The 54,338-nt window shown below is 69.2% G+C and carries 54 protein-coding genes and 2 pseudogenes (2 of these 56 running past the window's edge); 24 read left to right on the top strand and 32 right to left on the bottom strand.

The features are described from left to right. Window positions 1–111 carry the start of a polysaccharide biosynthesis/export family protein gene (locus AC1RRS_RS18155; RefSeq protein ID WP_492856322.1) on the bottom strand. 486 nt of this gene lie to the left of the window's left edge, so only the first 111 of its 597 coding nucleotides appear in the window; the start codon lies at window positions 109–111; the stop codon falls past the left edge of the window. Window positions 112–178: 67 nt separating this feature from the next. Further along, entirely contained in the window at window positions 179–976 is a 798-nt protein-coding gene (locus AC1RRS_RS18150; RefSeq protein WP_492856321.1) for a metallophosphoesterase family protein, read from the bottom strand. Window positions 977–1,226: 250 nt separating this feature from the next. Here AC1RRS_RS18150 and AC1RRS_RS18145 point away from each other — a divergent pair, with 250 nt between their 5' ends. Next, window positions 1,227–2,078: a transglutaminase-like cysteine peptidase gene (locus AC1RRS_RS18145; protein WP_492856320.1), complete on the top strand. Its 852-nt coding sequence runs from the start codon at window positions 1,227–1,229 to the stop codon at window positions 2,076–2,078. A gap of 270 nt (window positions 2,079–2,348) precedes the next feature. On the opposite strand, the gene pssZ is transcribed toward AC1RRS_RS18145, so the two are convergent. Next, the gene (pssZ, locus tag AC1RRS_RS18140; protein ID WP_492856400.1) at window positions 2,349–2,975 is read right to left on the bottom strand and encodes an exopolysaccharide biosynthesis protein PssZ; all 627 of its coding nucleotides are present in this window, start codon (window positions 2,973–2,975) and stop codon (window positions 2,349–2,351) included. 242 nt (window positions 2,976–3,217) lie between these two features. Here pssZ and AC1RRS_RS18135 point away from each other — a divergent pair, with 242 nt between their 5' ends. Further along, window positions 3,218–3,367 (top strand): hypothetical protein, encoded by a 150-nt coding sequence (locus AC1RRS_RS18135; protein ID WP_158285848.1) that lies wholly within the window; start codon window positions 3,218–3,220, stop codon window positions 3,365–3,367. 70 nt (window positions 3,368–3,437) lie between these two features. On the opposite strand, the gene AC1RRS_RS18130 is transcribed toward AC1RRS_RS18135, so the two are convergent. The 4 genes from AC1RRS_RS18130 to AC1RRS_RS18115 all read right to left on the bottom strand — a co-directional run bounded on the left by AC1RRS_RS18130 (window position 3,438) and on the right by AC1RRS_RS18115 (window position 9,647). Next, complete coding sequence (locus AC1RRS_RS18130) at window positions 3,438–5,276, bottom strand: O-antigen ligase family protein (protein ID WP_492856319.1); 1,839 nt, start codon at window positions 5,274–5,276, stop codon at window positions 3,438–3,440. A 46-nt stretch (window positions 5,277–5,322) separates the two neighbouring features. After that, window positions 5,323–7,545, bottom strand: a complete 2,223-nt coding sequence (locus tag AC1RRS_RS18125; RefSeq protein WP_492856318.1) for a GumC family protein — start codon at window positions 7,543–7,545, stop codon at window positions 5,323–5,325. A 169-nt stretch (window positions 7,546–7,714) separates the two neighbouring features. After that, the gene (locus AC1RRS_RS18120; RefSeq protein ID WP_492856317.1) at window positions 7,715–8,989 is read right to left on the bottom strand and encodes an outer membrane beta-barrel protein; all 1,275 of its coding nucleotides are present in this window, start codon (window positions 8,987–8,989) and stop codon (window positions 7,715–7,717) included. A gap of 115 nt (window positions 8,990–9,104) precedes the next feature. Next, the gene (locus AC1RRS_RS18115) at window positions 9,105–9,647 is read right to left on the bottom strand and encodes a hypothetical protein (protein ID WP_110133398.1); all 543 of its coding nucleotides are present in this window, start codon (window positions 9,645–9,647) and stop codon (window positions 9,105–9,107) included. A gap of 658 nt (window positions 9,648–10,305) precedes the next feature. Here AC1RRS_RS18115 and AC1RRS_RS18110 point away from each other — a divergent pair. Further along, the gene (locus tag AC1RRS_RS18110; protein ID WP_492856316.1) at window positions 10,306–11,619 is read left to right on the top strand and encodes a UDP-glucose dehydrogenase family protein; all 1,314 of its coding nucleotides are present in this window, start codon (window positions 10,306–10,308) and stop codon (window positions 11,617–11,619) included. Between the two features lie 4 nt (window positions 11,620–11,623). On the opposite strand, the gene AC1RRS_RS18105 is transcribed toward AC1RRS_RS18110, so the two are convergent. The 4 genes from AC1RRS_RS18105 to AC1RRS_RS18090 all read right to left on the bottom strand — a co-directional run bounded on the left by AC1RRS_RS18105 (window position 11,624) and on the right by AC1RRS_RS18090 (window position 15,015). Then, window positions 11,624–12,511, bottom strand: coding sequence for an SDR family NAD(P)-dependent oxidoreductase (locus AC1RRS_RS18105; protein WP_492856315.1), 888 nt, complete (start codon window positions 12,509–12,511; stop codon window positions 11,624–11,626). 97 nt (window positions 12,512–12,608) lie between these two features. After that, window positions 12,609–12,824, bottom strand: coding sequence for a hypothetical protein (locus AC1RRS_RS18100; protein ID WP_110119843.1), 216 nt, complete (start codon window positions 12,822–12,824; stop codon window positions 12,609–12,611). A gap of 21 nt (window positions 12,825–12,845) precedes the next feature. Beyond that, complete coding sequence (locus tag AC1RRS_RS18095; RefSeq protein ID WP_492856314.1) at window positions 12,846–13,745, bottom strand: WecB/TagA/CpsF family glycosyltransferase; 900 nt, start codon at window positions 13,743–13,745, stop codon at window positions 12,846–12,848. Between the two features lie 274 nt (window positions 13,746–14,019). Beyond that, a complete protein-coding gene (locus AC1RRS_RS18090) occupies window positions 14,020–15,015 on the bottom strand; it encodes an NADPH:quinone oxidoreductase family protein (protein WP_492856313.1) in 996 nt (331 codons plus the stop codon). Between the two features lie 68 nt (window positions 15,016–15,083). Between AC1RRS_RS18090 and AC1RRS_RS18085 the strand changes: the two genes are divergently transcribed. The 4 genes from AC1RRS_RS18085 (at window position 15,084) to AC1RRS_RS18070 (ending at window position 18,887) form a co-directional block, all read left to right on the top strand. Then, window positions 15,084–15,962: an isoaspartyl peptidase/L-asparaginase family protein gene (locus AC1RRS_RS18085; RefSeq protein WP_492856312.1), complete on the top strand. Its 879-nt coding sequence runs from the start codon at window positions 15,084–15,086 to the stop codon at window positions 15,960–15,962. A gap of 239 nt (window positions 15,963–16,201) precedes the next feature. Next, window positions 16,202–16,804, top strand: coding sequence for an SRPBCC family protein (locus tag AC1RRS_RS18080; RefSeq protein ID WP_492856311.1), 603 nt, complete (start codon window positions 16,202–16,204; stop codon window positions 16,802–16,804). Further along, window positions 16,801–17,229, top strand: coding sequence for a thiol-disulfide oxidoreductase DCC family protein (locus AC1RRS_RS18075; protein ID WP_492856310.1), 429 nt, complete (start codon window positions 16,801–16,803; stop codon window positions 17,227–17,229). Before AC1RRS_RS18080 ends, AC1RRS_RS18075 begins: the two co-directional genes overlap by 4 nt. Beyond that, window positions 17,226–18,887 carry a DUF4166 domain-containing protein gene (locus AC1RRS_RS18070; RefSeq protein ID WP_492856309.1) on the top strand — a complete coding sequence of 554 codons (1,662 nt, stop codon included), beginning with the start codon at window positions 17,226–17,228 and terminating at the stop codon, window positions 18,885–18,887. Before AC1RRS_RS18075 ends, AC1RRS_RS18070 begins: the two co-directional genes overlap by 4 nt. On the opposite strand, the gene AC1RRS_RS18065 is transcribed toward AC1RRS_RS18070, so the two are convergent. From AC1RRS_RS18065 to AC1RRS_RS18025, 9 genes are all read right to left on the bottom strand, one after another. Beyond that, entirely contained in the window at window positions 18,884–19,660 is a 777-nt protein-coding gene (locus tag AC1RRS_RS18065) for a class I SAM-dependent methyltransferase (protein ID WP_492856308.1), read from the bottom strand. The genes AC1RRS_RS18070 and AC1RRS_RS18065 overlap by 4 nt on opposite strands. Continuing rightward, window positions 19,657–20,580, bottom strand: a complete 924-nt coding sequence (locus tag AC1RRS_RS18060) for a glycosyltransferase family 2 protein (protein ID WP_492856307.1) — start codon at window positions 20,578–20,580, stop codon at window positions 19,657–19,659. Before AC1RRS_RS18060 ends, AC1RRS_RS18065 begins: the two co-directional genes overlap by 4 nt. Continuing rightward, on the bottom strand, window positions 20,580–22,556 hold the full coding sequence (gene thrS, locus AC1RRS_RS18055) for a threonine--tRNA ligase (protein ID WP_492856306.1): 1,977 nt from the start codon (window positions 22,554–22,556) through the stop codon (window positions 20,580–20,582). The genes AC1RRS_RS18060 and thrS overlap by 1 nt, the downstream gene beginning before the upstream one ends. After that, window positions 22,553–22,804: a membrane protein insertion efficiency factor YidD gene (gene yidD / locus AC1RRS_RS18050; RefSeq protein WP_487290145.1), complete on the bottom strand. Its 252-nt coding sequence runs from the start codon at window positions 22,802–22,804 to the stop codon at window positions 22,553–22,555. The genes thrS and yidD overlap by 4 nt, the downstream gene beginning before the upstream one ends. A 55-nt stretch (window positions 22,805–22,859) precedes the next feature. Then, on the bottom strand, window positions 22,860–23,321 hold the full coding sequence (locus tag AC1RRS_RS18045) for an iron-sulfur cluster assembly scaffold protein (RefSeq protein ID WP_492856305.1): 462 nt from the start codon (window positions 23,319–23,321) through the stop codon (window positions 22,860–22,862). Beyond that, on the bottom strand, window positions 23,318–23,788 hold the full coding sequence (locus AC1RRS_RS18040) for an SRPBCC family protein (protein ID WP_492856304.1): 471 nt from the start codon (window positions 23,786–23,788) through the stop codon (window positions 23,318–23,320). Before AC1RRS_RS18040 ends, AC1RRS_RS18045 begins: the two co-directional genes overlap by 4 nt. 238 nt (window positions 23,789–24,026) lie before the next feature. Next, entirely contained in the window at window positions 24,027–24,527 is a 501-nt protein-coding gene (locus tag AC1RRS_RS18035) for a DinB family protein (RefSeq protein WP_492856303.1), read from the bottom strand. A 294-nt stretch (window positions 24,528–24,821) separates the two neighbouring features. Beyond that, on the bottom strand, window positions 24,822–25,463 hold the full coding sequence (locus tag AC1RRS_RS18030; RefSeq protein ID WP_110119857.1) for a 3-oxoacid CoA-transferase subunit B: 642 nt from the start codon (window positions 25,461–25,463) through the stop codon (window positions 24,822–24,824). Next, window positions 25,463–26,188: a CoA transferase subunit A gene (locus AC1RRS_RS18025; RefSeq protein WP_492856302.1), complete on the bottom strand. Its 726-nt coding sequence runs from the start codon at window positions 26,186–26,188 to the stop codon at window positions 25,463–25,465. Before AC1RRS_RS18025 ends, AC1RRS_RS18030 begins: the two co-directional genes overlap by 1 nt. Before the next feature lie 108 nt (window positions 26,189–26,296). On the opposite strand from AC1RRS_RS18025, the gene kefF reads away from it, so the two are divergent. The 3 genes from kefF to AC1RRS_RS18010 are packed head-to-tail and all read left to right on the top strand — an operon-like array spanning window position 26,297 to window position 29,643. Then, complete coding sequence (gene kefF / locus AC1RRS_RS18020; RefSeq protein ID WP_199228449.1) at window positions 26,297–26,890, top strand: glutathione-regulated potassium-efflux system oxidoreductase KefF; 594 nt, start codon at window positions 26,297–26,299, stop codon at window positions 26,888–26,890. 3 nt (window positions 26,891–26,893) lie between these two features. Next, window positions 26,894–28,855, top strand: coding sequence for a monovalent cation:proton antiporter-2 (CPA2) family protein (locus AC1RRS_RS18015; protein ID WP_110119860.1), 1,962 nt, complete (start codon window positions 26,894–26,896; stop codon window positions 28,853–28,855). 41 nt (window positions 28,856–28,896) lie between these two features. Then, complete coding sequence (locus AC1RRS_RS18010; protein WP_487290152.1) at window positions 28,897–29,643, top strand: DUF6065 family protein; 747 nt, start codon at window positions 28,897–28,899, stop codon at window positions 29,641–29,643. 12 nt (window positions 29,644–29,655) lie between these two features. Here AC1RRS_RS18010 and AC1RRS_RS18005 read toward each other — a convergent pair. From AC1RRS_RS18005 to AC1RRS_RS17995, 3 genes and pseudogenes are all read right to left on the bottom strand, one after another. Next, a pseudogene (locus AC1RRS_RS18005) lies at window positions 29,656–29,791 on the bottom strand (hypothetical protein); the annotation flags it as partial. Between the two features lie 10 nt (window positions 29,792–29,801). Next, complete coding sequence (locus AC1RRS_RS18000) at window positions 29,802–30,953, bottom strand: acyltransferase family protein (RefSeq protein WP_492856301.1); 1,152 nt, start codon at window positions 30,951–30,953, stop codon at window positions 29,802–29,804. Window positions 30,954–31,094: 141 nt separating this feature from the next. Next, entirely contained in the window at window positions 31,095–31,247 is a 153-nt protein-coding gene (locus AC1RRS_RS17995) for a hypothetical protein (protein ID WP_158285907.1), read from the bottom strand. A 242-nt stretch (window positions 31,248–31,489) separates the two neighbouring features. Between AC1RRS_RS17995 and AC1RRS_RS17990 the strand changes: the two genes are divergently transcribed. Next, window positions 31,490–33,202, top strand: coding sequence for a hypothetical protein (locus AC1RRS_RS17990; protein ID WP_492856300.1), 1,713 nt, complete (start codon window positions 31,490–31,492; stop codon window positions 33,200–33,202). Between the two features lie 6 nt (window positions 33,203–33,208). Here the strand turns inward: AC1RRS_RS17990 and glmM are convergent, their stop codons facing one another. After that, window positions 33,209–34,555, bottom strand: a complete 1,347-nt coding sequence (glmM, locus tag AC1RRS_RS17985) for a phosphoglucosamine mutase (protein WP_487290156.1) — start codon at window positions 34,553–34,555, stop codon at window positions 33,209–33,211. A 194-nt stretch (window positions 34,556–34,749) separates the two neighbouring features. On the opposite strand from glmM, the gene glmS reads away from it, so the two are divergent. Both glmS and AC1RRS_RS17975 read left to right on the top strand, forming a co-directional pair. Beyond that, on the top strand, window positions 34,750–36,570 hold the full coding sequence (gene glmS / locus AC1RRS_RS17980; RefSeq protein ID WP_492856299.1) for a glutamine--fructose-6-phosphate transaminase (isomerizing): 1,821 nt from the start codon (window positions 34,750–34,752) through the stop codon (window positions 36,568–36,570). A gap of 69 nt (window positions 36,571–36,639) precedes the next feature. Next, on the top strand, window positions 36,640–37,602 hold the full coding sequence (locus AC1RRS_RS17975; protein ID WP_492856298.1) for a DUF1176 domain-containing protein: 963 nt from the start codon (window positions 36,640–36,642) through the stop codon (window positions 37,600–37,602). On the opposite strand, the gene AC1RRS_RS17970 is transcribed toward AC1RRS_RS17975, so the two are convergent. The 3 genes and pseudogenes from AC1RRS_RS17970 to AC1RRS_RS17960 all read right to left on the bottom strand — a co-directional run bounded on the left by AC1RRS_RS17970 (window position 37,599) and on the right by AC1RRS_RS17960 (window position 40,197). Beyond that, on the bottom strand, window positions 37,599–38,948 hold the full coding sequence (locus AC1RRS_RS17970; RefSeq protein ID WP_492856297.1) for a metallophosphoesterase: 1,350 nt from the start codon (window positions 38,946–38,948) through the stop codon (window positions 37,599–37,601). The two genes, AC1RRS_RS17975 and AC1RRS_RS17970, sit on opposite strands and share 4 nt — an antisense overlap. 91 nt (window positions 38,949–39,039) lie before the next feature. Next, window positions 39,040–39,205, bottom strand: a pseudogene (locus AC1RRS_RS17965) (hypothetical protein); the annotation flags it as partial. After that, window positions 39,202–40,197, bottom strand: a complete 996-nt coding sequence (locus AC1RRS_RS17960) for an aldo/keto reductase (protein WP_492856296.1) — start codon at window positions 40,195–40,197, stop codon at window positions 39,202–39,204. The pseudogene AC1RRS_RS17965 and the gene AC1RRS_RS17960, both read right to left, overlap by 4 nt. A 135-nt stretch (window positions 40,198–40,332) precedes the next feature. On the opposite strand from AC1RRS_RS17960, the gene AC1RRS_RS17955 reads away from it, so the two are divergent. Continuing rightward, window positions 40,333–41,244, top strand: a complete 912-nt coding sequence (locus AC1RRS_RS17955) for a LysR family transcriptional regulator (RefSeq protein WP_492856295.1) — start codon at window positions 40,333–40,335, stop codon at window positions 41,242–41,244. Window positions 41,245–41,320: 76 nt separating this feature from the next. Then, a complete protein-coding gene (locus AC1RRS_RS17950; RefSeq protein WP_492856294.1) occupies window positions 41,321–43,195 on the top strand; it encodes a ubiquitin-activating E1 FCCH domain-containing protein in 1,875 nt (624 codons plus the stop codon). Window positions 43,196–43,296: 101 nt separating this feature from the next. On the opposite strand, the gene AC1RRS_RS17945 is transcribed toward AC1RRS_RS17950, so the two are convergent. Continuing rightward, complete coding sequence (locus tag AC1RRS_RS17945; protein WP_110119871.1) at window positions 43,297–44,232, bottom strand: isopenicillin N synthase family dioxygenase; 936 nt, start codon at window positions 44,230–44,232, stop codon at window positions 43,297–43,299. A gap of 154 nt (window positions 44,233–44,386) precedes the next feature. Here AC1RRS_RS17945 and AC1RRS_RS17940 point away from each other — a divergent pair, with 154 nt between their 5' ends. The 6 genes from AC1RRS_RS17940 to AC1RRS_RS17915 all read left to right on the top strand — a co-directional run bounded on the left by AC1RRS_RS17940 (window position 44,387) and on the right by AC1RRS_RS17915 (window position 49,103). Next, window positions 44,387–45,076: a YiaD family glycine zipper/OmpA-like lipoprotein gene (locus AC1RRS_RS17940; protein ID WP_487290163.1), complete on the top strand. Its 690-nt coding sequence runs from the start codon at window positions 44,387–44,389 to the stop codon at window positions 45,074–45,076. 73 nt (window positions 45,077–45,149) lie between these two features. Then, on the top strand, window positions 45,150–45,686 hold the full coding sequence (locus AC1RRS_RS17935) for a prolyl-tRNA synthetase associated domain-containing protein (RefSeq protein ID WP_492856293.1): 537 nt from the start codon (window positions 45,150–45,152) through the stop codon (window positions 45,684–45,686). 104 nt (window positions 45,687–45,790) lie between these two features. Then, on the top strand, window positions 45,791–46,957 hold the full coding sequence (locus tag AC1RRS_RS17930; RefSeq protein ID WP_492856292.1) for a hypothetical protein: 1,167 nt from the start codon (window positions 45,791–45,793) through the stop codon (window positions 46,955–46,957). Window positions 46,958–47,017: 60 nt separating this feature from the next. Next, entirely contained in the window at window positions 47,018–47,410 is a 393-nt protein-coding gene (locus AC1RRS_RS17925; RefSeq protein ID WP_492856291.1) for an MAPEG family protein, read from the top strand. Window positions 47,411–47,484: 74 nt separating this feature from the next. Further along, the gene (gene trxA / locus AC1RRS_RS17920) at window positions 47,485–48,396 is read left to right on the top strand and encodes a thioredoxin (RefSeq protein WP_492856290.1); all 912 of its coding nucleotides are present in this window, start codon (window positions 47,485–47,487) and stop codon (window positions 48,394–48,396) included. Window positions 48,397–48,446: 50 nt separating this feature from the next. Further along, window positions 48,447–49,103: an LON peptidase substrate-binding domain-containing protein gene (locus tag AC1RRS_RS17915; protein ID WP_492856289.1), complete on the top strand. Its 657-nt coding sequence runs from the start codon at window positions 48,447–48,449 to the stop codon at window positions 49,101–49,103. A 7-nt stretch (window positions 49,104–49,110) separates the two neighbouring features. On the opposite strand, the gene AC1RRS_RS17910 is transcribed toward AC1RRS_RS17915, so the two are convergent. The 3 genes from AC1RRS_RS17910 to AC1RRS_RS17900 form a co-directional block, all read right to left on the bottom strand. After that, window positions 49,111–49,482, bottom strand: coding sequence for an SCO4402 family protein (locus AC1RRS_RS17910; RefSeq protein ID WP_492856288.1), 372 nt, complete (start codon window positions 49,480–49,482; stop codon window positions 49,111–49,113). 84 nt (window positions 49,483–49,566) lie between these two features. Further along, window positions 49,567–49,971, bottom strand: a complete 405-nt coding sequence (locus tag AC1RRS_RS17905; RefSeq protein ID WP_492856287.1) for a DUF805 domain-containing protein — start codon at window positions 49,969–49,971, stop codon at window positions 49,567–49,569. Between the two features lie 78 nt (window positions 49,972–50,049). Further along, a complete protein-coding gene (locus AC1RRS_RS17900; RefSeq protein ID WP_487290170.1) occupies window positions 50,050–50,436 on the bottom strand; it encodes a hypothetical protein in 387 nt (128 codons plus the stop codon). Window positions 50,437–50,544: 108 nt separating this feature from the next. On the opposite strand from AC1RRS_RS17900, the gene AC1RRS_RS17895 reads away from it, so the two are divergent. Beyond that, window positions 50,545–50,751 (top strand): Trm112 family protein, encoded by a 207-nt coding sequence (locus tag AC1RRS_RS17895; RefSeq protein ID WP_110119879.1) that lies wholly within the window; start codon window positions 50,545–50,547, stop codon window positions 50,749–50,751. 112 nt (window positions 50,752–50,863) lie between these two features. Here the strand turns inward: AC1RRS_RS17895 and AC1RRS_RS17890 are convergent, their stop codons facing one another. After that, window positions 50,864–52,114, bottom strand: a complete 1,251-nt coding sequence (locus AC1RRS_RS17890; protein ID WP_492856399.1) for a UbiH/UbiF/VisC/COQ6 family ubiquinone biosynthesis hydroxylase — start codon at window positions 52,112–52,114, stop codon at window positions 50,864–50,866. Window positions 52,115–52,389: 275 nt separating this feature from the next. On the opposite strand from AC1RRS_RS17890, the gene AC1RRS_RS17885 reads away from it, so the two are divergent. Then, window positions 52,390–53,418, top strand: a complete 1,029-nt coding sequence (locus AC1RRS_RS17885) for an aspartate-semialdehyde dehydrogenase (protein WP_487290171.1) — start codon at window positions 52,390–52,392, stop codon at window positions 53,416–53,418. Window positions 53,419–53,556: 138 nt separating this feature from the next. Beyond that, window positions 53,557–54,338, top strand: the 5' portion of a protein-coding gene (gene rarD, locus AC1RRS_RS17880) for an EamA family transporter RarD (RefSeq protein WP_492856286.1). Its footprint extends 136 nt past the window's final position; 782 of the gene's 918 nt are visible here — the first part of the coding sequence; its start codon is at window positions 53,557–53,559; its stop codon lies off the right edge, out of view.

The following is a 54,338-nucleotide window of genomic DNA, read 5'->3' as shown; positions in this document are numbered from 1 at the left end:
GGCGCTGGCCTGCGGCGAGGGCGGAGCGCCCTGGGCCTGGGCGGCCGGTGCGACGGCGGCGAGGGCCAGGCAAAGCGAAGCCGCCCGAATGAAGCGCCGAACGGTAATCATGCTGGTCACGTCTCTTGGCTGCATCCCTCGCCGGTCTCATGGCATGGGCGAAGGACAGCCACAAGCATCACGCCGGCACCGCTCGACGTTTTCGCGCCTGCAGCATCGAAGGCGGTCCTTCGCCCAGGCGAACGGCGGTCAGAACGCCCGTGGCGTAGGCTCCGGTGTCGACATTGATGCGGTGCGGTCCGACGAACGGCTCCTCGTCGGGGGTGTGGCCGTGCACCACCACCAGGCCCAGGCCGTGGGGCTGGTGCAGGAAGTCGCCGCGGATCCACAGCAGGTCCTGCGGGTCCTGCTCGGCCAGGGAGCGGCCCGGCCGCACGCCGGCGTGGACGAACAGGTAGTCGCCATAAAGGGCTGAAAGCTCCAGCTGGCGCAGGAAGGCCAGGTGCCGGCTGGGCAGGTTGCGCTGGAACTGCTCCTGCGCCGCGCGCCAGGCCTCGGGATCGCGACCGGCCGGGCGGGCGACGCCGTAGGAGGCCAGGGTCTCGCCGCCGCCGAACTCGGCCCACACCGGCCCGCCCTCGGGATCGTCGAGGAACTGCAGCAGGGTCTGCTCGTGATTGCCCATCAGGGCCCGCACCTCGAAGCCGGAGGCGCCGCCGGACACGGCCTTCAGCGCCTCGACCCGGTCGATCACCCCGGCCGAGTCCGCGCCGCGATCGATGTAGTCGCCGACGAACACCAGCACCGGCCGGTCCTGACGGCCCAGGCCCGCGAAGTCGGCGGCCACGGCGTCGAGCAGGTCGTCGAGCAGGTCGAGGCGGCCGTGGACGTCGCCCACGGCGTAGACCACCCGCCCGCCGGTGCTGGCGGTCTTGGCCTTCGACGCGGACTTGGGACGCAGGAAGCGGAAAACCATGGGCTCTGACGATGACGGAAAACGAGGCTTCAAACTGCCTCAGCCGCTTGCGGGCGGCAACTGTCGCCGCGCGCCATTGTTAACACGAAATACACCGAGAATTTGCACGGCAATTTCACCGTGAATATTCAGAGACGATTATCAATAATACCGAATAAACCAGATCGCTTATTCGTTAAAACACCAAGCATTTTGATCCGATATTCAATGGAAGATCGCAGGATGGACTCACGAACTTCGCGAGACCACCATGAAGATCTCCGCATTTCTTGGATCCGCCGCCGTCGCCCTGAGCGCGATGATCGCCGCCGCGCCCGCCATGGCCGCGCCGCCGGCCTTCATGCCGCATGGCGCCCCGGCCGCGGCCCCTCCGGGCTTCAAAGCCTTGTGCCAGCGGGATCAGGCGAGCTGCATCGCGCCGCCGCAAGAGGTCGCCGCCCTGGCGCTCGACGCCAATTCCGCCGCCATCAACACCTCGTCGATCGGCGAGCGCCGCCTGACCTGGGGCTCGGCGCCGCTGGCCGTCTCGGCAATAGAAGAAGACGAAGATACTTCCGTCCAGACCATCGAAGTCCTGCGCGCCGTGCGCCCGGACGTTAACATTCGCCTGAGCTCGCTGGACCAGACCCTGGCCGCCCTGATGGCGACGACCGCCGCCCCCGCCCAACCGGCCGGCGTGACGCTGGCTTCGGACGTCGACGGCCTGGCCCGCCTGACCCGAGACCAGATGAAGCTGATCAACGAGATCAATCGCCAGGTGAACCGCGAGGTCCGCAAGGCCGACGACTTCGATCTCTACGGCCTGGCCGAGTATTGGTCGCTGCCGAAGGTCATCGACGGCAAGATGTACGGCGACTGCGAAGACTATGCGCTGGAAAAGCGCCGCCGCCTGATCGAGGCGGGCGTGCCGGCCTCGGCCCTGTCGATGGCCGTCGCGGTCACCGCCCGCGGCGAAAGCCACGCCGTGCTGCTGGTCGCCTTCGAGCAGGGCGACTGGGTGCTCGACAACCTGACGCCCTGGGCCACGCCCTGGAGCGAACTGAACTATCGCTGGATCGAGCGCCAGGTGGCCGGCTCGTCGGCCTGGGTCTCGGTGAGCTGAGCCCCGGCCCTCCCCGGATCTCAGCCCAAAGAGAAAGGCCTCGCTCCGGATCCCGGAGCGAGGCCTTTAATCTTGGTGCGGCGCTTTTCTGAGCTGGGGCAGATTGAAATCCACCAGCTCCCCAATCCGCCCCTCCCCGCGAAGGCGGGGACCCAAGCTGACCTTCGGGATGGAGCGCGGCCGTGGATGATCTTCGGACTCGGCTTGGGTCCCCGCCTTCGCGGGGATGCTCGGTTTAAAGTGACCGAGAGCCTTGCCGATAGATCCGCTCTAGTAGGCGTTCTCGGCCAGCAGCAGGTGCGGCACGGTAAGCAGGATGATGCGGATGTCGCTGAACAGCGACCAGCCGTCGATATAGGCGATGTCGGCCTTCACGCGGGCGGCCATGGCCTCGACGTCGGTGGTGCCGCCGCGCAGGCCGCGGATCTGGGCCAGACCGGTAAGGCCCGGCTTGGCCTGGAAGCGCATGTGATAGGTCGAGATCAGCGCGCCGTAATAGGCGTCGTGCGCCATGGCGTGCGGACGCGGACCGACCAGCGACATGTCGCCCTTCAGCACGTTGAGCAGCTGCGGCAGCTCGTCGATGCTGGTGGTGCGCAGGATCTTGCCGATCTTGGTGATGCGGTCGTCGTCGCGCTTGGCCTGGACGACCTTGTCGCCGTTCTCCTCGCAGCGCATAGAGCGCAGCTTGAAGATCGTGAAGGTGCGACCGTTCAGCCCGCCCCGCGTCTGGCGGAACAGGATCGGTCCAGGCGATTCAAGTTTGATCAACAGCGCCGCAAGCAGAAGCACGGGCGCGAAAAAGATCAGTGCAAGGCCTGAAACGACGACGTCGATCACACGCTTGCCGGGGTCGACAGCCACGCGCGGAAGAATCTCCGACTGGACGCCGCCCATGAGTTCGGTGTTCGAGCTTCCGCTCACAGCGCAACCCCCTATCCCACCACACACAAAACGAAGCCCGCCCCACTTCGTATCTAACTACCTAATGCAACTCTTCGACGACGTCGCGCGGAAACTGATACTTAACCATAAATATAGTGACATTGCATAAACCCTGTTCCTTCACGCAGGCTTTAGGGTCAGCGAACTAGGCTGTAGTCGCGTAGGGAGGGCCTGCGCGTAGGACTTCGGGTTCCATGCCGCACGTCAATCTCTCGCTGAACAGCCTCGCCCAGACGATCCCGGCGCCGCGCCGTCTGCCGCGCGCCATCGGCTGGGGCCTGGCCGCCGTCGTTTCCGCCGGCCTGTGGTACGCGGCGGTCGAAGCCGTCCGCCTGCTGTTCTGATCCCCCAGACCTGACCTTCAGGCCCTGACGACGCGGCGCGCCTAAATCAGGGCCGCGATCAGGGTCGCCATCAGGGCCGAACGCCCAGCGCCGTGAGCTCCAGCGCCATGCCCACCCGGCCCGCCGGGTTGCGGATGCCGTTGGCCAGGGCGATGAACCGCTTGGGCTTGCCCCGCAGGCGCCACTCCGCCCCCAGATGATAGAGCGCCTGCTCGCGGGCCGCCGGCGTCAGCCGGTCCCAGCGTTCAAAGGCGAAGACCGTCCGCGCGCGGAACAACCCCGTCTGCAGCGGCGCCACCAGATACGACCGCTCCAGCGCCTGGGCCGCGGCCTTGTCGCGCCCGGCCGCCGCGTCCACCGCCGCCCGTCGCAGCCAGGCCGAGCCGGATCCCGGCCGCAGGGCCAGTTCGCGGTCGCTGAGACCGTCCAGCGTCGCCAGCTCTTCCCGCGACGGCGCGCCCTGCGACAGGCCGCGCTCGATGCGTGAGGCCAGGACCTCGGCCGAGGCCGTCGGCCAGACCGACAGGTCGCCGTCCAGCTTGACCGCCAGCATCGGCGCCGCGGCGCTCGCCGCCACGAGACAGCAGGCGACCGCTCCCGCCAGCATCAGCCGCGCGGGCCGCGAACTGGGCGCGGCGCGAGTCTCGCGACGCCCCGTCGCCATGCCGCCGACCACGCCGAGACCGACCACGGCCAGGGCCTGGATGGCCGGCGCCTGCAGGGCGAAGTCGCTGAGGCCGTGGACCAGGAACACCGCCGCGGCGCAGACCGCGCCCCGCGACCAGACCGACAGGCCGTCCGACCCCAGGGCCGCGCGGCCGATCGGAGCCAGGCGCTCCAGGAACAGGGCCGCCATCAGCGCGGTCCCGACCACGCCGGCCTCCTCCAGCCACTGGACATAGAGATTGTGCACGGCGCGCACATTGTAGAGCGCCGGCAGGCTGTCCTGGGTGACGGCCAGCTGGTTGACCGTCGGGAACGATCCCAGGCCGTAGCCGAACCACGGCGCGGCTAGGAAGGCGCGCCAGTGCGGGGCGACGATCTGGGCGCGGACGTCGAGGTTCTGCTGGGCCATGCCGAAGCGCTCGAACACCAGGCCCGCGCCGTTGAACACCAGCACCCCGGCGACCAAGAGGGCGACGAGGGCGTAGAACACCGCGGCCTTGCGCGTGGCGCCGCGACCGGAGAACAGCTCCCAGGCGACGAACAGGCCGACGCCGAACACCGCCGCGACCAGGCCGCCGCGCGAGGCGGTCATCAGCAGGCAGACCAGCAGCAGGGCGCTCAGGCTCGCCAGGCTGACGGCCCGCGGATCGCCCTGGCGCAGCATGCGCGCCCCGCCCCGGCGCAGCCGCGCGGCGAGGGCCGCCACGGCCATGACCAGCGTGGCGGCGAAGACGGTGGCGGCGCTGTTGGGACCCAGCAGGGTTGCGCGCATCCGGCCCGCGCCGCGCACCGAGACGTATTGCGCCAGGGCGCCGGCGGCGTAGATCGCCATGGCGCCGAGCAGGCAGAACAGCAGGCGGCGGCCGCGCGTCTGCGACGCGCCGATCACCCGCGCCGAAACGTAGAGACAGAAGAGGCCCAGCAGGTTGACGACGTTCAGCAGCACCGCCGAACGGTCCAGCGTCGTGGCGGCGAAGGCTTTCGGAACGTAGGACCAGACCGGGTGGGCGCCGTCGGGCGTCCAGGGCGTCAGCGGCCACAGGACGGCGGCCAGCAGCAGGGCGGCCAGCACGCCCGGGACCAGCCATCCGCCGAGGCGGGCCAGGTCACGACGCGCCCAGCCGCAGCTGGCCAGCAGGCCGACGAGGAACAGGGCGTAGAGCGCCGAGAAGCCGGCCGCCACCGCCAGTTCGCTGGCCCCGAAGGCCAGGACGGCGGCGAACACCAGGCCCGTCAGGACCAAACAGGCGGCGGTTTCGGACCCCGCGAGCCGCCGGGTCCGCCCCGCGTCAGTCGGCATAGTACTTTCGGTAGCTCTTGTAATAGTAGCCGGCGTCGCCGTAGCCGTAGCGGGACTGCGCCTTCAGATCCATCTGGGTCAGGGCCACGCCGGCCAGGAACACGCCGCGGCCTTGCAGCAGCGACAGGGCCGAGGTGATGGCCTTGACCGGGGTGCGCTTCCAGCGGGCCAGCATGACCACGGCGTCGGCGTGCGGCGCCAGGATGCGGGTGTCGGCGATGGCCAGCAGCGGGGCGGTGTCGAGCAGCACCACGTCGAAGCGCTGACGCAGTTCGGCCAGCAGGCGCAGGAAGGCGGCCGAGCCGAAGACGTCGCGCGGCGTGTAGGCCGACTTCATCAGCGGCAGCACCTTGGCGCCGCTCTCGTCGTTGACCAGCGCCTCGTCCAGCGTCGCCGCGCCGTTCAGCACCTCGATCAGGCCCACGGTCGGGGCCGTGGGCAGGAAGCGGTTGATCGCGCCCTGGCGCAGGTCGCAGTCGACGACGACGACATTGGCGCCCGAGGCGGCCAGCGTGCGGCCCAGCGAGAAGGTGGTGGTGGTCTTGCCCTCGCCCGGCAGCGACGAGGTGACCGCGATCACCTTCACCGGCTCGCCGACCTTGGAGAACAGGATCGCCGCGCGCAGCTTGCGCAGGCTTTCGGCGAAGCTGGAGAGCGGCTTGTTGAGCAGGTAATCGGGCGGCGTCAGGCCACGCAGGGCGCGGGAGTCGTCGAGGGTGGAGCTGAGCAGCGGCACCGAGCCCAGGTAGGAGACGCCCAGGCGGCGCTCGACCTCGTCCTCGGTGAACAGGCCGGCCATCAGGATCTCGGCCAGGACCACGGCGGCGACGCCGGCGCCCAGGGCGACGACCAGGCCGATCATCAGGTTCAGCGACGGCTTGGGCGCGCTGGGACGGGTGGGGATCGTGGCGCGCGACACCACGCGGGCGTCGGCCTGCTCGATGCCTTGCTGCGCCGTGGTCTGCTTGAAGCGACCCAGCAGCGATTCATACAGCGTGCGGACGGAGTCGGCCTTGCGCTCCAGCTCGCCCAGACGGATGCCGGCGCGGTTGTTGCCGGCCAGGGCCCCGCGGGCGGCGCCGACGCTGCCGGCCATCGAGCCAGTGCGCTGGCGGGCGACCTGGGCCTGGGCCTCGAGGTTGGAGATGATGCGCTTGATCTCGGCCTGGATCTGCCCGTCGATGTCGGCCAGTTCGCGGCGGGCCTTCAGCAGGTCGGGGTGGCGGTCGCCATAGCGGCCCGACAGGTCGGCCACGGCGGCGCTCTTCTCGGCGCGCTGCTTGCGCAGCTGCTGCACGACCGGCGAGTTCAGCGACTCCCCGACGTCCTCGCCGGTGCTGCCGCGGGCCAGCTGGCTGCGGGCGATGCTGAGGCGGGCGTCGGTCTCGGCCTGCTCGGCGCGGGCGCCGGCCAGCTGCTGGTTCAGGCCCGAGATCTCCTGCTCGGTCAGGGTCGCGCCCTGGGCGCTCATCAGGTTGTTGGCGATCTTGTACTGCTGGACGTCGGCCTCGGCCTGCTGCAGCTCGCCGCGCAGGTCGGCCACGCGGGTGTTCAGCCACTCGTTGGCCTGCTTGGTGGCGTCGAACTTCGCCTCAAGCTGCTCGGTCAGGTAGAGATCGGCGAAGGCGTTGGCCAGCTTGGCGGCCTGGGCCGGATCGGGGTGGGTGTACTGGACCGTGATCAGGTAGGTGACGCCCGCGCGGCGGACGTTGAGGCCCGACAGCACGCGATCGACGATGCGCTCGCGGCGGCGCTGGACCTCGATGTCGCTCAGCTTGTCGGCCGGGGTGACGGCCTTCTTCAGGAACGGCAGCCAGGCGCGGACGCCCTTGGCGCCGGCCAGGCTGGGATTGAAGTACGGGTCTTCCTCGAGCTTCAGCTTCTGGACCACGCGGCCGGCCAGCGAGCGCGAACGCAGGACCTCGACCTCGGTGTCGACCACGGCGCTGTCAGCCGGCAGACCCGAGAGCACCGCGTTCATGTCGGGGGCGACCTGCTCCTGGCGCACGTCCAGCATCACCTGGGCGGCGGTCGAGTAGGTGGGCGTCTGCTGCAGCGTGTAGAGCACGACCGCCACGAACACCGCCAGCGCCACGGCCGCGAACAGTCGCAGCCGCCGCCGGAACACGGCGATGATGACGTTGAGGTCGAACGCAGGCGCTCCGGCGTCGGACGCCGGAGCGGTTTGGGTCTCGAAGGTCGAGCCGTCCATGATGCGCACTCTTCACTGGTCGAACGGTCCCCCGGCTAGCGAAGGACCGTGACCTATTTCAGGCCTGGAGCTCGACCCTTACCGACGGAAACATCGGCAAGAGATTAACCGGCTCCAATTTCGAACAATCGGTGGCGCGGCGACCGATGAAAGTTCGGCCGCCAGGCCTTTAGAACTGCAAGGCGACCGAGGCGGCCAGCTTGTTGTCGGTGAAGCTCTTGGACTTGTCGACGCCGTCGGACTTGGTCTTGGCGTAGGTGTAGGTCAGGAAGACCCCGACGCGGCGGTTCATCAGATAGGCGGCCGACAGCTTGCCGCCGGTGCGCTTGTCGGCGCGATCGATGCCGTCGTAGTCGTCCTTGCCGAAGCTGGCCTGGCCCGACAGCAGCACGTTGCGCAGCAGCTCGTGGTCGACGGCGACCGAGCTGTTGGTCGACACGTAGCCCTGCGAGGCCGAGACCACGGCTTCCTCGATGGCGCGCGAGGCGTTGAAGGTGACCGTGGTCAGCTCGGTCGGGAACCACTCGACCTTGCTCTTGGTGCTGAAGCCGCTGACGTCGCGGCTGCCGCCGGCGAAGTTGTCGTAGGTCTGCTTCATGTAGCCGGCGTCGACCTGGCCGCGGATCGCCTGGGCCAGTTCGAAGTCGACACCGGCGGTCAGGTTGTAGCCGTCGGAGTCGCGGGTCTTGGTGACGTCATAGCGGCGGGAATCGCCGGCCAGCGCGACGTAGAAGGCGGTGTCGGGGCTGACCGCGTAGTCGGCCTTGACGCCGTAGCGGACCTGGTCGCGATCGCGGAAGTCCTGGTCCAGCACGGTCGTGCCGCCGCCGGTCGCCGCCAGGCGGCCGTCCTTGTAGTCGTAGGCCTTGCTGGTCAGGTCGCCCGTGATGCGCAGGCGGTTGAATTCCTTGACGCCCTTCAGGTTGGCCGTGAGCAGCGAGTACTCGATCGGGGCCAGGGCGGTGGCCAGGGATTCCGGCGCCGAACGCGGCTCGATCAGCTGTTGGTACTGCAGCGAGCCGGAGATGTTCGTGCCGCGCACGACGTCCAGGCGGCCGTTCACGCCGAGGGTGTATTCCTCGTTGTTTTCGGTGTCGTGGTTCGAATAGCGGTTCACCGAGGCCGAGGCGAAGGCGCCCACGGCGTGACGCGACCAGTCCGAACGCAGCGCCAGTTCCGGCTTCACGCGCCAGATGGTGTCGCTCGTCTCGCTGGCGGCGACGGCGTAGATGTTGTCGTCGCGCTCGGCTTCGATCGTCAGCCGGGGATACGCCTTGAACGCGCCCAGGCGAACGCCCGCGGCCTCGTAGTCCGGGCGCGGACGCTGGCGCACGCTCACGTGCTTGTCACGCTTGAAGCTGGTGGCGGCGCCTTGCGCAGCCGCCATCTGCGGCGCAGCCGCGACGAGCACGGCCGCGACCGCGGCTGAAGCCAGAATTCTCATTATCCATCCCCACTTCGACGACCATCAGGCCGTCTTTTCGGAAACCCGACACAAACAAAAAGGGCTCGCCGACGAAACCCGAGGGCGCGAAGAGCGCCGAAGTTCTAGACGGCGATCAGGTGCCGCAATAGTCGGCGATGACGCCGGCGCACGGATCGTACTGAGCGCCCGGCGTACCAGCGTCGCCGCCACCGCCGGCCGCGCCGTCGAGGCTCGACAGCACGGTGACGGAGTCGCCGCCGTCGGTCGCCGCGGTGACGGTGCCGGTCGCGCCGGTGGCCGAAGCAACCTGGGCGCCGAGCTCCGGCGAGACGGCCGAGGCCACGTCGACGGCCATGGTGCCGGTGATCAGGCCGCTGGCGGCGGCCTGGGTCAGGGCGGCGACGATCACGGCCGGGGAGGCGCCGGTCTTGGCGAGGGCGGCGGCGATCGCGGCCTTGACGGCGGCTTGCTTGCCGGCGGCGTCGAGGGCGGCGTAGCCGGGATCGGCGGCGGCGGCGGTGGCCGCGTCGGCGATCACCGACTGCAGATCTTCAGCGGTCGGCGCGGCCGTCTCGGTGGCGGCGGCCGGAGCCTGCAGCGAAGCCGCGATCGAAGCGAGCGGCGCTACGGTAATGACCAGGCCAAGCGCGGCGGCCTTGGCGAAACGCGATGACATGGTTTACCCCCATTAGTAATGCGCGTTTTCCTATAGGCCGCAACCAAGGGCTATTGCCAGCCCTAAATCCCGGCGTTCGGTTAATTCGGCCGCGACAGAGACGGTTTTTGCACAGATGCGCAACAATCCCTGAGCGACCTGCTTCTGCCAGGATCAATTCTTAGGCCATGCCTGTGACGCGGGCATGAAGCCCGGGAACCATCGGTTCTATATCCTGAAAGGCGAATATTTCCCGCGACAACTCATCGACTCGCCTGGAGAGCATCAAGCTCGGCCATAGAGTCGAGTTTATGATCAATGAGCAGAGCCAATTGTCGTCTGTTCAATATCGGCTCGTTCGCACACAGAGCACTCAACGTCGCCGACGCGTCATGCGGCGCAGTCCTCGCACCACCGGCCGCTCGATGCTGGGCCAGATGAGCAGTGCGACGAGAAAGACGATGACGGTGATGGCGATGAGCACGATGCAACCTCAGGGAGATGAATCCTTATAGTACAGCCTTGATCGCTTGTCCGGTCTCGCGGTGCGGAAAGGCGCCTTCCCATATTGCGCCGCACGCTTGCGCGGCGCATGGAGGCCACGCCTGACCTCGCCCGCGCCATCCTCCTCAGTCCTGGGGCGGCGAGCATCCGGCCCGATCCGAACGAAGAGGTTTCGATGCGCGTAGCGATGATTGGCACGGGCTATGTGGGCCTGGTGTCTGGGGCGTGTTTTGCGGACTTCGGTCACGTGGTGACGTGCATCGACAAGGATCCGCGCAAGATCTCGCGGCTGCTGGCCGGCGAGATTCCGATCTTCGAGCCGGGCCTGGACGATCTGGTGGCGCGCAACGTCCGTGAAGGCCGGCTGTCGTTCACCCTGGAAGGCGCCCAGGCGATCAAGGACGCCGACGCGGTGTTCATCGCCGTGGGCACGCCCACCCGCCGCGGCGACGGCCACGCCGACCTCTCCTACGTCTACGCCGCGGCCGAGGAGATCGCCGGCCTGATCGACGGCTTCACGGTGATCGTCAACAAGTCGACCGTGCCGGTCGGCACCGGCGACGAGGTCGAGGCCATCGTCAAGCGCGTGGCCCCGAACGCCCAGTTCGCCGTGGTGTCCAACCCCGAGTTCCTGCGCGAAGGCGCGGCCATCGAGGACTTCAAGCGTCCCGACCGCGTGGTCGTGGGCACCGAGGACGAGCGGGCCCAGGCGGTGATGCGCGAGCTCTATCGCCCGCTGAGCCTCAACGAGACCCCGATCGTCTTCACCGGCCGCCGCACCAGCGAGCTGATCAAGTACGCCGCCAACGCCTTCCTGGCGATGAAGATCACCTTCATCAACGAGATGGCCGACCTCTGTGAAAAGGTCGGGGCCGACGTGCAGCAGGTGGCCAAGGGCATTGGCCTGGACAAGCGCATCGGCGCCAAGTTCCTCAACGCCGGCCCCGGCTACGGCGGCTCGTGCTTCCCCAAGGACACCATCGCCCTCGTGAAGACCGCCGCCGACTACGGCGCGCCGACCCGGCTGATCGAGACCACGGTCAAGGTCAACACCGCCCGCAAGAAGGCCATGGCCGACAAGGTCGCCGCCGTGCTCGGCGCCGAAGACCTGTCGGGCAAGACCGTCGGGGTGCTGGGCGTGACCTTCAAGCCCAACACCGACGACATGCGCGACGCTCCCAGCCTCGACATCCTGCCGGCCCTGCAGGCCAGGGGCACCAAGGTCCGCGCCTTCGACCCCGAAGGCCGCCACGAGGCCGAGCACCTGCTGCCGGGCGTCGAGTTCGTCGGCGGCCCCTACGAGGCCGCGCAAGGCGCCGACGTGCTGCTGATCCTCACCGAGTGGGACCAGTTCCGCGCCCTCGACCTCGTCCGCCTCAAGGGCCTGCTGGCCGCCCCGGTCGTCGTCGACCTGCGCAACATCTACAAGCCCGCCGAGATGGTGCGCGCCGGGTTCATCTATGCCTCGGTGGGGCGCGGGGCGAAGTAGGCCCCTACCCGCCCTCGCCCGCGATCAGCGCCGCCTTCATCGCCTGCGCCTGCTCGGGCGAGACGCCCATGGCGGCGAGGATCGGCGAGGGGGTGCGCGTATCCCAGCTGCTGCGTGGGCCGATGGTGATGCCGCCGTCGACCACCAGGTGCGTGCCGGTGACGAAGGCGCTGTCGTCGCTGGCGAGATAGAGGGCGGCGCGGGCGATGTCGTCGGGCAGGCCAGCCTTGGCGATCGGCTGGATCTTCGGGCCGATCTCGGCGACGCGGGCGGCCATCTGGTCGGCGACGTCGCGCGGCAGGCCGATCGAGGCCCCGAAGATCGAGGTGGCGATCAGGCCGGGGCACAGCGCGTTGACCCGGATGCCCAGCGGCGACAGCTCGGCCGCCGCGCAGCGGCTCATGTGGATCACCGCCGCCTTGGCCGAGGAATAGGCCAGCGGCCCGAAGCCCGCCTGCAGGCCGGCGATCGAGGCGGTGTTGATGATCGAGCCGCCACCCCGCGCCAGCATGGCCGGCACGGCGTGCTTCATGCCCAGCGCCGGACCGCGCAGCAGCACGGCGAAGGTGGCGTCCCAGGCCTCGCCGGTGATCTCGGCCGCGCCGTGCGGCGCGCCGCCGTGGCCGGCGTTGTTGAACAGGATGTCGAGCCCGCCGAAGGCCTGCGTCGCCAGATCGATCGCCGCGGCGATGTCGGCCTCGACCGTCACGTCGCAGCGCGCGAAGCGCACGGCGTCGGGGAAGCGTTTTTCGAGAAACTCGCCCTTCTCGACCTGCAGGTCGGCGGCGATGACGCGGGCGCCCTGCGCGACGAACAGTTCCACGGCCCCCAGGCCTATGCCCGAGCTGGCTCCGGTGATGACGGCGACCTTGCCGTCCAGACGTCCGCCCATGCGGCTTCCTCCCTTGGCTCGCGGCCTCTGGAGGCGGGCCGCTCAGCGCGGGAGGATCATGGAATGGCCGGCCGCGCGCGGCCAGTCTTACCCAGCGTCAGTTGGCGGGCGAACCGAAGACCCGGTTCGGAAACGGCCGCCCCACGGCCGGCCGTCGCGTCACCAGGCTGAAGACCAGCCACAGGGCGCACGGAACCAGCATCACCACCCAGGCCAGCACGAGTCCGGCCAGGCCGAAGGCGGCGCAGACGCGCTGCCAGGCGTTCGGCTGCTCGATCGCGCGGCGGCGCGGCTTTTCGATGTTCAAACCCATAGGTCCCCCACGGACGTTGGTTTAAGGCTTGAGAACCGGCGCCCGACGGTACGCCTCGGGCGAAACTTGGTTTTTCTTCTTGCCCGGCTTGAGCTGCCGCGCAAGGGCGTTCTTGGCGTCGACCATCGCCGGACCGAACAGATGCCACGGCTCGACGCAGTAGCGGGTGAACAGGCGCTGCGGGTCGGCCATCAGCCGGAACAGCCACTCCATGCCCACCTGGCCCATCCAGCGCGGCGCGGCCAGCTGCACGCCGGCCTCGTAGTCGAAGGCGCCGCCGACCGTGAAGCCGACGCAGGGGTCGAGCTTCTTGTGGTTCTCCAGCAGCCACTTCTCCTGGCGCGGCATGCCCATGCCGACCAGCAGGACGTCGGGCTTGTAGGCCCGGATCTTCTCGACCACCGCCTCGTTCTCGAGGCTGCCGTCGGTGACGTCGAAATAGCCCTGGTGGCTCTCGACCTGGGCCGTCGGCCAGTCGCGGCGGATGTTGTCCAGCGCCGCCTCGGCCACGCCCGGGGCGCCGCCGACGAAGAACACCTTCCAGTTTTCCTTGGTGGCCCGCGCCCAGAAGTCGTTGCGCCAGTCGAGATAGGTGCAGCGGTGGAAGCGGCGGCTGGCCCGGCCCACGATGCGGGCCCAGAAGATCAGCGGCACGGAATCGACCTCGATCAGGTCGGCCGACTTGAAGAAGTCGACGATCTGCTGGTCCTTCTGGATCAGGTAGAGGCTGTGCAGGTTGTGGTTGGCGACGACCGCGCCCTTGCCGGCCGAGATCCGGCCCGCCACGAAGTGGAAGACCTCCTCGGGGCGCACGAGATCCATCTCGCCCCCGAGCACCTTCACGCGCTCTTCGGGACGCCGGTTCATGCGAAACGGGCGGCGCGCCTCCAGAGGATACGCGTCGCGAGCAGGAAGGAACATCTGAACCCCGCCTCCGACTATTCGAAGAGCAGCAATAGCTCAGGTGACCTAACCGCTTCGCTAAAGGACGTCCTTAGCGAGATTTAACCGTATGATTTTACTGCTGTTTCATTATGGGACGGCGCCCCCTCTCCTCCCGTCATTCCCGCCCTCGTGGCGGGAACCCCTCTGTCAGCCGCAAAGGCGGATGAGGCGGACTGCTAAGCAGTCCGCTTGCGCTTCACCTGCGAACGGAACCAGGGGTTCCCGCCACGAGGGCGGGAATGACGGGCGTTTAGATTGTCACCACGACCTTGCCCATGGCCTTGCGGCTGGCCAGGTGGGCGATGGCGTCGCCGGCCTTTTCCAGGGGGAAGCGCTCGGAGACGTACGGCTTGATCTTGCCGGCGGCGTAGAGGTCCATCAGCTCGCGGACATTGGCGGCGTGGCCGGCCGGATCGCGGGCCACGGCCGCGCCCCAGAACACGCCGACGATGTCGCACGACTTCAGCAGGGTCAGGTTCAGCGGGATCTTCGGGATGCCCGACGGGAAGCCGATCACCAGCATGCGGCCGCCCCAGCCGGCGGCGCGGATGGTGGCTTCGGAATAGTCGCCACCGACCGCGTCATAGGCCACGTCCCAGCCGTTCGGACCGCAGGCGGCCTTCAGCTGGTCGGCCAGGGCCTTCTGGCCGTCCTTGTCGAACGGGCCGCGGGCGTAGACGACGCCGGCGTCGGCGCCGCGCGAGATGGCCAGGTCGACCTTCTCCTGGCTGGAGGCGGCGGCGATGACCCGCGCGCCCATGGCCTTGCCCAGCTCGACGGCCGCAAGGCCCACGCCGCCGGCCGCGCCGAGCACCAGCAGGGTCTGGCCCGGCTTGAGGAAGCCTCGGTCCTTCAGCGCGTAGTAGGAGGTGCCGTAGGTCAGGATGAAGGCCGAGGCCTCGTCGAAGGGCATGGCGTCGGGGATCGGCGTGCAGCGCGCGGCCTCGACCGCCAGCTTGTCGGCCATGCCGCCCCAGCCGGTGGAGGCCAGCACCCGCTGGCCGACCGACAGGGTGGTGACGCCCTCGCCGAGCGCGGCCACCACGCCCGAGACCTCGCCGCCCGGCGCGAAGGGGCGGGTCGGCTTGAACTGGTACATGTCCTGGATGATCAGCAGGTCGGGATAGTTGACCCCGCAGGCCTTGACGTCGATCAGCACCTGGCCGGGCGCGGGGGTCGGATCGGGCAGCTCCTCCAGCACCAGGGTCTCGGGTCCGCCGACCGCCTTGCTGAGCACCGCCTTCATCTCGCTTCTCCCGTATTCTTTCTTTAGAACGCCGACGCTAACGCAGGCCGCGCGGCCAAGGAAGCAGAATGTCAAACAAGCGTTTTACTCTCGCCCTGCACGGCGGCGCCGGCGCCAAGCGCGGCCATGACTATTCCGTCGAGATCGCCCACATGCGCGGCCTGATCGAGGCCGGGCGCGAGCGGCTGGCCGCAGGCGCCTCGGCGCTGGACGTGGTGGTCGAGACGGTGGCGGCGCTGGAGGCCTCGGGCCTCTACATCGCCGGCAAGGGCGCCTCGCCCAACGCCGCGGGCGAGTACGAACTGGACGCCAGCCTGATGGACGGCGCCACGACCCGCGCCGGCTCGGTGGCCGCGCTGCAGGGCTTCGCCAGCCCGATCCTGGCCGCCCGGGCGGTGATGGAGAAGACCCCGCACGTGATGCTGGCCGGCGAAGGCGCCATGAGCTTCGCCCGCGCCCAGGGCCTGGAGACGATCGAGGATCCGGAAGCCTACTACACCCGCGCCGGCGCCTTCGAGGACAACGCCGCGCCGGACGTCTTGCCTACGGGCACGGTCGGCTGCGTGGCGCTGGACCAGGAGGGGCGCCTGGCCGCCGCCACCTCGACGGCGGGCGTGTTCGGCAAGCTGCCGGGCCGGGTGGGCGACAGCCCCGTCATCGGCGCGGGGGCCTGGGCCGACGGCTTCGCCGCGGTCTCGTGCACCGGCCAGGGCGAATATTTCATCCGCACCGCCGTCGCCGCCCAGATCGCCCACCGCATCCGCTTCGGCGGTCAGAGCCTGGACGAGGCCGCCAAGGGCGCCATCGAAGGCGTCGCCGAACTGGGCGGCCACGGCGGCCTGGTGTCGGTCGACCGGGACGGCAATGTCGCCATGCCGTTCGCCTCCAGCGGCCTCAAGCGCGCGGCCCTGCTGCCCGACGGGACCATCGTCGCCGAGGCGTTCTGAGGCGGGCCAGCGCTCGCGAGCTTGAGCCGCTTTTTCACCGAGCATCCCCGCGAAGGCGGGGATCCAAGCCGCGTCTGCGGATGATCCACGGCCGCGCCTCCTCCTGAAAGTCAGCTTGGATCCCCGCCTTCGCGGGGAAAGTCGGATTGGGGAGAAACTGGGAGGCGAATGTCGATCCGCCCTGGGGCGAGGCGCGAAAGGGCGTGCCAACCGGGAGGCGAGCGGGTTAGCTTCGCCTCATGTCGCGTCGCGTCGCCGCCCTTCCCATTCTGCTGTGCCTGGCGGCCTTCGCCCAAGCGCTCCCGGCGCGCGCCGACGTCGCGCTGGACGCCGACTGGATCCGCCGGGTCGAGACGGGCGAGGTGGCGCTGGGCGTGCGCGCCGATCCCAGCGTCCACGGCGGCGAGGTGCGCGCGGCCATCGACATCGCCGCCCCGCCGCAGGTGGTCTGGCGCACGATCCTGGACTGCGACCGCGCCGCCCGCATGACCCCGGGCGTGCGCCGCTGCACGGTGCTGTCGCGCTCGGCCGACGGCCGGGCCGAGACCCGCGAGCACCGCGTGAAGTGGAGCCTGCTGCTGCCGCCGCTGCGGTCGGTGTCGGAACTGACCCTGTCGCCTTATCGCAGCATCGTCTTCCGCTGCATCGACGGCGACATCCGCGACTGCCAGGGCCGCTGGCTGCTGACGCCCCTGGCCGGCGGCGGCACGCGGGTGCTCTACGAGAACCGCGCCAGCGCGCCGTTCGGCCTGCCCTCGGGCGTCGTGTCCTCGGCCATGCGCCGCGACGTGCCCGCCGCCCTGCTGGCCCTGAGACGCGAATGCCTGGAGACCCGCCCGTGACCCCTGCCCCGCCGCCCGAACCCCTCTGGCTGTTCGACGGGGTGTGCAACTTCTGCTCGGGCTCGGTGCGGACGGTGCTGGCCATCGATCGCAAGGGGATCGTGCGCTTCACGCCGATCCAGTCGGCCTACGGCCGGCAGCTGGCGCTCGCCCACGGGATCGACCCGGACGATCCGGCCAGCTTCCTGCTGCTCGACGGCGGAAAAGCGCTGGAGAAGAGCGCCGCGGTGCTGGCGCTGCTGAAAAGGCTGGGCGCGCCGTGGTCGTGGCTGGCGATCATCGGGGTGGTTCCAGAGCGCTGGCGCGACGGCGCCTATGACTGGCTGGCGGCCAACCGCTATCGGCTGATGGGCAAGAAAAGCAGCTGCATGGTGCCGACGCCGCAGCAGAGAGCCCGCTTCGTGCTGGAGCCGCCGACCGCATGACCCTGCCCCGTAAACGCGTCGTCCTGGTGGGGGCCACCGGCGTCTTCGGCTCGCGCCTGGCGCGGATGCTGGCCCGCCGGCCCGATGTCGAGCTGGTGCTGGCCGCCCGACGGCTGGGACCGCTGGAGGCCTTCCAGGCCGAGCTGATGCAGGATCGCCCCAAGGCCCGCATCGAGGTCGCGGTCGTCGATCGCGAGCGGCCCGCGACCCTCGCAGCGCTGGCGCCGTTCGTCGTGATCGACGCGGCCGGACCGTTCCAGGGCCAGGACGCGGCCTTTCCCGCCGCCGTGCTGGCGGCCGGGGCGCATTATGTCGACCTGGCCGACGCCCGCGACTTCGTCGCCGCCTTTCCCGAACGGCTGGCGGTTCCGGTCAAGGCGGCCGGGCGCTGGGCGATCACGGGCGCGAGCTCGACCCCGGCCCTGACCTGCGCGGCGGTCGATCGCCTCACCGAGGGCTGGACGCGGATCGACCGCATCGAGGCGGCGATCTCGCCCGGCGCGCGGGCGCCGCGCGGCCTGTCGGTGGTGCGGGCCATCCTGCGCTGGGCCGGCGCGCCGGTGGCGGTGTTCACCGACGGCGCTCAGACCACGCGGCCCGGCTGGAGCGCGCCGCGACGCCTGGTCTTTCCGGGCCTTGGTCGGCGATGGGTGAGCCTGGCCGAGACGCCCGACCTCGACCAGTTGAAGAGCCGCTACGCCCCGACGCGCGACGCCCTGTTCGGGGCCGGACTGGAGCTGGCGCCGCTGCACCTGGGGCTCTGGGCTCTGAGCCTGCTGCGCCGCTGGAAGCTGCTGCCGGCGCTGGAGCCGCTGGCCGTGCTGCTGAACGCCGGCGCGGGCCTGCTGGCGCCGTTCGGCTCGGACCGGGGCGGCATGACCGTGCGGGCCGAGGGCCTGGACGCGACGGGCGCGCCGGCGCAGGCCCGCTGGAGCCTGTGGGCCGAAGAAGGCGCGGGACCCAATGTGCCGGCCGCCCCGGCGGCGGCCATGGTCGCGGCGCTGCTGGACGAGCGCCTGGGCGAGCCTCGGGCGGCGCCTTGCGTCGGCCTGGCTCCACTCGAAGACCTGCTGGCGTCGCTGGCCGGCCTGCCGATCGAGACGCGGATCGGCCGCGCCGCTCCGGCCGCGCCGGGCCTCTTCCCCCGCGTGCTGGGACCGGCCTTCGACGCCCTGCCGCCGGTGGTGCGGGCCGCGCACGATGGCGCGGCGGCTGTGACGATGGAGGGCCGGGCGCGCGCACGGGGCGGACGCGGACTGGCGACCCTGGCCCGGCGGCTACAGGGCCTGCCCGCGCCGGGGACCCACGCCCTGGCGGTGAGCATCACGCCGGAGGCCGGCGCCGAGACCTGGAGCCGGCGCTTCGGCGCGCGGACCTTCCGCTCGCGGATCGCCGCGGCGGCCGACGATCCGTTCGCCTTCGAGGAGACGGTCGGTCCTCTGACCTTCCGCTTCCACGCGGCGGCGCGCGGCGAGGGCTTTTCGTGGATCTTCGAAAGCTGGCGGCTGGGCCCCCTGCCCCTGCCGGCCGCCTGGGGTCCGAGGGTGCGGGCCTACACCTTCGCCCGCGACGGGACCTATCGCTTCCGGGTGCTGGTGGCCCATCCGTGGCTGGGCGTGGTGTTCGGCTACGCCGGACGGCTGGAAGCCGAGCGCTAGGCGTCCATCCGCCGGAAGACCGCCATGGCCTGGCCGACGCCGGAGACGTCGCTGGGGATGGTCTCGACCAGACGCCAGGCCGGAGCGGCGCGGCGGGCGAAGCCTTCGGCGGTCATGTAGCCGCACAGCAGGTTGGAGCCCTCGGCCCCGCGCTGGCGGATGAGGAAACCGTCGGCGGTCAGGCGGTCGGCGAATTCGGCGGCGGCCGGGATCTTTTCGTCGAAGAACGACAGCAGGGCCAGGCCGCCGGGCCGCACGACCCGGGCCAGCTCGGCCAGCCAGGCCTTCAGCGGCTCTTCGGTCATGTGGGTGAAGACCGAGGTGGCGTAGACGAGGTCGAAGGTCGCCGCCTCGTAGGGCAGGGGCGGCGTCTGGCGCGACAGCACGAAGCGGCCGGGCAGGTTGGCGCCGGCCCAGTCGACCAGCTTGCCGTTGATGTCGCAGCCCGACAGCCGGGCCCGGGCGCCGAGATAGCGCGACACCCGTCCGCAGCCGCAGCCGAAGTCGAGCACGTCGGGATGCTCGGAAAGCGGCCGGTCGTGGCGGGCGGCGACGGCCTCGACCAGGTCGGCGGCGGCGCGCCCCTGGCTCAGGAAGGCCGCGGCGTCGGCGTGACCGGCGGTCATCACCCGCAGATAGGCCGGCGGGACCGGCAGATCCTCGACGGCGACATCCTCGGCCGCCGGCTTGAGGGCCTGCAGGTGCTGGAAGATGGCGAAGGCCGCGTCGGCCAGACCCAGGCGGTCGAGCACGCCGATCAGTCGGCGCCTCATGATTTGCGCAGACGGGGATTGAGGGCCGGGCGGCAGATCGACAGCAGCAGGATCAGCGGCGCCAGCATGACGGCCGCGACATAGCGCTGCCAGGTGTCGGCCCGCTTGATGAAGTAGCGCGACAGGCCCACGCCCTTGTGGAACTCGACCTTGACCGGGTGCTCCAGGCTGGTGTGGCCCAGGTGGATGACGCGGGCCTCGGGATGGAACAGCACCTGGCCGCCGGCCTGGCGGGCCCGCCAGCACAGGTCGATGTCCTCGACGTGCAGGAAATAGCCCTCGTCGAAACCGGCCAGGGCCACGAAGTCGGGGCGGCGCAGGGCGAAGCAGGCGCCGGAGATGGTCGGCACGGGCGCGGGCTCGGCCGGCAGCGGCTCGTGCTCGCGGTGGATCTCGAAGCGGGCGAAGCGCTTCACCTTCTGGCTGAGCTGCGACAGGCTCATCAGGGTGGTGACCGGCGTCACCTCGCCCCGGCGGCCGCCGCGCTGCTCGGTGCCATCGACATTCATGACCCGCGCGCCGACCACGGTGGGGACCGGCTGGTCGCGGAAGGCCGCGACCATGGCCGGCACGCAGTCCGACTGCAGGTTGGCGTCCGGATTGACGAAGATCAGGTATTCGCCCTGGGCGATCGAGGCGCCGAGATTGGCGCCCCGGGCGAAGCCGACATTGCCGTGGCCCTGGGCCAGCTGCACGCGCGGCTCGGTCAGGCCCAGCGCCCGCAGCATCTCGGCGTCCGACGGCGAGGAGCCGTTATCGACGATGACGAACTCGTCGACCATCGGCTCGGCCAGCACGTGGCGGATGCTGTCGACCAGCGCTTCTCCCGTCCAATAGACGACCATCACCACCGAAACCAAAGGTTTGGCGGGACGTGCGCCTGCGGCGAGGACCGTAAAGGACGGGAGAATGCTGTTCATCAGACCTGCGCAGGCTCTCGAACGTCTTGCGGCGCCTTGGCGCGCACGAGGTCGGGCGGGGTGGCTTCCTGGCCGAGCACGACGAGCGCGTCGTCGAGCGACAGGATCTGCTGCCCTTCGCCGCCGAGGCGACGCAGGGCGACCTGCCCCGTCTCCGCTTCCTTACGCCCGACCACTGCGATCACCGGAACCTTGCCGAGGCTATGCTCACGAATCTTGTAGTTGATCTTCTCGTTACGAAGATCGACTTCCGCGCGCAATCCCATAGCGATCAACCGCTCGACCACCGTGCGCGCATAATCGTCCGCATCCGACGTGATCGTGGCGACGACGACCTGGGTCGGCGCCAGCCAGAGCGGCAGGTGGCCCGCGTAGTTTTCCAAAAGAATCCCGATGAACCGCTCGAACGACCCCAGGATCGCGCGATGCAGCATCACCGGCCGCTTCTTGGATCCATCCTCGGCAACGTATTCGGCGCCCAAACGTTCCGGCAAAACATAATCAAGCTGCAGCGTGCCGCAGGTCCACTCCCGCCCAATGGCGTCCTGGACGATGAAATCGAGCTTGGGCGCGTAGAAGGCGCCGTCGCCCTCGGCGATCACCGGCTCGACGCCGGCCAGGCGCGCGGCCTCGGCCAGCATGCCTTCGGCCTTGTCCCAGAACTCGTCCGAACCGGCGCGCAGCTCCGGACGCGTGGCCAGGGCGATGTACTTGGTCGTCATGCCGAGGTCGGCGTGGATCATCCGCGTCAGGCGGATGAAGCGCTCGGTCTCCTCGACGATCTGGTCCTCGCGGCAGAAGATGTGGGCGTCGTCCTGGGTGAAGGCGCGCACCCGCATCAGGCCATGCAGGGCGCCCGACGGCTCGTAGCGGTGGCAGGCGCCGAACTCGGCCATGCGCATCGGCAGTTCACGGTACGACCGCTGGCCGACGTTCCAAATCTGCACGTGGCCGGGGCAGTTCATCGGCTTGAGGGACAGGATCTCGCCTTCGACCGTCTCGCAGACGAACATGTTGGCGCGGTACTTGTCCCAGTGGCCCGAGTTTTCCCAGAAGGTCTTGTCCAGGACCTGGGGCGTCTTGACCTCGATATAGCCGGCGCGGTCGAGGCTGCGGCGCATGTAGGCCTCCAGCGTCTGCCACAGCTTCCAGCCCTTGGGGTGCCAGAAGACCATGCCCCGGCCCTCTTCCTGCATGTGGAAGAGACCCAGCGCCTTGCCCAGCTTGCGGTGATCGCGCTTCTCGGCTTCCTCGATGCGCTTCAGATAGGCCTCGAGGTCGGCCTCCGAGGCCCAGCTGGTGCCGTAGATGCGCTGCAGCTGGGCGTTGTTCTGGTCGCCGCGCCAGTAGGCGCCGGCCAGCTTCGTCAGCTTGAAGGCCTTGCCGACATGCTTGGTCGACGGCAGGTGGGGGCCGCGGCAGAGGTCCTTCCAGTTCCCCTGGCGATAGACCGTGATCGTGTCCGTGCCCGGCAGGTCACGGATGATCTGGGCCTTGTACTGCTCGCCGATCTCGTCGAAGTGCTTGATCGCCTCGTCGCGGTCCCAGACCTCGCGCGTGATCTTCTCGTCGCGGTCGACGATCTCCTTCATGCGCTTTTCGATCGTCGCCAGGTCGTCGAGGCTGAACGGCTCGTCGCGGGCGAAGTCGTAATAGAAGCCGTCCTCGACGTTCGGGCCGATCGTCACCTGGGTGCCGGGGAACAGTTCCTGCACGGCCTCGGCCAGCACGTGGGCGGTGTCGTGGCGGATGGTTTCGAGGGCCTCGGGGGCGTCGCGCGTCAGGATCTCGAACTTGCGCTCGCCGGTCAGCAGGTCGGGCGTCAGGGCGCGGTCGAGGTCGAGCACCTGACCGTCCAGCTTGATCAGCAGGGCCTTCTTCTCGAGCGACTTGGAGATGGCGGCCGCGACGTCGCGACCCGTCGCGCCATCGGGGTACTGACGGGAGGAGCCGTCGGGGAAAACCAGATCGATCATTCTTCACACATCCATTTACGCGGCTCGCGCGGCGGCGGCGGGTCGTATCCCCAGCCGCCGAACGGATTGCATCGGCAGATCCGTCGCAGCGCCAGCCAGGACCCCTTGGCGGGTCCGTGATCCTTGAGCGCCTGGGCCGCATATTCCGAACAGGTCGGCATAAAGCGGCACTGGCGCCCGATGAGAGGCGAAAGCGTCAACTTGTAGGCGCGCAGGCCCAGGTCGACAGTGCGGTCATAAAGGCTCATGCCGGCGCTTTCGCGAACGGAGTCGGGGACTTATCGCACCCGCGAAAAGCTCCGATCAAGCGGCGCCGGCGCTGCTAGTTCGCGTTTGGGCGGAAGCTGTGGCCTTCCGGACAGCCTCGACCGCGGCCTCGAACGCCAGAAGCGTCGAGGCGTGACGGGCGGGATAGTCCTTGACCGGCTCCAGCACGGCGAGCTCCGCAAAGCGGCCCACGGGGGGCGGGCCGTTCGACTTGAGCATAGCGGCCAGGGCGTCGCGGGCCAACTCAAGTTCGGAAAGATCCGTACCGATGATCTGCGCGCCCAGCACCGCGGCGCTGGCCTGGCCCAGGGCGCAGGCCGAAACCTCCTGGGCGAAGTCGGCGACCTTGCCGTTCTCGACCACCACGTCGACGACGATGCGGCTGCCGCACAGCTTGGCCGTCTTCTCGGCGCTGGCGTCAGGCGCGGCCAGCCGCCCGGCCCGCGGCATGTTGGCCACGAGCGTCAGGATGCGGGCGCTGTAGAGATCGTCGATCATCCGACTTCAGATGGGACCGCGCCACGCTCGCGCCAGAGGGCCTCGGCCCGGTCGCGCACCGCCTCGCCCATGGCCGTGAAGGCCGTCTTCAGCGCCTTGCGCTCGTCCTTGCCGATCCACTTGACCAACAGGCCCATGAACAGCTCGCCGTTCGAGAAGGTGGCGTTGTTCGGCCCCATGTTCTCGACCTCGATGTAGCGGATCGCCGTGACGAAGCCGCCCAGGCGCTGCGAACGCCAGTGCAGCTGCTCGTAGGGCACCCAGTCCTGGACGATCGGCTGGATGACCTTGACCGGACGATCGCCGATCGCCTCTTCAAGCGTCAGGGCGGTGCCGATCTTCAGCTGGCCGGCGGCCTTGATGTAAAGCGGGTTCCACTGATGCCAGCTGTCGAAGTCGGACACGACTTCCCAGACGATCTCGGCGGGGGCCTGGACCCCGATGCGGTGCTCGACGGCGCGTTTCATGGCAGCGATCTAGCACATCCAGGGGGTGGAGCTACAGGTGTGAACTAGTGTGAAGGCTGTCGGCGCTTACGCGCCTTCCTTTCCGCCCGTCATTCCCGCCCTTGTGGCGGGAACCCCTGGTTCCGTTCGCCCGGGAAGCGCAAGCGGACTGCTCAGCAGTCCGCCCCTCACGCCCTTGCGGCTGACAGAGGGTTTCCCGCCACAGGGGCGGGAATGACGGGAGTATGAGAGTGAAACCCTAGACCCCCGCCTCGCGCTGATACACGGGCAGGTCCAGCGACGGCGGCGCGAGCCCGGCCTGGCTCAGCAGGTCGTGGGCCTGGCCGCGGTGATGGGTCTGGTGGTTGAAGAGGTGGGCCAGGGTCTTCCACAGCGGGCCGACCACCTCGACCCCGTCGGCCTTGCGCACCCAGCGGAACTGCGCCGCGCAGGCCTCGTCGGTGAGGCCGGCGACATAGGCCACGAGGCCCGCGTCCTCGGCGTCGCGGGCGGCGCGTAGGGACGAGAGGTCTTCGAACAGCCGGGTGTCGAGGCCGTAGGGCGGCAGCGGGGTTCCGGAGAGGCGCGCGGTCCAGATGCGGTCGGTGACCAGCAGGTGGTTCAGGGTCCCGGCGATCGAGCCGAAGAAGCCGCCGCGCGGGGCGGTGAACCCGCCCGGCGGCAGGGCCTCGCAGGCGGCGTGCAGGCGGGCGTTGGCCCAGGCGTTGTAGCCGGCCATCAGGATGAAGTAGTCGCGCATGGGGTCGGCTCCGAACGCGGGCGGGTTGTGGGTCGCCCGGTGCGGAGATGGCGCAGCTTGGCGGGCGGTGCAAGGTTCGGACTGGCCCGGCGCCTCCACGGAGCCCCTCTCTCTTTGAGAGAGGGAGGGGCCCGCCGCGCAGCGGTGGGAGGGTGAGAGGTGACAAACTCTCCGAACGAGGCGCCGCCAAGCGGTCCCGACAAAAGGACCCAGGACTTTCCGGCAAAAGGTGAAACCTCTCACCCTCCCACGCCTTGCGGCGTGGGCCCCTCCCTCTCTCTCAGAGAGAGGGAATTATATCGCCACCTCGAACGCCGCCTCGGTCTTGGCCTGGACCTCGTCGACGCTGACGCCGGGGGCCAGTTCGATCAGCTTCACCGGGGTCTTGCCGCGGTTGATCTCGAAGACGCCCAGTTCGGTGATCAAGAGGTCGACGACCCCCGCGCCGGTCAGCGGCAGCGAGCAGGCCTTCAGCAGCTTGGGCGCCCCCGACTTCTCGCAGTGGTCCATGACCACCACCACGCGCTTGACGCCGGCCACCAGGTCCATGGCCCCGCCCATGCCCTTGACCATCTTGCCGGGCACCATCCAGTTGGCCAGATCGCCGGTCTCCGAGACCTGCATGCCGCCCAGGATCGACAGGGCGATGTGGCCGCCGCGGATCATGGCGAAGCTGTCGGCCGACGAGAAATAGGAGCTGCTGTCCAGCTCGGTGATCGTCTGCTTGCCGGCGTTGATCAGGTCGGCGTCCTCTTCGCCCTCATAGGGGAAGGGACCCATGCCCAGCATGCCGTTCTCGCTCTGCAGCGTCACGTGCATGCCCTCGGGGATGTAGTTGGCCACCAGGGTCGGAATGCCGATGCCCAGGTTCACGTAGAAGCCGTCGCGCAGCTCCTTGGCGGCGCGGGCCGCCATCTCGTCGCGGGTCCAGGCCATTACGCTTGTTCCTTCGTCTTTTCTTCGCGGGGGCGGGTGGTGACCCGTTCGATGCGCTTTTCGAACTTCGCGCCCTTGATGATGCGGTCGACGAAGATGCCGGGGGTGTGGATGTTGTCCTTGTCGAGAGCGCCGGTCTCGACCAGTTCCTCGACCTCGACGACGGTGGCCTTGCCGGCCGTGGCCATCATCGGATTGAAGTTGCGGGCGGTCTTTCGGTAGACGAGGTTGCCCTCGGCGTCGGCCTTCCAGGCCTTGACGATCGACAGGTCGGCCACCAGGCCGCGCTCCATCACGTACATCTCGCCGTCGAACTCGCGGGTTTCCTTGCCCTCGGCCACCAGGGTGCCGTAGCCGGTGCGCGTGAAGAAGGCGGGGATGCCCGCGCCGCCGGCGCGGATGCGTTCGGCCAGCGTGCCCTGCGGGTTGAACTCCAATTGCAGTTCCCCACTCAGGTATAGCTGTTCGAACAGCTTGTTCTCGCCCACATAGGACGAGACCATCTTCTTGATCTGACGGTTCTCCAGCAGGATGCCCAGGCCGAATCCGTCGACCCCGCAGTTGTTGGAGATGACCGTGAGGTCCTTGACCCCCGTTTCGCGGATCGCCGCGATCAGGTTTTCGGGAATGCCGCAGAGACCAAAGCCCCCCGCCATGATGGTCATGCCGTCGAACAGCAGACCCGCCAACGCTTCAGCGGCGTCGGACTTCACCTTGTCGACCATGGTTCCTCCCGGAGCGACGTTCGCCGACTGCTCTGAAGCGCCGGCCGGAGAAATTCAAGCCTTGATGAATAAATTTTCCCGCCACGCGACTTCGATCGGTGAGCGCGCGTGACGGGCGAGCCTAACACCGCGCTCGTGACGCCCGCCACCGCCGGCGCCCTGCTGACCCTGGCGCACCCGGCGCTTGAACGCTCGCGCGCCAATCGCGCCCTGGCCAAGGCGGCCAAGGCCCTTTCCGGCGTCACTTTCCACGACCTGTACGAGACCTATCCGGACTTCGCGATCGACATCGAGACCGAGCAGCAGAAGCTGCTCCAGCACGACATCATCGCCCTGCAGTTCCCGCTGTTCTGGTACTCGCCGCCGGCCCTCATGAAGGAGTGGCTGGACCTGGTGTGGCTGCACGGCTTCGCCTACGGCCTGGGCGGCGATGCTTTGGCCGGCAAGCGCCTGTTCGTGGCCTGCACCACCGGCGGGGCGGCCCAGGCCTATCACGCCAAGGGCTACAACCGCTTCACCCTGGACGAATTCCTGCGCCCGCTGGAGCAGACGGCCTATCTGTGCGGCATGGTCTGGGAGACGCCGTTCGTGGTGCACGGGGCGGCGATGAAGGACGACGAGCAGCTGAAGGCCGAGGCCCTGCGCTACCAGGCGCGGCTGTCGGCCCTGCTGACCGCCGACCACGCGGCCGAGGGAGCGTAAGCCATGGAACCGTTCCTCAAGCAGACCCTCGTCTATCTGGGCGCCGCGGTGATCTCGGTGCCGATCGCCAAGCGCCTGGGCCTGGGCTCGGTGCTGGGCTACCTGATCGCCGGCGTGCTGATCGGCCCGGCCATGCTGTCGCTGGTCGGCGAGCAGGGCGACGTCATGCGCTTCGCCGAGTTCGGCGTCGTCATCCTGCTGTTCCTGATCGGGCTGGAGGTGCGCCCCTCCACCCTGTGGGAGATGCGCAAGACGATCTTCGGCCTGGGCGGCGCCCAGGTGGTGGGCACCTCGCTGGCCGTGGCCGCCATCGGCTATCTGCTGGGCCTGCCCTGGCAGACCGCCCTGGCCGTGGGCCTGGTGCTGGCCATGTCGTCGACCGCCATCGTGCTGCAGACCCTCGACGAGAAGGGCCTGAGGCAAGGTCCGGTGGGCCGCGCGGCCTTCGGGGTGCTGCTGTTGCAGGACCTGGCGGTGATCCCGATGTTCGCCCTGCTGCCGCTCTTGGCCACCGTCGCGCCCGAGGCGCACGGCGCGGACGCCGGCGGCCATGGCGCCAGCCTGATCTCGCACCTGCCCGCCTGGGCCCAGGGCCTGGCCGTGCTGGGCGCGGTGGGCGCGGTCGTCGGCGGGGGGCGCTACGTCGTGCGGCCGATCTTCCGCTTCATCGCCGAGGCGCGACTGCGCGAGATCTTCACCGCCGCGGCCCTGCTGATCGTGGTGGGCGTGGCGGGCCTGATGCAGGCCGTCGGCCTGTCGCCCGCCCTCGGCGCCTTCCTGGCCGGGGTGGTTCTGGCCGAGAGCGAGTTCCGCCGCGAGCTGGAGACCGACATCGAGCCGTTCCGCGGCCTCTTGCTGGGTCTCTTCTTCATCACCGTCGGCGCCGGCATCGACCTAATGCTGATCGCCCGCCAGCCCCTGACGCTGATCGCCCTGGTGCTGGGCCTGATGGTGCTGAAGTTCCTGGTCATGTTCGGCATCGCCCGCCTGGCCGGCGCGCCCGGACGCGGCGCTGCGGCCGTGGCCACGGCCCTGGCCCAGGGCGGCGAGTTCGCCTTCGTGCTGCTGAGCTTCACGGTCGGGGCCGGCGTCATCGGCGCGGACCTGGCGGCCCTGCTGACCGCCGCCGTCGCCGTCTCCATGGCCCTGACTCCCGTGGCCATGATCCTCTACGAACGCATCGCCGAGCTGATCAACGCCTCGATCCCCGACGTCGAGCCCGAGGCCCCCAATTTCGACGAGGGCGAGCCGGACATCATCATCGCCGGCTTCGGCCGGTTCGGTCAGATCACCGGCCGCCTCTTGCAGGCCAACGGCTTCAAGTCGACGGTTCTGGACAGCGACATCGAGCAGATCGAGCTGCTGCGGCGCTTCGGCCGGCGGGTGCACTATGGCGACGCCACGCGCCTCGACTTGCTGCGCGCCGCCGGGGCCGAGCACGCGCGGATGCTGATCGTCGCGCTCGATGATCGCGAGAAGACCGCCGAGCTGGTCGAGACGGCCCGCAACGCCTTCCCGCACCTGATCATCCTGGCCCGCGCTTGGGACCGCCGCCACGCCTACGACCTGCTGGCCAACGGCGCCGACGCGGTCGAGCGCGAGACCTTCGAGGCGGCCCTGGCCCTGGGGTCGACGGCCCTGCAGAAGCTGGGCTTCCGCGCCCACAAGGCGTTCCGGGCCACCTCCTTCTTCCGCCGCCACGACCGCAAGACCTTCGAGGACCTCAAGCCCATGTGGGGCCAGGAAGAGGCCTACATCCTGGCCTCGCGCGACGCGGCCCAGACCATGGACCGCCTGCTGGCCGCCGACCTGGCCAGGATGCGTCCGGGCGAGATGGGCGGGGCCTGGGACACGGCCGCCCGCGACGAGGAGCTGCGCAAACTGGCCCAGCGCCAGGGCCGGGACGGCGAGCCCGTGGAACCGGCCGACGCGGACGGCTGGACGGGAGCGCCGCCGAAGGGCTAAGGCAGGAGGAAGGTCGTCAATAACAACGGGAAACGAGCGGCATGTATCTGGAGTGCTATCCCACCGAGAGCCGGCCGCCGGAGATCGTGCCTGGGCGTCCGCAGCGGGCCTGGATGGACCACTTCGCCGACCGCCATCCCTATCGCTGCCTGCCGCTGACCATGGCCAACACCACCGGCTGGGAGATCCTGTGCCCGGTCGGCTTCGAGGCCACCTGGAACGGCGGCGTCCACCAGAACGACATCACCTTCAAGTCGGACCACCCGCACCCGGGCTTCGACGACTTCGTCAAATCGCACTTCTCGCGCGGGACGATCACCTTCCACACCGGCTACCTGTTCCGCACGCCGCCGGACTGGCTGATCTGGACCATGGGTCCGCCCAACCACATCAAGGACGGCATCCAGCCGCTGGCCGGCCTGGTCGAGACCGACTGGCTGCCCTTCCCCTTCACGATGAACTGGATCTTCACCCGCCCCGGCACGGTGAAGTTCGCCAAGGGCGAGCCGTTCTGCTTCATCACCATGATCCAGGACAAGCCGCTGGAGAACGTGCAGCCGGTGATCCGGCACATGAACGCCAACCCAGACATCCGCAAGCAGTACGACGTCTGGGCCGAGAAGCGCGGCGAGTTCAACGCCCGCATCGCCGCCCGCGACCCGGCCGCCACCAAGGAGGCCTGGCAGCGCTTCTACTTCAAGGGCGAACTGCCCGAGGAGATCGAGGCCCCCGCGCCGAAAGGTCACGTCAACAAGCGCCGCCTGAAGGCCCCGAAGATCGGGTTCTGAGGCCCCATTTCTTCCCGTCATTCTCGCCCTTGTGGCGAGAACCCCTGGTTCCGCTCGCAGGTGAGATGCAAGCGGCGTGCTGAGCACGCCGCCTCTGCCGCCCTTGCGGCTGACAGAGGGGTTCCCGCCACAAGGGCGGGAATGACGGGCGTTGGGGGTTAGCGCCCCAGCACCCGCCCCGCCAGCCACCGCCGCACCGGCTCGTCGATCAGCTTGAGGCTGGCCCAGGCGATCGCCACCGCCGCCACGAACACCCCGACCCCGACCAGCGCGCCCTGGGCGGCGGGGATTTTCCGGTCGATGACCCAGCCGGTGTAGATGTAGATCAGCGGATAGTGGGTGATGTAGAGCGGGTAGGAGAGGTCGCCGAAGAAGCGAGCGATCCGCAACGACGGGCCGCTGGCGTCCTTCTCGCCGGCGCCGATCGCGACGATCAGCGGGAACAGCAGGATGATGCAGGCGGCCTCATAGAGACCGTTCAGCCACAGCCGTTCCGTCCCGCCGAAGCGCGGCAGGGAGAAGGCGGCCACCAGCAGCAGGCTGCACACCCAGAAGCCGTGGCCGACCTTGATCCGCTTGCCCAGGCGCATCAGCAGCACGCCGGCGAAGAACGGGAACATCACCCGCGTAAGCCCGATCTGGACGCCATTGGCGTCCAGCGCCCAGCCGCCGATCACGTCGCCGCGCGGGCCTCGCACCAGCAGCCAGATCAGCGCGATGGCCGACAGCGCCACCAGGCCTCCCAGCCAACGGTTCGAAAGCTTCCGCAGGCCCACGGCGTAGAGGACGTTGGCGATGTACTCGTAGAACAGCGACCATTGCGGGCCGTTCAGCGGATAGATCTCGCCCCAGCCGCGGATCTCGGCCGAGGGCCGCAGCGGGATCATCACGAAGCCCAGCAGCAGAACGCCGATCACCTGCCAGGTCGTGGCCGTCGCCAACTTGGGGAACAGCGACCAGTGCTGGAGGCCCAGCAACGCCGCGCCGACCAGGCCGCCGATGATGATCATCGGCTGGAGACGCACCAGGCGGCGCTTCCAGAAGTCCCACTGGCTCATGCCAGCGCCTTGGCCAGGGGGCCAGCGGTCGTCATAGGCGTAGGCGATCACGAAGCCCGACAGCAGGAAGAAGAAGTCCACCGCCAGGTAGCCGTGGTTGATGATCTGCTTCTGCGGGCTGCCGCCGGAATAGGCCTCGAACAGGTGGAAGACGACCACCATCAGCGAGGCCACGCCCCGCAGGCCGTCGAGGATGACGTAGTGGCTCTTGGTCCGAACAGGGGCCGGGGCGAGTGCGGAGGATGACGTCATGAACCAAGCTTCGCTGGGTGAAGAACGAGCCAGCGTTGTTGGGTTCGCCGTTGAACCTCAACCCTTTTTAGAAAACGTCATCGGCCTGTCGCCGGGGCCTGCCGCTAGACGGAGGCCTGTCGCCGGACGGGTCGCACCGCCTCAGAGGTTCAGGAACAGCCGTCCCGCCAGCCAGGCCGTGGCCAGCCAGAAGGCGCTGCTGAGCACGCCGCCGAAGAACAGGGCGCGTCGGAAGTCGCGGCTGTGCAAAAGTCCGGGCGCGGCGACGGGCCGCGTATCCTGCGTGTGGAACACCTGGAACATCCTCCCGTGGCCCGGCGCTGTGGGGGCTCGCGCCGTTAACCACGGACTCGACGATGTCACGAAACTGACGAAACACAACCTTGGCCATCGCCTTTCGGGCGAATTTTCGCCGCTTTTTCGCCAATTTTGGTGCATTCACACCAAAAATAACCCCCAACCGACAGCCCTGGGTTTACCGACGATCGATATGGGCGCATAGATAGCATTGGAACATAAATCAATCGGAGGTTGCTGTGGCGTTCTCTGATTTCCTTGCTTCCGCCCGCATCAATCGCGAGTTCATCGGCCCGCTGACCGAGGCTCTCAAGCCGGTCCTGGCGCTCAACACCGTCGTCGACATCCTGGTGGTGGTCGACTTCAACATCGCCACCGTTCCCGGCGAGGGCTTCGGCGTCGGTTCGGTCATCGAGCTGATCCGCGCCTCCAAGGTCGGCTGCATGCGGTTCCGCATCGACATCGCCCTGCGGGGCGCGGGAACGCCGGCGGTCGTCGTCCCGGCCGACCCCTACGCCGCCAAGTACGTCAACTTCCGGTTCGACATGCAGGACGGCGCCGCCAAGGTCATCGACCGCTACGAGCAGATCTGGTGCTTCGGCTTCGCGCCGAACAACAGCGGCGGCAATTCGGACGCGCCCATCGAGGCCCACCCCACCGCCTCGACCGACACCGAGCTGGCCTATCTGGCCAAGTGGATGAAGACCAAGAAGGGCGGCCTGTTCGCCACCGGCGACCATGACTATCTGGGCGCCTCGATGTGCTGGCGCATGCCGCGCATCCGCTCGATGCGGCGCTGGACCAACGCCGACGGCGTGCCGCCGATCGACACGCCCGACCGCATCGACACCCTGCGCCCGCCCTCGCCCGCCTACGAGCCGGGCTGGCCGGGCGGCCCCCTGGCGCTGGGCAACGGCCCCCACCAGGGCGACCTGACCCCGCAGCCGATCGACTGGGAACCCTGGCAGCGCCAGCGGATCAGCGTTTTCCTCGAGAAGGTGCGGCCCCATCCGGTGCTCTGCCACCCGACCCTCGGGCCGATCGACGTCATGCCCGATCACGCCCACGAGGGCCTGTGCCACGACACCGGCACGATCGATCTCGACGCCGCCTACGACTTCGGCGAGGGCAAGGAGGCGGAATATCCGGACGCCCTGAGCGGCGGTCCCAAGCCCGAGCCGACCGTGATCGCCTACGGCGCGACCCTGGCCTCGCCGCCCTACGTCTTCTCCAAGGGTCCCCAGCCGGCCCGGTCGCGCTTCCCGATGATCAGCGTCTATGACGGCCACCGGGCGGGGGTGGGCCGGGTGGCGACGGACTCGACCTGGCACCACTGGTTCGACGTCAACATCGGGGACATCAAGGCCGAGAACGGCGACAACTGGGCCAAGATCAGCCGCTACTACATCAACCTGGCCAGCTGGCTCAGCCCGCCGGGCTACACCACCCGCTGCCTCTATTTCACGACCTTCGTCAGCCACTTCCAGACCCCCGGGTTCCAGGAGTACGCGCCACGCCTGACGGCCCTGGAGCTGGGCGGGGTGCTGCGGCGCTGGATCGTGCGGACCTACGGTCCGTGCTGGATCACCCAGTCGCTGTTCGACCTGCTAGACGAGCTGCGCTTCCCCTATGCCGAGATCGACAAGATCAAGCTGCCCGGCCCATGGCCGTGCCTGACCTGCCCGCCGTTCGAGCTGTTCGAGGACGCGATCCTGGGCGGGCTGGTCAAGGGCGGCCTGGAGGAGGCCGAGCGGATCAAGACCGCCATGCTGCACGGCCGCTCGCCCGACCCGATCAAGGCCGACAGCCTGAGGGACGTGCTGACGGCCGGGGTGACCCCGGCCATCCAGGAGCTGACCAAGCTGCTGGGCGCCGAGCACGAGGCGGTGGGCGAGGCCCTGGGCCTGGTCGGCCGCTACGCCGCCACGCCCGAACGCCTCGCCAAGAATTGAAGGGCGTCAGACGGCCTTCACGGCCGAGGCGATGTCGCCGACGACCTTGCGCACCAGGGCCGGGTCGTCGCCCTCGGCCATGATGCGGATCAGCGGCTCGGTGCCCGAGGCCCGCACGACGATGCGGCCATTGCCGTTGAGGGCGGCCTCGCCGTCGGCGATGGCTTCCTTCACGGTCTTGGCCTCCAGCGGCTTGCCGCCGGCGAAGCGGACGTTTTCCAGCAGCTGCGGCACCGGCTCGAACTGGCGGGCCAGGGCGCTCATCGGCTGGCCGGTCTCGATCATCACCGCCAGCACCTGCAGGGCGGCGATCAGGCCGTCGCCCGTGGTCGAGAAGTCCGACAGGATCAGGTGGCCCGACTGCTCGCCGCCGACGTTGAAGCCGCCTTCGCGCATGCGGGCCATGACGTAGCGGTCGCCCACGGCGGTGCGCTCCAGCGTCAGGCCCAGGTCCTTGAGCGAGCGCTCGAGGCCCAGGTTCGACATCACGGTGGCCACGACGCCGCCGGCCTTCAGCTTGCCGGCCCGGGCGAAGGCCCCGGCGATGATGGCCATGATCTGGTCGCCGTCGACGATCAGGCCCTTCTCGTCGCAGATCACCAGGCGGTCGGCGTCGCCGTCCAGCGCGATGCCGATGTCGGCGCGGTATTCACGGACCAGCTTGGCCATCGCGTCGGGATGGGTCGAGCCGCATTCCTCGTTGATGTTGGTGCCGTCCGGATCGACGCCCAGGCTGATGACCTCGGCGCCCAGCTCGTAGAGGGCCGTGGGGGCGACCTTGTAGGCCGCGCCGTTGGCGCAATCGACGACGATGCGCAGACCCGACAGCGACAGGTGACGCGGGAAGGTCGCCTTGACGATCTCGACATAGCGGGCCTGGGCGTCGTCGATGCGCTTGACGCGGCCAAGATCGCGCGGGGCGGCGAGGCCTTCCTGCAGGCCCTCGCCCATCAGGGCCTCGATCTTCAGTTCCTGCTCGTCCGACAGCTTGTAGCCGTCGGGGCCGAACAGCTTGATGCCGTTGTCGGCGAAATTGTTGTGCGAGGCCGAGATCATCACGCCGAGGTCAGCGCGCATCGAGCGGGTCATCATCGCCACGGCCGGGGTGGGCAGCGGGCCGAACAGGCGCACGTCCATGCCGACGCTGGTGAAGCCGGCGACCAGGGCCGGCTCGATCATGTAGCCCGACAGGCGGGTGTCCTTGCCGATCACCACCAGGTGGCGGCGGTCGTCCTGCGAGCGGAACAGCTTGCCGGCCGCCAGGCCGACGCGCAGGGCGACTTCGGCGGTCATCGGGTGCTTGTTGGCCTGGCCGCGGATGCCGTCGGTGCCGAAATAGGCGCGCTTGCTCATGGGGGTCTTCATGTCGCTTAAGTGAACTTGCGCGGCCCATATAGAGCCTCGCCGGGGCGGAGTCTGGACCGCGAAACGATCCGAAATGCAGATTTACGTCGCCGGTCCCTGCGCGAGTGCTAAAGGCCGCGCTCGAAATATCCCGTACGGGTAGCAATAATCCTCCCGGCGCGTTCTACAAAGGATCATGTCCCATGTGCGGCATCATCGGCATCGTCGGTAAGGCCTCCGTCGCCGAGCGTCTGGTCGAGAGCCTCAAGCGGCTCGAGTACCGGGGCTACGACTCGGCCGGCATAGCGGGCGTGGTGGGGACGGGCGTCGAACGCCGCCGGGCCAAGGGCAAGATCAAGGCCCTGGAAGAGGTGCTGGCCGCCGAGCCTCTCACCGCCACCACCGGCATCGGCCACACCCGCTGGGCCACCCACGGCGAGCCGAACCTGAAGAACGCCCACCCGCATTCGGCCGGCCGCGTCACCCTGGTGCACAACGGCATCATCGAGAACTTCGCCGAGCTGAAGGCCGAGCTGGCCGCCGCCGGCCGCACCTTCTCCAGCGACACCGACACCGAGGTGATCGCCCATCTGATCGACGCCGAGCTGGCCACGGGCCTGGCCCCGCTGGACGCCTTCAAGGCCACGCTCGACCGGCTGACCGGGGCCTACGCCCTGGCCGTGCTGATCGAGGGGGCCGAGAACCTGGTGCTGGGCGCCCGCCGCGGCAGCCCGCTGGTGGTCGGCGAAGGTCAGGGCGAGATGTTCCTGGGCTCGGACGCGCTCGCCGTCGGCCCGTTCACCAACCGGGTGATCTATCTCGACGAGGGCGACTACGTGGCCCTCGACCACGACAGCGCCCGCATCTTCGACGCCTCGGGCGCGGCGGTGACCCGCCCCGTGCGCGTGGTGCCGGCCAGCGCCGTGATGATGGAGAAGGGCAACTACCGCCACTTCATGGAAAAGGAGATCCACGACCAGCCCGAGGGGTGCCAGCGCACCATCGCGGCCTATGTGGACGCCCTGACCAGCAAGACCGCCATCCCGGGCGAGATCGACTGGGCCAAGCTGGAGCGCATCCAGATCGTCGCCTGCGGCACCTCCTACATCGCCGGCGTCGTGGGCAAGTACCTGATCGAGCAGCTGGCCGACCTGCCGGTCGACGTCGAGATCGCCTCGGAGTTCCGCTACCGCCAGCCGGCCCTGCGGCCCGGCGCGCTGGTCGTGGCCATGTCGCAGTCGGGCGAGACCGCCGACACGCTGGCGGCCCTGCGCTACTGCAAGGCCAAGGGCATGAAGAGCGCCGTGGTCGTCAACGCCACGGAATCGACCATGGCCCGCGAGGTCGACGTGGTCTGGCCGATCCACTGCGGGCCGGAGATCGGCGTGGCCTCGACCAAGGCCTTCACCGCCCAGGTCAGCGTGCTGACCGCCATCGCCGTGGCCGCCGCCAAGGCGCGCGGGACCATCGACGCGGCCGAGGAGCAGCGCCTGGTGAAGGTGCTGCTGGAGGCCCCGCGCCTGATCGCCGAGGCCATCCACCTGGAAGGCGCGATCAAGGAAATCGCCGCCGACGTCGCCAAGGCCCGCGACGTTCTCTATCTCGGCCGCGGCCCGATGTCGGCCCTGGCCCTTGAAGGCGCGCTGAAGCTGAAGGAGATCAGCTACATCCACGCCGAGGGCTACGCCGCCGGCGAGCTGAAGCACGGCCCGATCGCCCTGGTGGACGACAAGACCCCGATCGTCATCCTCGCGCCCCATGACAGCTGGTTTGAAAAGTCGGCCTCGAACATGAGCGAGGTCATGGCGCGCGGCGGCCAGGTGATCTTCATCACCGACACCGAAGGCGTGAAGCACGCCCCGGCCGGCGCCAAGGTCGTCGTCACCGCCCCGGCCAGCGATCCGCTGGTCTCGACCCTGGTGATGTCGGCCCCGATCCAGCTGCTGGCCTACCACGTCGCCGTCATCAAGGGCGCGGACGTGGACCAGCCGCGCAACCTGGCCAAGTCGGTGACGGTGGAATAGCGCCGCACGCTTGACGGCAGGTCGAGCGACGAACTCTACTCCCGGAGTGTTTTCCGGGGGCGTGCTTCGATGATCGACAGACCTTGGCTGGCGGCGGTGCTGGCGCCCGTCGTCCTGTTCGGAGCGGCGGCGCAGGCCCGCGCGGCCGAGGCGTACGACGCCGCCAACTGGCATGGGCTGTGCGACGCCGTCGGCTGCTCGACCTGGGGCGCGGGCGAGACCCTGGCCCAGCCGGGTTATGTGCTGCTGGCCGAGACCGCCGGCGGCCGGCGGCTGGTGTTCGGCGCCGGGGTGCGCTCGCAGCGCCCGTCGGAGGGTCAACTCAAGATCGAGATCGCCGACAAGGCCGGCGCGACGCTGTGGTCGGCGACCCTGCCCGGCCGCGCCAACCGCCCGTCGACGCGGGCGGTGCTCTATGACGACGCCGAGATCCAGCGCGTGCTCGACGCTCTGAAGGCCGGGGCCAGCCTGAAGCTGGGCCTGACTTCGGATCCGTGGCCGGCGGCGACCATCGCCCTGAAGGACGCCGGCGCGGCCCTGGCCTGGTCTCGGGCCAAGCCCGGCGTGGCCGCTTCGCCGCCGATCGTGCGCCGCCCGGCCGCGCCGCCCTCGGCCGACCTGCCATCGACGCCGCCCGAAGTGGCCAAGGCTTGCGAGGCCCTGTCGGAATTCGCCATCGTCCGCCTGTCGCCCAACAAGATCCTGTGGGTGTCGAACTGCAGCGGCGTGTCGATCAACGAAGACGCCAAGCTGCACATGACCGACGACGCCGGCCGGCTGCTGCCGCTGCCGGCCTTCGGCGACGCCCCCGCCGGCGGCGCCCCGGAGCTGACCAACGTCACCTTCGACTACCAGACGCGGGTGCTGACGGCGGTGTTCCGCGACAACCGCTACTACGGCTGCGGGCAGCGGCGCGACTGGGTGTGGGACGGCCAGCGCCTGGCCCTGATCCGCGACGCCTCGGCCGAGTGCATCGGCATGGACGAGACCGACTGGCCGACCTCGTTCCGGGCCATGGTCGAAGAGCGTTAGCCCGCCGCCAGCCCGGCCAGGATCGAGGGCTTCACCTTCAGGTCGGTCTTGCTGAACACGAGGTCCTCGCGGCCGAAATATTCCTTCTGGCGGCCGGCGCACCAGTCGGTGGTGACGATGGTCAGATGGGTCTTGTCGGGGCGCGTGGGGCCGCTGGCGTAGGCGAAGTCGCCGGTCAGCCTGTCGAACGGGAAGCCGCGATCCTGGTCGGTGCGCGACAGGATGTCGGCCAGGGTCGCCGCGTCGATTTCCGCCTTCATGATCACGCCGTCGAAGCGGACGACGGAGTCGTAGGCGTAGCGGGTCAGCTCGCCGGCCGGCAGGCCCATGCCCATGGTGGTGTGGCCCATGAAGCCGACGTCGGCGCCGGCCGCCCTGGCCATCAGGCCGGCGACCTTGCGGCCGGTGTCGCCCAGCGACAGGGCCTTGGGCACGCGGGCGACCACAGCCCGCTCCTCGGGCTGCAGGCGGGCGGCGAGCACCTCCTTGACGTGACGCTTGAGGACCGGATCCGCCGGTCCATTGGGATCGACCACGACGCGGGAGATGCGGATCGGGTCGGCCTTGCGGGCGCGATCGATCGTGGCCACCGTCAGCGGCTGGCCCCAGGCGCCGGTGTGGACGTAGCGGCTGGACCCCCGCGCGTGCTCGACCGTCAGGTGGTTGTGGCCGCCCAGGAACAGGGTGCGGTCCGGCAGGCCGGCCAGCAGCGGCCGGTCGGCGGGCAGGCCGGCGTGGCTCATCACCACCAGCAGGCCGTCGCTGGGCGGAGCGGACGGCAGATTGGCCTGCGCCCACGGCGTCGGCGCCGGGATCGACAGGTCGGGCCGGATCGCCTTGGGATAGGTGTCGATCGAATTGGTGGCCCAGCCGACCAGATGCACCGGGAAGCCAAGGTCGAGCGTGGCGCGCGAGGAGGCGATCGGCCGGCCGGTGCGCTTGTCGACGATGTTGCTGACCACGGTGATGCCCAGAGCCCGGGCGCGGTCGGCGGCGGCGGCGATGTCCTCGACCAGGTCGGCGTCGTGGTTGCCGATGTTGATGACCGTGGGGGCCAGCTTGGCGACGGCTTCCAGGAAGGCCCAGTCGAGTTCGCCGTCGCTACGCTTGGCCACGACGTTGCCGGCCTCGAAGAGGTCGCCGTTCAGCAGGATCAGGCTGGGCGTGGCGTCACGGCGGACGATGCGGCGCATGGTCTCCAGCAGGGCCGGCATGATCCCGTAGGCCGAGTGCAGATCCGACAGCATCAGCACCTTGGCCTTGCCGGTTGCGGCAAGAGCGGCGGGAGCGAGCATCAGGCCGGCCGTCGCGCCGCCGAGCACCGTGCGCCGATTGAAACCGTTCATGCCAAGCCTCCGCGATTGCCGCGCCCTGCCTAGAACTTGTCGGCGCCGGAGGAAACCGTTGAGGGCGAGATCAGCGCGCTTACCCCCTTACTCCCGTCATTCTCGCCCTTGTGGCGAGAACCCCTGGTTCCGCTGACACGGGAAGCGCCGGCGGCGTGCCGAGCACGCCGCCCCACTCGCCCTTGCGGCTGACAGAGGGGTTCCCGCCACAAGGGCGGGAATGACGGGAAGGAAGGAGGTGAGGAAGGCCCCCTCACTTCTCGCTGTCGAGGTGCGCCATCATCGCCGGGGCGTAGCGCTCGCCGGCCGCCGCGCCCTTGGGCACGGCCGCCTCGATGGCCGCCAGGTCGTCCGCGCCGAGCACGACGTCGAGCGCGCCCAGGGCTTCGGACAGGCGATCGCGGCGGCGGGCGCCGACCAGGGGGACGATGTCGTCGCCGCGCGAGGCGACCCAGGCGATGGCGATCTGGGCGACGCTGACGCCCTTGGCCTGGGCGACGCCGCGCAGGGTCTCGACCAGGGCCAGGTTGCGGTCGAGGTTCTCGCCCTGGAAGCGCGGGGAGTAGGCGCGGAAGTCGCGGGCGGCGGGCTGGGCGGTCTTGTCCCAGTGGCCGCTGATCAGGCCGCGCGACAGCACGCCGTAGGCGGTGATCGAGATGCCGAGCTCGCGGGTGGTCGGCAGGATGGCCTCTTCGATGCCGCGCGACAGCAGCGAATATTCGATCTGCAGGTCGCTGATCGGGGCGACGGCGGCGGCGCGGCGGATGGTGTCGGCGCCCACTTCCGACAGGCCGATATGGCGGATGTAGCCGGCGTCGCGCAGCTCGACGAGGGCGCCGATGGTGTCCTCGATCGGCACGTCGGGATCCAGGCGCGAGGGCCGGTAGACGTCGATGTGGTCCACCTGCAGGCGGCGCAGCGAATAGGTCAGGAAGTTCTTCACCGCCTTGGGTCGGCTGTCATAGCCGAGGAAGGCGCCGTCCGGGCCGCGCAGGGCGCCGAACTTGACGCTGATCAGCGCCTTGTCGCGGTCCTGGCCCTTGAGCGCCTCGGCGATCAGCATCTCGTTGTGGCCCATGCCGTAGAAGTCGCCGGTGTCGAGCAGGGTGATCCCGGCCTCCAGGGCGGCGTGGATGGTGGCGATGCTCTCGGCCCGATCGGCGGGGCCGTAGAGGTCGGACATGCCCATGCAGCCAAGGCCGAGGGCCGAGACGGCGGGACCGGTGTTTCCGAGCTTGAGGGTGCGCATGGCGATCTCCTTCGTGCGGGGCGGGCTCGGTTGGGGAGACCCGAGCGCCGCGGTGTTTGACGAGGCGACTATGCCGTCGCGCGACCTGTGCGATAATCCGCTCACTCACGCACGAGCCGTTCGGAAATTCGCACAATGGCCAACCCCGACCTCGCCGATCTCGACGCCTTCGCCGCCGTGGCCCGGGCCCGGAGCTTCCGGGGAGCGGCCGTGGGTCGAGGGGTGTCGGCCTCGTCGCTGAGCGAGGCGGTGCGGCGACTGGAGGCGGCGCTGGGCGTGCGCCTGCTCAACCGCACCACCCGCAGCGTCACCGCCACCGAGGCCGGCGAACGCCTTCTGGAGCGCCTGGGTCCGGCTCTGGCCGAGGTGGCCGGCGCCCTCGACGCGGTGAACCAGTTCCGCGACAGCCCGACCGGAACCCTGAAGCTGAACGTGCCGGGCGCGGCGGCCAAGCTGTCGCTGGGCGAACTGATCGGCCCGTTCCTGCGCGCCAATCCGGGCGTCACGCTGGAGATCATCGTCGAGGACAGCTTCGTCGACGTGCTGGCGGCCGGGGCCGACGCCGGGGTGCGCTATGGCGAGCGGCTGGAGAAGGACATGATCGCCGTGCCGCTGTCGGGGCCCGAGCGCTACCAGGCCGCGGCCTCGCCGGACTTCCTGGCCCGCCACGGCGTTCCGCGCCATCCGCGCGATCTTTTGACCATGCCCTGCATCCGCCACCGCTTTCCCAGCGGGGCGATGATCGTTCCGGAATTCGAGAAGGACGGCGAGATCATCCGCGTCTCGCCAGAGGGACCGCTGGTCACCTCGTCGTCGGAACTGGAGATCCGCGCCGCCGAGGAGGGGCTTGGCCTGGTGATGAGCTTCGAGGGCCTGCTGGCGCCGGCGGTGGCCGCCGGCCGGCTGGTCCCGGTGCTGGAAGACTGGAACCCGCCCTTCGACGGACCCTTCCTCTACTACCCCAGCCGGCGGCACATGCCCGCCCCGCTGCGGGCCTTCGTCGACTTCCTGCGGGCCCGCAGAACGGCGAGCCCGGCGGGAAACTGAATCTTCTCCGGCGTTTGCCGCCTGTTCACCGTCAGCTGTCATGCTGCCCGGCGATAGAACGAGGGGCACTCCGCCGATGACCGTCCACAGCCGCTTCGCCGCCCGTCTGGGCGGGGCGTTCGCCCGTGTCGCCACGCGCCTGCGCGGCCTCGGTTCGAACACGCGCGGCGGCATCGCCGTCTGGGTGGCTCTCAGCATCCTGCCGCTGTCGATCCTGGTGTTCGGCGTCGTCGACGTCAGCCGGATGAGCCTGGAGCGGCGCCGCCTGCAGGACGCCCTGGACGCCGCGACCCTGATCGCCGCGCGCACCACCGCCACCGACGAGAGCACCCTGACGGCGACCGGCAGCGCGGCCCTCAAGGCCGAACTCGGCTCCACCACGGCCACGTCGAAGTTCTACGTCGACTCCAAGAAGGAGGTCATCGGCGAAGCCTCGATCTCGATCTCGCCGATCATCCTGGGCCTGATCAACAACAACAAGCCGCTGGTGACCAGCGCCAAGTCCTACGTGGTGCGCTCGTCGAAGAACCTGGAAGTGGCCCTGGTGCTCGACATCACCGGCTCGATGGACGGCACCAGCCGCATCGGCGCCCTGAAGACCGCCGCCGCCGACCTGATCGACACCGTCGTGCAGGACGTGCAGACGCCCTACTATTCCAAGGCCGCGATCGTGCCGTACTCGATCGGCGTCAATGTCAGCACCTATGCCGACAGCGTGCGCGGGGCCGTTCCGTCCAGCACGCTGAGCAGCGCGGCCTGGTACAGCGCCACCAAGACCATCTCGGCCTACACCAAGGGCTCGCCGACGACGATCACCACCTCGGCAACGCACGGCCTGGCGGTGGGCGACTACGTCTACATCACCGGCACCGGCTCCAGCTATCTGAACTCCAAGATCCTGGCCGTGACCAGCGTGCCGTCGACGACCACCTTCAAGGTCACGCCCAGCAGCAGCATCACCAGCACCGGTTCGGCCGGCACGATCTACAAGTGCCTGACCTCGACCTGCTCGGTGGTGATCACCACGGCCTCGACGCACAACTTCCAGACCGGCGACCAGGTGCTGCTGAGCGGCATCAGCGGCATGACGGCCCTGAACAGCCAGAAGCCGACGATCACCTACAAGACCACGACGACCTTCGACACCAACATCGTCGGCACCTCGTACACCACCGCCGGAACCGGCGGCACGGGCTCTTGCTACAGCACCGCGCGCTCGGACATCAGCTGCGCCTTCTTCAACTTCACCAGCGCCAGCAGCACCAGCGAGAGCTTCCCGATTAGCACCTGCGCCACCGAGCGCACGGGGACCTACGCCTATACCGACGACGCGCCCAGCACCTCGCTGGTCGGCCGCAACTACCCGGCCTCGACCTCCTATGGCGCCAGCTCGACCAACCCCTGCCCGACCAGCATCATCACCCCGCTGAGCACCGACAAGACGGCCCTGAAGGCCCAGATCAACGCCCTGGCGGTGGGCGGCTCGACGGCCGGCCAGATCGGCCTGGCCTGGGGCTGGTACATGGTCTCGCCGAACTTCTCGTACCTGTGGCCCAACACGTCGCAGAAGCCGGCCGCCTATGGCGCCGAGGACCTGATGAAGGTGGTGGTGCTGATGACCGACGGCGCGTTCAACACCAACTACTGCAAGGGCGTGATCGCCAAGGACGCCGGCTCCGGCTCGGGCGGCACGGCCGACCACATCAACTGCGCGGCCACCAACGGCGACGCCTTCACCCAGGCCCAGACGCTGTGCACCAAGATGAAGGCCAAGAACATCATCATCTACACGGTGGGCTTCGACGTCGGCAGCGACGCCACCGCCAAGTCGATGCTCAGCGCCTGCGCCACCAGCAGCGACTACGCCTACTTCCCGGCCAACGCCACCGAGCTGAAGACCGCCTTCAAGGCCATCTCCCAGCAGATATCGGCGCTGCGGATCGCCCAGTAGCGGGCGAGCAGCGGGCGAGCGGCGCCCCTCGAAGCACGCATGAAAAAGGCCCCGTCCGCGAGGACGGGGCCTTCGTCGTTTCGGAGACCTCGGCGGCCCGATCAGGCCAGCTTGATCTCGCGCAGGCGCTGCTGGAGGAACTCGTCGGCGGTGATCGACTCCGGATAGCGGTCCGGGTTCTCCGCGGTGACGGTGTTGGGCAGGGTCTTGATCTCGTAGTCCGACGCGAAGTGCAGGAAGAACGGCGTCGAGTAGCGCGGCACGCTCCGGCGCTCGGGCGGCGGGTTCTGCACGCGGTGGACGGTCGAGGGCAGGACGTGGTTGGTCAGGCGCTCGAGCATATCGCCGATGTTGACGACGATGCAGCCCGGCGGCGGGTTGATCGGCAGCCAGTCGCCGTTGCGATCGAGCAGCTCCAGGCCGCCCTCTTCGGCGCCGAGCAGCAGGGTGATGGTGTTGATGTCGCCGTGGGCGCCGGCGCGCACGCCGGTGGCGTCCTGCGGGATCGGCGGATAGTGCAGCAGGCGCAGCACCGAATTGCCGTTCTCGACGGTCGGCTTGAAGAAGTCGCGGTCGAGCTTCAGGTAGGTGGCGATCGCCTCCAGAACCTTGCCGCCCATGCTGTCGAGCGCGTTGTAGAGCCAGCTGACGTCATGCTTGAAGGCCGGGATCTCGGCCGGCCAGACGTTGTCGGCCATGGTGGCGCGGAAGCGGTGGCCGGGCGGCAGGTCGCGGCCCATGTGCCAGAATTCCTTCAGGTCGTGGTGCGTGGCGCCCTTGGCGGTCTCGACCCCGAACGGGATGTAGCCGCGCGCGCCGCCCTTGACCCCGGCGTACTGCTTCTTGGTGTCGACCGGCAGGGCGAAGAAGGCCTTGGCGTCGTCCACCGCCGCGTCGATGCGGTCCTGCGGCAGGTCGTATTCCGAGAGCACCGCGAAGCCATAGCGCTCGAACGAGGCGCCCAGCTCCTTGGAGAAGCGGTCGAAGTCCTTGCTGTAGAGGGTGAACGAGACGGGCTCGATGGCGGATGCGGACACGGTTGGCCTTCGGATATTAGTAAGACGGGCCTTACTACACCCAAGAGGCGGCGGAACGAAGGCCGTTCATCCCCCGCTCATGTGGTTTGTCGGAACTTGACCATAACGGGTGCGTTTCATCCGCTAATCGAACACTTCACGGGATAGACGGCAGATGACCAACAAGACCGCCTTCCGCGCCGCCGCTTTGGGCGCCCTCCTGATCGGCGCCGGCGCCATGACGGCCTGCACCACCACCGACCCGTACACGGGCATGCCGGTGCGCAACAACACCGGCACGGGCGCCCTGGCCGGGGCCGGCATCGGCGCGGCCCTGGGCTATCTGACCAACACCAACAAGGGCGAGCAGGGCCGCAAGAACGCCCTGATCGGGGCGGGCATCGGCGCCCTGGCCGGCGGCGCGACCGGCGCCTACATGGACCGCCAGCAGGCCGACTTCCGCCGCAGCCTGGAAGGCTCGGGCGTCGCGATCCGCCGCAACGGCGACCAGATCGTGCTGGTCATGCCCAGCGACGTGACCTTCGCCGTCGACAAGTCGGACGTGCAGCCGCAGTTCACCCGCGTGCTCGACGACGTGGCCCGCACCCTGAACGCCTATCCGCAAACCACGATCGACGTGGTCGGCCACGCCGACTCCACCGGTCCGGACGACTACAACCAGGGTCTGTCGGAGCGTCGCGCCGGCTCGGTGGCCGCCTATCTGACCGGTCCCGGTCGCGTGCTGCCCGACCGCCTGTTCGTGGCCGGCCAGGGCGAGCGCCAGCCGGTCGCCACCAACGACACCGCCGAGGGCCGCGCCCAGAACCGCCGGGTCGAGATCATCCTGCGCCCGCTCACCCAGTAAGCGACGCGCCAGGACGCCAGATCGGGGGCGGGGCGGCTTGACCAGCCGCCCCGCCCTTCGCTTTACAGGGACCATGAAGACCCGCGCCGACCTCATCGCCTTCTTCGACGCCCACGGCGTCGATCATTCCACCCTCGACCACCCGCCGGTGTTCTGCGTCGAGGAGGGGCTGGAGATCAAGAAGGCCCTGCCCGGCGGCCACACCAAGAACCTGTTCCTCAAGGACGCCAAGGGCCAGCTGTGGCTGATCTCGGCGCTGGGCGAGACGGTGATCGACCTCAAGAAGCTGCACCACGTGATCGGCTCGGGCCGGCTGTCGTTCGGCCCCGAGGCGATGATGGTCGAGACTCTCGGGGTGACGCCGGGCTCGGTCACCGCCTTCGGCCTGATCAACGACGGCGAGCGGCGCATCCGCTTCGTGCTCGACAAGGCGCTGGGGCAGGCCGATCCGGTGAACTTCCATCCACTGAAGAACGACGCCACCACCGCCGTCAGCCAGGCCGGCTTCCGCAAGTTCCTCGCCGCCTTGGGAATCAAGCCGATGATCGTCGACTTCGAAGCCATGGCCGTCGTTGGCCAGGACGGGGTCGGCCAGGACGGGATCGGCTGAGACGGGGTCGGCCGCCTTTTTCCAGCTCAGCTTGAAACCGGACGGCCTTTCTACATTTTAAGTTGCATGAAGGCGCGCTAACTCCACCCTCGAGGAGGCTCTCCATGCATCTGGCTTTCCGACCCGCCCTGACCGCGGTCCTGGCCTGCGCGGCGCTGACGACCCAGGCCTGCGCGCAATCGCAGCCCGCCTTGGGACCCGACCTGAAAGCCTTCGACCAGGCCCGGTTCATTCCGTTCACGCCCTGGCCGGCCGGGCAGGCGCCGTTCACGACGGCGCCGACCGTGGCCTTGCGCCTCGACGGGCCGCTGGGCGCCTTCAGGCCGCCGCCGGTGGTGATGGACACCGGCTCGACGGGCCTGGTGATCTCGGCGGCGGACCTGCCCGGCTACAGCCCCGCCAAGACGGCGGGATACAAGCCCGGCTGGGAGTTCCTGAGCAGCAGCAAGCGGCTGTGGATCGGCCACTGGGTTCCGACCAGCGTCGCCTTCCTCGATGGGGCCGGCGTCGAGGTCGCCCGGTCGCAGGTTCCTGTGCTGGTGGTCGAGACCGAGCTCAACTGCCCCGGCTACGACGTGAAGGCCGCGCCGGGGACCTGCGCCGCGCCCAAGGCCCGGATCGATCTGCCCAAGGGCATCGCCTATATGGGCGTCGGCTTCGGGCGCGAGGGCAACGGCCAGTCGCAGGGCACGCCCGACAAGAACCCGCTGCTGAACATCGTCGCCATCGACGGCCGGCCGATCGCGCCGGCGACCTTTCGCCGGGGCTATGTGGTGACGCGCGACGGCGTGCACGCGGGCCTGACCCCGGCGCTGGCCGCCGGCTTCCGGTTCGCCAAGCTGGGGCCGCCGGGCGCGGGCGGGCCGCTGGACTGGCCGCAGGCGCCGATGCGGGTCGCGGCCGGACGCCTGCCCGCCCAACCGGGCGCGCTGCTGATCGATACCGGCATCCCGACCATGTATCTGGGCGTGGCCGATCCAAGCGCCCTGCGGACGGTCACGCAGACCAACCACAACGACAAGGCCCCTGCAAAGGTGCTGGCGGCCGGCGAGACGGTGACCGTGACCGTGCCGACCGCGCCGGCCACGACCTTCGCCTTCACGGTGGGCCGGCCCGACGACGCGGCTCCCAGCCAGGTGCTGGTGAACTCGCCGATGCAGACAGCCTTCGTGAACACCGGCCGCCACGTGCTGCGCCGCTACGCGGTGCTGTTCGACGCCGACGGCGGCTGGTTCGGACTGCGGCCGGCGGCCGAGGGCGGCCAGGACTAGGCTTGCGCGGCACAACCACAGGCCGCATCCTTCCCGCAAAACAAACCCGAGGGAGGGGCCATGACCTGGTTGCCGATCACTTCTGCTTTGTGCGTGGCGAGCGTCGCGGGGCTGGTGGCCCTCAGCGTGCCGGTGGCGACCTATCGGCTGAAGTCGCAGATCACGCTCGGCAAGGGCGACGACCCGGTGCTGACCGCCCGCATCCGCGCCCACGGCAACTACATCGAATACGTCCCGATCGGCCTGATCGCCATCGGCCTTGCCGAGCTGGAGGGCGCGCCGACGGCGCTGGTGCTGGCCAGCGCGATCGCCCTCGCCCTAGGCCGGCTGATCCACGCGATCGGCATGCTGACGGGGGCGAAGATCCCGCCGCGGGCCATCGGCATCACCCTGACCTGGCTGGCCCTGGCAGGCGCCGGGGCCGGGGTCCTCACAGCAATGATCCGCTCGTGACGCGGCGAAGATTGCGAAGCGGCCCGGCAAGGACCATCTTGCGGCGCTGAGCGACCGCGCGTGAGAGAAGACCCATGTCCCTGATCGGTGAAAAGCCCGCCCCCATCCAGGCCGGCGGCGGCAAGAGCGAGCACATCAAGGACGGGACCGACGCCACCTTCTTGGCCGACGTCATCGAGGCCTCGAAGACCCAGCCGGTGATCGTCGACTTCTGGGCGACCTGGTGCGGTCCGTGCCGCCAGCTGACCCCGGCCCTGGAAAAGGTGGTCAACGCCGCCAAGGGCGCGGTGAAGCTGGTGAAGATCGACGTCGACGCCAACCCGGGCTTCGCCGGCCAGCTGCGCGTGCAGTCGATCCCCACGGTCTACGCCTTCGTCGACGGCCAGCCGGTGGACGGCTTCCAGGGCGCCCTGCCCGAAAGCCAGATCCAGCAATTCGTCGAGCGCATCTCGGGCCCGCCGGCCGCCGGCGCGGTCGACGAGCTGCTGTCGATGGCCAAGGAGAGCCTGGACGTCGAGGACCTGGGCGGCGCGGCCCAGGCCTTCGCCCAGGTGCTGCAGATGGAGCCGGACAACATCAAGGCGCTGGGGGGTCTGGCCCGCGTCTACCTGGCCGGCGGCGACCTGGAGCGCGCGGCCGAGATCGCCGCCATGGCCCCCGAAACCGCCAAGGATCCGGACCTGGAAAGCGTGCGCGCCGCCCTGAAGCTGGCCGAGGCCGCGCCGTCCGAGACGGCCGCCTTCGAAAAGCGCCTGGCCGCCGACGCCGACGATCACGAGGCCCGCTTCGAGCTGGCCAAGGCCCTGGCCGGCGCCGGCCGCCTGGACCTGGCCAGCGACCACCTGCTGACCATCATCCAGCGCGACCGCGCCTGGAACGACGAAGCGGCCCGCAAGCAGCTGCTGACGGTGTTCGAGGCGGCCGGGCCGACCTCGGAAATCGCCAAGCAGGGCCGCAAGCGTCTGTCGGCGATCCTGTTCAGCTAGGAAACCCTGGCGGGGCCGCGCGTTCACACTATCCAGTCAAGGAGGCCGCCATGCCGGGCGTATACCGGAAGACCCTCGACCTGCCGCTGGTGATACCCGTGTTCCCGCTGGACGGCGCCTTGCTGCTGCCGGGCGGCCAGCTGCCGCTCAACATCTTCGAGCCGCGCTATCTCAACATGCTGGATGACGCCATGTCGGGCGAGCGGATCATCGGCATGGTGCAGACCCGGGCCGGGAGCGACGTGCAGAGGCCGTCTCTGGCGCCGGTCGGCTGCGCGGGCCGCGTGACCAGCTTCGCCGAGACCAGCGACGGCCGCTACCTGATCACCTTGACCGGGGTGGCGCGGTTCCGGGTCGGCGAGGAGCTGCCGGTGCGCACGCCCTATCGTCAGGTGCGGGCCGACTTCGCGCCCTATGACCTCGACCTGCACGAGGACCAGCAGGAGCCCGCCGGCGACGGCGCGCCGCTGCTGAACGCCCTGCGCCGCTATCTCGACCACCGCGGCCTGGCCATCGACTGGGGCGAGGCCCACGCCGCGCCCTCGGACGCCTTGATCAACAGCCTGGCCATGGCCCTGCCGTTCGATCCGCTGGAGAAGCAGGCCCTGCTGGAGGCCCGCACCCTGGCCGACCGCCGCAACACCCTGGTCACCCTGCTGGAAATCGACGCCGCGCAGGACGACGACGAACCGCCGTCGCTGCAGTAGGGGAGCGTCAGGCCCGCAGCCGCTCCAACGCCTCGCGGGCGGCGTTTCTGACCGCCGGCCACGCCGCGTGGCCGGCATAGTCGTCGTCGCCGCCGTCCGGCAGCCGCTGCACGAGATGGTCCAGCGCGGAGAGCACCGGCTTCACGGCCGCGACTTCGCCCTCGTCGATCAGCACGTCGCCCAGCGCACGATGATCGAGATCGTGGTCGTCGAAGAAGAAGTGGATGATCTGGTCCATGCCGGAAACCAGTCCACGACGGGTCTCGTCGATCCAGATCGCGCGCGGATCGGACGCCGCGAGCTCTTCCAGATAGGCGAGCAGTTCAGCGCGCGCCCAGGGCTGGCGGAGATCGGCGAGGCGTCGGGAGCGATCCTGCATGGTCGCTCAAGCCTAGCCGGTCGATCCGCCCGCACAAGGTCCCGCCAAGGACGGAACGAACCTCATTGGACGCCGTGAGGCGCGTCAGGCCGAGGCCGTCGCGCCGCCGTCTTGCGCGGTCGGCTGGGGCGGTCCGAAGCGGTTGGCCTCGGGGTTTCCGTCCTGAAGGACGAACACGATCAGGACGGCGATCCCGCCCGGCACGAGGTTCAGCAGCAGCCACCAGCCGCTGCGGCCAATGTCGTGCAGGCGGCGGATGGCGACGGACAGGGCCGGAACGGCCAGGAACAGGCCGATGAACGGCAACAGCGACATCGGCGATCGGGGCGGCAGGCCTCTCAGCCCATCGGCCAACCCCCATCCAGCGCCCCAGGCGCAGCTCACGATCACCGCCAGGGTCAGGGCAAGCAGCAGGAACTGCAGGAACTCCGACCGGTCCGACCGCCCCTTGAAATCCGCGAACCGGGTCAGCGCCTTGAACATCGACATCGCGAGCTCTCCGTTGAACACTACTCGTGGTAGCGAAAAGCGAAGCACTGGGAAGTCCTGTCCGACCGGGACGATCGCTTAAGGCTTCACGGCGTCCCAGGCGGCAACCTGGTAGCCGTTTTCGGACAGGCACTGGCCCATGGCCGCCTTGTGCCGCTCGTCGAGGGCGGCGCGTTGGCTCTTGCTGCCCTTGGCCTTGTCGTAGGGGACCTTGAGCACCAGGCCGGTCGGGCCGGGCGGCAGGTCGCGGGCCGTGGCGCTGGCCGGGTGCACCTTGAAGCCGGTGGTCTTGCCGCCCCGCACCTCGTCGCGGCACGAGGCGAAGGTGCTGGCGAAGGCCTTCTCGTCGGCGGCGTTGGTCGCCAGGCGCGGGGAATAGCCACCGCCCATGGAGCCGCAGGCGGCGAGGGTCATGACGCTGGCGGCCACGGCGGTGCTCAGGAAGATCCGTTCGGTGACGGTCATGTCTGCATCCAAGATCGTTGTTATCGCTTCTGCGACAACCGCGACCTTGCGCCGGAGGTTCCGGCGGCGGGGCTTTCCCATTTCGCCGGCCGGCTCTAGAACAGCGCCATGACCGCCGCTCCTCCGCTCCCGCCCGTCGATGTCGATCCGCGCCTGCTGGAGGTGCTGGTCTGCCCGGTGACCCGCGCCCCGCTGTTCTACGACCGCGCCCGCGGCGAACTCGTCAGCCATACGGCCAAGCTGGCCTATCCGATCCGCGACGGCGTGCCGATCATGCTGCCGGAAGAAGCCCGCAGCCTGGCGGACGGGGAGTAGGCGGCGCTACCCCTCCGGCCCTTCGGGCCACCTCCCCCAGAGGGGGAGGATTGCGCCGCGCAGATGCTCCCCCTCCGGGGGAGCTGTCGGCAAAGCCGACTGAGGGGGCTTCCTAAAGCGCCGTCCCACGCAGCAGCTTCGGCAGGTCGCCCACGCCGCCGCCGGCCTCGTGCATGAAGAACCGGCGCGCCGGGGCGATGCGGTTGACCGCCGCCATGCCGACGCCGCGCGCGATGCGCAGCAGCGGATTGTCGTTCGAGAACAGCCGCACGAAGCCGTCGAAGGCCAGGGCGTTGGTGACGTTGTCGAACCGCCGCCAGCGGGCGTAGCGCTCCAGCGTCGCCTCGGCGCCGATGTCCTCGCCGTTGCGGATCGCCTCGACCACCACCTCGGCCAGGGCCGCGGCGTCCTTGAGACCGAGATTGAGCCCCTGCCCCGCGATCGGGTGCACCCCGTGGGCGGCGTCGCCGATCAAAGCGAGGCGCGGCGCGGTGATCCGCTCGGCCAGCGACAGCGACAGCGGATAGACGAACACCGGCCCGGCCATCTCGACTTCACCCAGGAAGTCGCCGAACCGGCGCATCAGGTGGGCGTGGAAGGCCTCGGGCGAGGCGCCTCGCAGGGCTTCGCCGCGCGCGGTGCTCTCGGTCCAGACCAGGCTGGCGCGGTTGTCGGTCAGCGGCAGGATGGCGAACGGGCCGCTGGGCAGGAAATATTCGTGCGCCACGCCCTCGTGCGGGTGCTGCATCTTCACCGTGGCGACGACGCCGCTCTGGCCGTAGCCCCAGCCGATGTCGCCGATGCCGGCCGCCTTGCGCAGGGCCGAACCCCGGCCCTCGGCGCTGACCGCCAGCGGCGCGGTCAGCACCCGGCCGTCGGTGAGCGTCACGCGGGCTTCGGCGGCGTCGACCTCAAGGCCCGCCGCGCCTGCGGGGGCGATGACTTCCAGACCCTTGTCGAGCGCGGTCTTCGACAGGGCCGCGCGGATCTGGCGGTTCTCGATCAGGTAGCCCAGGGGCTCGCCTTCCGAGCGGTCGGCGATCTCGCCGCTGTCGAAGCGCAGGAAGAAGGGCGACGGCTTTCCGGAAGCCGCGCCGGGCGCCTTGCCGTCGGTGACCAGGATCTGCTCGATGCGCTGGGCGTGGGGCGCCAGGGCCTCGCCCGCGCCGATCGCCCGCCACTGGCGGAACGACGAATAGGCGATCGCCGACGAGCGGCCGTCGAAGGTCGGGGCCAGCTGGGCGTCGAAGGGCTGCGGATCGACCAGCAGCGGCTTGACCCCGGCCGAGGCGAGGGCGAGCGCCAGGGTGGTTCCGGCCATGCCGGCCCCGGCGATGATGACGTCGGCGTCGTGCTTGCGCATGGCGTGGGTATGCGCCCGGCGCGGGCGCGCTGTCCAGTTGGACGAAGCGTCCACGCACCCGCCCTCCTCTCCTCCCGTCATTCCCGCCGCAAGGGCGGGAATGACGGGAATTGAAAAGGGTCTCGGGCCACCCCAGCGCCCGTTCGCAAAAATATTCCCTCAAGCGCGGCCATACGCCGCCCTGTTTGAAAAACCCTGCCCTTGCCTACCGGCGTTCCCAGGCGTAACGGGACGGCGCATTTCCCCTTGTCGGGGCTGAAAGATTGGAGACTGCGATGGGTTACCGGGTCGCCGTGGTCGGCGCCACGGGCAACGTGGGCCGCGAGATGTTCAACATCCTCGAGGAAGTGAAATTCCCCGTGGAGAAGATGCACGCCATCGCCTCGCGCAAATCCATCGGCACCGAGGTCTCGTTCGGCAATCAGATCCTCAAGTGCGAGGACCTGGAACAGTTCGACTTCTCGAAGGTCGACATCGTGCTGATGAGCGCCGGCGGGTCGATCTCGGCCGCCTGGGGCGAGAAGATCGGCGCGGCCGGTCCGATCGTCATCGACAACTCCAGCCACTTCCGGATGGACCCGGACGTGCCGCTGGTGGTGCCGGAAGTGAACCCGGACGCCGTCAACTCCATCCCCAAGAACATCATCGCCAACCCCAACTGCTCGACCGCCCAGCTGGTGGTGGCCCTGAAGCCGCTGCACGACGAGGTGCCGATCAAGCGCGTGGTGGTGTCGACCTACCAGTCGGTTTCCGGCGCGGGCAAGGAAGGCATGGACGAGCTGTGGGACCAGACCAAGGGCGTCTTCGTCCTGGGCGCGCCCGAGCCGAAGAAGTTCACCAAGCAGATCGCCTTCAACGTCATCCCCCACATCGACGTCTTCATGGACGACGGCTTCACCAAGGAAGAGTGGAAGATGACCGTCGAGACCCAGAAGATCCTGGATCCGGCGATCCAGCTGGTCGCCACCTGCGTGCGCGTGCCGGTGATGGTGGGCCACTCGGAGTCGATCAACATCGAGTTCACCGGCCCGCTGGACGAGGACGACGCCCGCGAGATCCTGCGCGACGCCGAAGGCATCGTGGTGGTCGATAAGCGCGAGAACGGCGGCTACATCACGCCGAAGGAAGCCCAGGGCGAGTTCCCGGTCTACGTGTCGCGCATCCGCAAGGACCCGACCGTCGAGCATGGCATCGCCCTGTGGTGCGTGGCCGACAACCTGCGAAAGGGCGCGGCCCTGAACGCGGTGCAGATCGCCCAGCTGCTGCACGACAAGGGCCTGATCAAGCAAAAGACGCCGGCCTAAAGAACGACCTCCCCGTCGTCCTTCCGCCAGCGGAGGGACGACGGGAAGCGCCTTCGGGCGAATTTCGCACCTCTCCGCAAAAAGCGGGCGGACGCCGGGACGACTCCCTGTCAGATCCCTCCGCGAAAGGTGCGGTCCATGCCCCCAAGTTCCACCAGCAGCGCTTCGAGCGACGCGCGTTCGGCCTATCTGGCCGGCGTCGGCTGCTATGTGATGTGGGGCTTCCTGCCCCTCTATTTCCACACCCTGGCGACGCTTGGCGTCACCTCGTTCGAGATGATCGCCCACCGCACGCTGTGGTCGGTGCTGTGGGCCGGCGGGCTGGTGCTTCTGGCCCGGCAGAGCGGCCAGGTGGCGGCGGTGATGCGCCAGCCCAAGACCCTGGCCCTGCTGGCCCTGTCGACCCTGGCCATCTTCGGCAACTGGACGATCTACGTGGTGGCGGTAAACGCCGGCCACGTCATCGAGGCCAGCCTCGGCTACTACATCAACCCGCTGATGAACATGGCGGCCGGCGCCCTGCTGTTCCGCGAGCGGATGACCACCGAGGGCAAGGTCGCCATCGGCTTCGCCACCGTCGGCGTCGCCATCCAGACGATCGCCCTGGGCCACCTGCCGCTGGTGTCGCTGGGCCTCGCCCTGACCTTCTGCGTCTACGGGATCGTGCGAAAGCAGGTGAAGGCCGACGCCCAGACCGGCCTCTTCATCGAGTGCGCCTATCTGGCCATTCCGGGACTGCTGTACGTCTGGCATCTGCAGGCCAGCGGCGCGGGGCACTTCACGCAAGGCGCCGGCACGGCGATCCTGCTGCTGGTCGCCGGCCCGGCCACGGTGATCCCGCTGGCGTTGTTCGCCTGGTCGGCCCGCCGCCTGCCGCTGAGCGCGCTGGGCTTCCTGCAGTTCATCGCCCCGACCCTGCA

Source organism: Caulobacter sp. GW821-FHT12A07 (assembly GCF_058807655.1).
This window is presented reverse-complemented; position numbering and strand designations above follow the sequence as displayed.

Bases quoted from the DNA above. Each gene is read 5' to 3' on its own strand.
- AC1RRS_RS18150 (WP_492856321.1), bottom strand. From the start codon at position 976: ATGGTTTTCCGCTTCCTGCGTCCCAAGTCCGCGTCGAAGGCCAAGACC.
- AC1RRS_RS18145 (WP_492856320.1), top strand. From the start codon at position 1,227: ATGAAGATCTCCGCATTTCTTGGATCCGCCGCCGTCGCCCTGAGCGCG.
- pssZ (WP_492856400.1), bottom strand. From the start codon at position 2,975: ATGGGCGGCGTCCAGTCGGAGATTCTTCCGCGCGTGGCTGTCGACCCC.
- AC1RRS_RS18135 (WP_158285848.1), top strand. From the start codon at position 3,218: ATGCCGCACGTCAATCTCTCGCTGAACAGCCTCGCCCAGACGATCCCG.
- AC1RRS_RS18125 (WP_492856318.1), bottom strand. From the start codon at position 7,545: ATGGACGGCTCGACCTTCGAGACCCAAACCGCTCCGGCGTCCGACGCC.
- AC1RRS_RS18120 (WP_492856317.1), bottom strand. From the start codon at position 8,989: ATGAGAATTCTGGCTTCAGCCGCGGTCGCGGCCGTGCTCGTCGCGGCT.
- AC1RRS_RS18115 (WP_110133398.1), bottom strand. From the start codon at position 9,647: ATGTCATCGCGTTTCGCCAAGGCCGCCGCGCTTGGCCTGGTCATTACC.
- AC1RRS_RS18110 (WP_492856316.1), top strand. From the start codon at position 10,306: ATGCGCGTAGCGATGATTGGCACGGGCTATGTGGGCCTGGTGTCTGGG.
- AC1RRS_RS18105 (WP_492856315.1), bottom strand. From the start codon at position 12,511: ATGGGCGGACGTCTGGACGGCAAGGTCGCCGTCATCACCGGAGCCAGC.
- AC1RRS_RS18100 (WP_110119843.1), bottom strand. From the start codon at position 12,824: ATGGGTTTGAACATCGAAAAGCCGCGCCGCCGCGCGATCGAGCAGCCG.
- AC1RRS_RS18095 (WP_492856314.1), bottom strand. From the start codon at position 13,745: ATGTTCCTTCCTGCTCGCGACGCGTATCCTCTGGAGGCGCGCCGCCCG.
- AC1RRS_RS18090 (WP_492856313.1), bottom strand. From the start codon at position 15,015: ATGAAGGCGGTGCTCAGCAAGGCGGTCGGCGGACCCGAGACCCTGGTG.
- AC1RRS_RS18085 (WP_492856312.1), top strand. From the start codon at position 15,084: ATGTCAAACAAGCGTTTTACTCTCGCCCTGCACGGCGGCGCCGGCGCC.
- AC1RRS_RS18080 (WP_492856311.1), top strand. From the start codon at position 16,202: ATGTCGCGTCGCGTCGCCGCCCTTCCCATTCTGCTGTGCCTGGCGGCC.
- AC1RRS_RS18070 (WP_492856309.1), top strand. From the start codon at position 17,226: ATGACCCTGCCCCGTAAACGCGTCGTCCTGGTGGGGGCCACCGGCGTC.
- AC1RRS_RS18065 (WP_492856308.1), bottom strand. From the start codon at position 19,660: ATGAGGCGCCGACTGATCGGCGTGCTCGACCGCCTGGGTCTGGCCGAC.
- AC1RRS_RS18060 (WP_492856307.1), bottom strand. From the start codon at position 20,580: ATGAACAGCATTCTCCCGTCCTTTACGGTCCTCGCCGCAGGCGCACGT.
- thrS (WP_492856306.1), bottom strand. From the start codon at position 22,556: ATGATCGATCTGGTTTTCCCCGACGGCTCCTCCCGTCAGTACCCCGAT.
- yidD (WP_487290145.1), bottom strand. From the start codon at position 22,804: ATGAGCCTTTATGACCGCACTGTCGACCTGGGCCTGCGCGCCTACAAG.
- AC1RRS_RS18045 (WP_492856305.1), bottom strand. From the start codon at position 23,321: ATGATCGACGATCTCTACAGCGCCCGCATCCTGACGCTCGTGGCCAAC.
- AC1RRS_RS18040 (WP_492856304.1), bottom strand. From the start codon at position 23,788: ATGAAACGCGCCGTCGAGCACCGCATCGGGGTCCAGGCCCCCGCCGAG.
- AC1RRS_RS18035 (WP_492856303.1), bottom strand. From the start codon at position 24,527: ATGCGCGACTACTTCATCCTGATGGCCGGCTACAACGCCTGGGCCAAC.
- AC1RRS_RS18030 (WP_110119857.1), bottom strand. From the start codon at position 25,463: ATGGCCTGGACCCGCGACGAGATGGCGGCCCGCGCCGCCAAGGAGCTG.
- AC1RRS_RS18025 (WP_492856302.1), bottom strand. From the start codon at position 26,188: ATGGTCGACAAGGTGAAGTCCGACGCCGCTGAAGCGTTGGCGGGTCTG.
- AC1RRS_RS18015 (WP_110119860.1), top strand. From the start codon at position 26,894: ATGGAACCGTTCCTCAAGCAGACCCTCGTCTATCTGGGCGCCGCGGTG.
- AC1RRS_RS18010 (WP_487290152.1), top strand. From the start codon at position 28,897: ATGTATCTGGAGTGCTATCCCACCGAGAGCCGGCCGCCGGAGATCGTG.
- AC1RRS_RS18000 (WP_492856301.1), bottom strand. From the start codon at position 30,953: ATGACGTCATCCTCCGCACTCGCCCCGGCCCCTGTTCGGACCAAGAGC.
- glmM (WP_487290156.1), bottom strand. From the start codon at position 34,555: ATGAGCAAGCGCGCCTATTTCGGCACCGACGGCATCCGCGGCCAGGCC.
- glmS (WP_492856299.1), top strand. From the start codon at position 34,750: ATGTGCGGCATCATCGGCATCGTCGGTAAGGCCTCCGTCGCCGAGCGT.
- AC1RRS_RS17975 (WP_492856298.1), top strand. From the start codon at position 36,640: ATGATCGACAGACCTTGGCTGGCGGCGGTGCTGGCGCCCGTCGTCCTG.
- AC1RRS_RS17970 (WP_492856297.1), bottom strand. From the start codon at position 38,948: ATGAACGGTTTCAATCGGCGCACGGTGCTCGGCGGCGCGACGGCCGGC.
- AC1RRS_RS17960 (WP_492856296.1), bottom strand. From the start codon at position 40,197: ATGCGCACCCTCAAGCTCGGAAACACCGGTCCCGCCGTCTCGGCCCTC.
- AC1RRS_RS17955 (WP_492856295.1), top strand. From the start codon at position 40,333: ATGGCCAACCCCGACCTCGCCGATCTCGACGCCTTCGCCGCCGTGGCC.
- AC1RRS_RS17950 (WP_492856294.1), top strand. From the start codon at position 41,321: ATGACCGTCCACAGCCGCTTCGCCGCCCGTCTGGGCGGGGCGTTCGCC.
- AC1RRS_RS17940 (WP_487290163.1), top strand. From the start codon at position 44,387: ATGACCAACAAGACCGCCTTCCGCGCCGCCGCTTTGGGCGCCCTCCTG.
- AC1RRS_RS17935 (WP_492856293.1), top strand. From the start codon at position 45,150: ATGAAGACCCGCGCCGACCTCATCGCCTTCTTCGACGCCCACGGCGTC.
- AC1RRS_RS17930 (WP_492856292.1), top strand. From the start codon at position 45,791: ATGCATCTGGCTTTCCGACCCGCCCTGACCGCGGTCCTGGCCTGCGCG.
- AC1RRS_RS17925 (WP_492856291.1), top strand. From the start codon at position 47,018: ATGACCTGGTTGCCGATCACTTCTGCTTTGTGCGTGGCGAGCGTCGCG.
- trxA (WP_492856290.1), top strand. From the start codon at position 47,485: ATGTCCCTGATCGGTGAAAAGCCCGCCCCCATCCAGGCCGGCGGCGGC.
- AC1RRS_RS17915 (WP_492856289.1), top strand. From the start codon at position 48,447: ATGCCGGGCGTATACCGGAAGACCCTCGACCTGCCGCTGGTGATACCC.
- AC1RRS_RS17910 (WP_492856288.1), bottom strand. From the start codon at position 49,482: ATGCAGGATCGCTCCCGACGCCTCGCCGATCTCCGCCAGCCCTGGGCG.
- AC1RRS_RS17905 (WP_492856287.1), bottom strand. From the start codon at position 49,971: ATGTCGATGTTCAAGGCGCTGACCCGGTTCGCGGATTTCAAGGGGCGG.
- AC1RRS_RS17900 (WP_487290170.1), bottom strand. From the start codon at position 50,436: ATGACCGTCACCGAACGGATCTTCCTGAGCACCGCCGTGGCCGCCAGC.
- AC1RRS_RS17895 (WP_110119879.1), top strand. From the start codon at position 50,545: ATGACCGCCGCTCCTCCGCTCCCGCCCGTCGATGTCGATCCGCGCCTG.
- AC1RRS_RS17890 (WP_492856399.1), bottom strand. From the start codon at position 52,114: ATGCGCAAGCACGACGCCGACGTCATCATCGCCGGGGCCGGCATGGCC.
- AC1RRS_RS17885 (WP_487290171.1), top strand. From the start codon at position 52,390: ATGGGTTACCGGGTCGCCGTGGTCGGCGCCACGGGCAACGTGGGCCGC.